General features: G+C 62.9%; 55 protein-coding genes and 1 pseudogene (1 of these 56 cut by a window edge). 37 read left to right on the plus strand and 19 right to left on the minus strand.

Annotated features, from left to right (window positions below):
- Nucleotides 1-184: 184 nt before the first annotated feature.
- From LMJ30_RS07360 to LMJ30_RS07370, 3 genes are all read right to left on the minus strand, one after another.
- Nucleotides 185-460, minus strand: a complete 276-nt coding sequence (locus LMJ30_RS07360; RefSeq protein ID WP_229431693.1) for an MBL fold metallo-hydrolase — start codon at nt 458-460, stop codon at nt 185-187.
- 61 nt (nt 461-521) lie between these two features.
- Nucleotides 522-2,627 (minus strand): TonB-dependent receptor, encoded by a 2,106-nt coding sequence (locus LMJ30_RS07365; protein ID WP_229431694.1) that lies wholly within the window; start codon nt 2,625-2,627, stop codon nt 522-524.
- A 393-nt stretch (nt 2,628-3,020) separates the two neighbouring features.
- Nucleotides 3,021-4,724, minus strand: a complete 1,704-nt coding sequence (locus tag LMJ30_RS07370) for an MFS transporter (RefSeq protein WP_229431695.1) — start codon at nt 4,722-4,724, stop codon at nt 3,021-3,023.
- 236 nt (nt 4,725-4,960) lie between these two features.
- On the opposite strand from LMJ30_RS07370, the gene LMJ30_RS07375 reads away from it, so the two are divergent.
- The 5 genes from LMJ30_RS07375 to LMJ30_RS07395 are packed head-to-tail and all read left to right on the plus strand — an operon-like array spanning nt 4,961 to nt 9,134.
- On the plus strand, nt 4,961-6,139 hold the full coding sequence (locus LMJ30_RS07375; protein ID WP_229431696.1) for an acetyl-CoA C-acyltransferase: 1,179 nt from the start codon (nt 4,961-4,963) through the stop codon (nt 6,137-6,139).
- A gap of 12 nt (nt 6,140-6,151) precedes the next feature.
- On the plus strand, nt 6,152-6,454 hold the full coding sequence (locus LMJ30_RS07380) for a Dabb family protein (protein ID WP_229431697.1): 303 nt from the start codon (nt 6,152-6,154) through the stop codon (nt 6,452-6,454).
- Nucleotides 6,454-7,236 (plus strand): SDR family oxidoreductase, encoded by a 783-nt coding sequence (locus tag LMJ30_RS07385; RefSeq protein ID WP_229431990.1) that lies wholly within the window; start codon nt 6,454-6,456, stop codon nt 7,234-7,236. Before LMJ30_RS07380 ends, LMJ30_RS07385 begins: the two co-directional genes overlap by 1 nt.
- A gap of 3 nt (nt 7,237-7,239) precedes the next feature.
- Nucleotides 7,240-8,238, plus strand: a complete 999-nt coding sequence (locus LMJ30_RS07390) for an NADP-dependent oxidoreductase (protein ID WP_229431698.1) — start codon at nt 7,240-7,242, stop codon at nt 8,236-8,238.
- Entirely contained in the window at nt 8,238-9,134 is an 897-nt protein-coding gene (locus LMJ30_RS07395; RefSeq protein ID WP_229431699.1) for an SDR family oxidoreductase, read from the plus strand. The genes LMJ30_RS07390 and LMJ30_RS07395 overlap by 1 nt, the downstream gene beginning before the upstream one ends.
- A gap of 46 nt (nt 9,135-9,180) precedes the next feature.
- Here the strand turns inward: LMJ30_RS07395 and LMJ30_RS07400 are convergent, their stop codons facing one another.
- From LMJ30_RS07400 to ygfZ, 3 genes are read right to left on the minus strand one after another with little or no spacing between them, the layout of a single operon-like run.
- Nucleotides 9,181-9,918 carry an NRDE family protein gene (locus LMJ30_RS07400; RefSeq protein ID WP_229431700.1) on the minus strand — a complete coding sequence of 246 codons (738 nt, stop codon included), beginning with the start codon at nt 9,916-9,918 and terminating at the stop codon, nt 9,181-9,183.
- Complete coding sequence (locus LMJ30_RS07405) at nt 9,909-10,199, minus strand: DUF4936 family protein (RefSeq protein ID WP_229431701.1); 291 nt, start codon at nt 10,197-10,199, stop codon at nt 9,909-9,911. Before LMJ30_RS07405 ends, LMJ30_RS07400 begins: the two co-directional genes overlap by 10 nt.
- A 5-nt stretch (nt 10,200-10,204) precedes the next feature.
- Entirely contained in the window at nt 10,205-11,233 is a 1,029-nt protein-coding gene (gene ygfZ, locus LMJ30_RS07410) for a CAF17-like 4Fe-4S cluster assembly/insertion protein YgfZ (protein ID WP_229431702.1), read from the minus strand.
- A gap of 92 nt (nt 11,234-11,325) precedes the next feature.
- On the opposite strand from ygfZ, the gene mltG reads away from it, so the two are divergent.
- From mltG to LMJ30_RS07500, 18 genes are all read left to right on the plus strand, one after another.
- Nucleotides 11,326-12,312: an endolytic transglycosylase MltG gene (gene mltG, locus LMJ30_RS07415; RefSeq protein ID WP_229431703.1), complete on the plus strand. Its 987-nt coding sequence runs from the start codon at nt 11,326-11,328 to the stop codon at nt 12,310-12,312.
- A gap of 12 nt (nt 12,313-12,324) precedes the next feature.
- Nucleotides 12,325-12,954, plus strand: coding sequence for a dTMP kinase (gene tmk / locus LMJ30_RS07420; protein WP_229431704.1), 630 nt, complete (start codon nt 12,325-12,327; stop codon nt 12,952-12,954).
- Nucleotides 12,954-13,991: a DNA polymerase III subunit delta' gene (locus tag LMJ30_RS07425; RefSeq protein WP_229431705.1), complete on the plus strand. Its 1,038-nt coding sequence runs from the start codon at nt 12,954-12,956 to the stop codon at nt 13,989-13,991. Before tmk ends, LMJ30_RS07425 begins: the two co-directional genes overlap by 1 nt.
- 10 nt (nt 13,992-14,001) lie before the next feature.
- Entirely contained in the window at nt 14,002-14,379 is a 378-nt protein-coding gene (locus LMJ30_RS07430) for a PilZ domain-containing protein (RefSeq protein WP_229431706.1), read from the plus strand.
- 18 nt (nt 14,380-14,397) lie between these two features.
- Nucleotides 14,398-14,907, plus strand: a complete 510-nt coding sequence (locus LMJ30_RS07435) for a GNAT family N-acetyltransferase (RefSeq protein ID WP_229431707.1) — start codon at nt 14,398-14,400, stop codon at nt 14,905-14,907.
- Between the two features lie 199 nt (nt 14,908-15,106).
- Nucleotides 15,107-15,886, plus strand: a complete 780-nt coding sequence (locus tag LMJ30_RS07440; protein WP_229431708.1) for a TatD family hydrolase — start codon at nt 15,107-15,109, stop codon at nt 15,884-15,886.
- A 37-nt stretch (nt 15,887-15,923) separates the two neighbouring features.
- Nucleotides 15,924-16,562 (plus strand): ankyrin repeat domain-containing protein, encoded by a 639-nt coding sequence (locus LMJ30_RS07445; RefSeq protein WP_229431709.1) that lies wholly within the window; start codon nt 15,924-15,926, stop codon nt 16,560-16,562.
- Nucleotides 16,563-16,678: 116 nt separating this feature from the next.
- Complete coding sequence (locus LMJ30_RS07450) at nt 16,679-17,602, plus strand: class I SAM-dependent methyltransferase (RefSeq protein ID WP_229431710.1); 924 nt, start codon at nt 16,679-16,681, stop codon at nt 17,600-17,602.
- A gap of 110 nt (nt 17,603-17,712) precedes the next feature.
- The gene (locus tag LMJ30_RS07455) at nt 17,713-17,961 is read left to right on the plus strand and encodes a hypothetical protein (RefSeq protein WP_307729271.1); all 249 of its coding nucleotides are present in this window, start codon (nt 17,713-17,715) and stop codon (nt 17,959-17,961) included.
- 131 nt (nt 17,962-18,092) lie between these two features.
- Complete coding sequence (locus LMJ30_RS07460; protein WP_229431712.1) at nt 18,093-18,293, plus strand: hypothetical protein; 201 nt, start codon at nt 18,093-18,095, stop codon at nt 18,291-18,293.
- Nucleotides 18,294-18,404: 111 nt separating this feature from the next.
- Complete coding sequence (locus LMJ30_RS07465) at nt 18,405-18,632, plus strand: DUF6139 family protein (RefSeq protein ID WP_229431713.1); 228 nt, start codon at nt 18,405-18,407, stop codon at nt 18,630-18,632.
- Nucleotides 18,633-18,644: 12 nt separating this feature from the next.
- Nucleotides 18,645-19,460, plus strand: coding sequence for a M48 family metallopeptidase (locus tag LMJ30_RS07470; protein WP_229431714.1), 816 nt, complete (start codon nt 18,645-18,647; stop codon nt 19,458-19,460).
- 104 nt (nt 19,461-19,564) lie between these two features.
- Entirely contained in the window at nt 19,565-20,770 is a 1,206-nt protein-coding gene (locus LMJ30_RS07475) for a family 1 glycosylhydrolase (protein ID WP_229431715.1), read from the plus strand.
- Nucleotides 20,771-20,779: 9 nt separating this feature from the next.
- Nucleotides 20,780-21,547 (plus strand): SDR family NAD(P)-dependent oxidoreductase, encoded by a 768-nt coding sequence (locus tag LMJ30_RS07480; protein ID WP_229431716.1) that lies wholly within the window; start codon nt 20,780-20,782, stop codon nt 21,545-21,547.
- A gap of 150 nt (nt 21,548-21,697) precedes the next feature.
- Entirely contained in the window at nt 21,698-22,264 is a 567-nt protein-coding gene (locus tag LMJ30_RS07485; RefSeq protein WP_229431717.1) for a beta/gamma crystallin domain-containing protein, read from the plus strand.
- 154 nt (nt 22,265-22,418) lie between these two features.
- Nucleotides 22,419-22,742: an ArsR/SmtB family transcription factor gene (locus tag LMJ30_RS07490; RefSeq protein WP_229431718.1), complete on the plus strand. Its 324-nt coding sequence runs from the start codon at nt 22,419-22,421 to the stop codon at nt 22,740-22,742.
- Nucleotides 22,739-23,152, plus strand: coding sequence for an SRPBCC family protein (locus tag LMJ30_RS07495; RefSeq protein WP_229431719.1), 414 nt, complete (start codon nt 22,739-22,741; stop codon nt 23,150-23,152). The genes LMJ30_RS07490 and LMJ30_RS07495 overlap by 4 nt, the downstream gene beginning before the upstream one ends.
- Nucleotides 23,149-23,574 carry a DUF1801 domain-containing protein gene (locus LMJ30_RS07500; RefSeq protein ID WP_229431720.1) on the plus strand — a complete coding sequence of 142 codons (426 nt, stop codon included), beginning with the start codon at nt 23,149-23,151 and terminating at the stop codon, nt 23,572-23,574. The genes LMJ30_RS07495 and LMJ30_RS07500 overlap by 4 nt, the downstream gene beginning before the upstream one ends.
- Before the next feature lie 100 nt (nt 23,575-23,674).
- Here the strand turns inward: LMJ30_RS07500 and LMJ30_RS07505 are convergent, their stop codons facing one another.
- A complete protein-coding gene (locus tag LMJ30_RS07505; protein ID WP_229431721.1) occupies nt 23,675-24,592 on the minus strand; it encodes a carbohydrate kinase family protein in 918 nt (305 codons plus the stop codon).
- On the minus strand, nt 24,586-26,427 hold the full coding sequence (locus LMJ30_RS07510) for a glycoside hydrolase family 13 protein (protein WP_371872984.1): 1,842 nt from the start codon (nt 26,425-26,427) through the stop codon (nt 24,586-24,588). Before LMJ30_RS07510 ends, LMJ30_RS07505 begins: the two co-directional genes overlap by 7 nt.
- A gap of 339 nt (nt 26,428-26,766) precedes the next feature.
- On the opposite strand from LMJ30_RS07510, the gene LMJ30_RS07515 reads away from it, so the two are divergent.
- Nucleotides 26,767-28,101, plus strand: a complete 1,335-nt coding sequence (locus tag LMJ30_RS07515; protein ID WP_229431723.1) for an MFS transporter — start codon at nt 26,767-26,769, stop codon at nt 28,099-28,101.
- 151 nt (nt 28,102-28,252) lie between these two features.
- On the plus strand, nt 28,253-29,746 hold the full coding sequence (locus tag LMJ30_RS07520; protein WP_229431724.1) for a PKD domain-containing protein: 1,494 nt from the start codon (nt 28,253-28,255) through the stop codon (nt 29,744-29,746).
- Here the strand turns inward: LMJ30_RS07520 and LMJ30_RS07525 are convergent.
- Together LMJ30_RS07525 and LMJ30_RS07530 are read right to left on the minus strand one after the other, a co-directional pair.
- The gene (locus tag LMJ30_RS07525) at nt 29,718-30,782 is read right to left on the minus strand and encodes a hypothetical protein (protein WP_229431725.1); all 1,065 of its coding nucleotides are present in this window, start codon (nt 30,780-30,782) and stop codon (nt 29,718-29,720) included. The two genes, LMJ30_RS07520 and LMJ30_RS07525, sit on opposite strands and share 29 nt — an antisense overlap.
- A gap of 158 nt (nt 30,783-30,940) precedes the next feature.
- Nucleotides 30,941-32,287: a hypothetical protein gene (locus LMJ30_RS07530; protein WP_229431726.1), complete on the minus strand. Its 1,347-nt coding sequence runs from the start codon at nt 32,285-32,287 to the stop codon at nt 30,941-30,943.
- Nucleotides 32,288-32,805: 518 nt separating this feature from the next.
- Between LMJ30_RS07530 and LMJ30_RS07540 the strand changes: the two are divergent.
- The 4 genes and pseudogenes from LMJ30_RS07540 to LMJ30_RS07550 all read left to right on the plus strand — a co-directional run.
- A pseudogene (locus tag LMJ30_RS07540) lies at nt 32,806-34,002 on the plus strand (sigma-54 interaction domain-containing protein); the annotation flags it as partial.
- Nucleotides 34,003-34,016: 14 nt separating this feature from the next.
- Nucleotides 34,017-34,118, plus strand: a complete 102-nt coding sequence (locus LMJ30_RS21855) for a helix-turn-helix domain-containing protein (RefSeq protein WP_371872985.1) — start codon at nt 34,017-34,019, stop codon at nt 34,116-34,118.
- Between the two features lie 229 nt (nt 34,119-34,347).
- Nucleotides 34,348-34,539 (plus strand): YgaP family membrane protein, encoded by a 192-nt coding sequence (locus LMJ30_RS07545; RefSeq protein WP_229431727.1) that lies wholly within the window; start codon nt 34,348-34,350, stop codon nt 34,537-34,539.
- Nucleotides 34,540-34,561: 22 nt separating this feature from the next.
- Entirely contained in the window at nt 34,562-34,918 is a 357-nt protein-coding gene (locus LMJ30_RS07550; protein WP_229431728.1) for a carboxymuconolactone decarboxylase family protein, read from the plus strand.
- A gap of 34 nt (nt 34,919-34,952) precedes the next feature.
- Here LMJ30_RS07550 and LMJ30_RS07555 read toward each other — a convergent pair whose 3' ends face one another.
- The 7 genes from LMJ30_RS07555 to LMJ30_RS07585 all read right to left on the minus strand — a co-directional run bounded on the left by LMJ30_RS07555 (nt 34,953) and on the right by LMJ30_RS07585 (nt 44,831).
- Complete coding sequence (locus LMJ30_RS07555) at nt 34,953-36,311, minus strand: MBL fold metallo-hydrolase RNA specificity domain-containing protein (RefSeq protein WP_229431729.1); 1,359 nt, start codon at nt 36,309-36,311, stop codon at nt 34,953-34,955.
- 130 nt (nt 36,312-36,441) lie between these two features.
- Complete coding sequence (locus LMJ30_RS07560) at nt 36,442-37,143, minus strand: potassium channel family protein (RefSeq protein WP_307729234.1); 702 nt, start codon at nt 37,141-37,143, stop codon at nt 36,442-36,444.
- Nucleotides 37,133-38,467 carry a TrkH family potassium uptake protein gene (locus LMJ30_RS07565; protein ID WP_229431731.1) on the minus strand — a complete coding sequence of 445 codons (1,335 nt, stop codon included), beginning with the start codon at nt 38,465-38,467 and terminating at the stop codon, nt 37,133-37,135. The genes LMJ30_RS07560 and LMJ30_RS07565 overlap by 11 nt, the downstream gene beginning before the upstream one ends.
- A 44-nt stretch (nt 38,468-38,511) precedes the next feature.
- Nucleotides 38,512-41,658 carry an efflux RND transporter permease subunit gene (locus LMJ30_RS07570; RefSeq protein ID WP_229431732.1) on the minus strand — a complete coding sequence of 1,049 codons (3,147 nt, stop codon included), beginning with the start codon at nt 41,656-41,658 and terminating at the stop codon, nt 38,512-38,514.
- On the minus strand, nt 41,655-43,139 hold the full coding sequence (locus LMJ30_RS07575) for an efflux RND transporter periplasmic adaptor subunit (protein ID WP_229431733.1): 1,485 nt from the start codon (nt 43,137-43,139) through the stop codon (nt 41,655-41,657). Before LMJ30_RS07575 ends, LMJ30_RS07570 begins: the two co-directional genes overlap by 4 nt.
- Entirely contained in the window at nt 43,136-44,419 is a 1,284-nt protein-coding gene (locus LMJ30_RS07580) for a TolC family protein (protein ID WP_229431734.1), read from the minus strand. The genes LMJ30_RS07575 and LMJ30_RS07580 overlap by 4 nt, the downstream gene beginning before the upstream one ends.
- A 73-nt stretch (nt 44,420-44,492) precedes the next feature.
- Complete coding sequence (locus LMJ30_RS07585) at nt 44,493-44,831, minus strand: hypothetical protein (RefSeq protein WP_229431735.1); 339 nt, start codon at nt 44,829-44,831, stop codon at nt 44,493-44,495.
- Here LMJ30_RS07585 and LMJ30_RS07590 point away from each other — a divergent pair.
- The 6 genes from LMJ30_RS07590 (at nt 44,830) to LMJ30_RS07615 (ending at nt 51,878) form a co-directional block, all read left to right on the plus strand.
- Nucleotides 44,830-45,357: a hypothetical protein gene (locus LMJ30_RS07590; protein WP_229431736.1), complete on the plus strand. Its 528-nt coding sequence runs from the start codon at nt 44,830-44,832 to the stop codon at nt 45,355-45,357. The genes LMJ30_RS07585 and LMJ30_RS07590 overlap by 2 nt on opposite strands.
- A 110-nt stretch (nt 45,358-45,467) precedes the next feature.
- A complete protein-coding gene (locus tag LMJ30_RS07595; RefSeq protein WP_229431737.1) occupies nt 45,468-46,676 on the plus strand; it encodes a TolC family protein in 1,209 nt (402 codons plus the stop codon).
- Complete coding sequence (locus LMJ30_RS07600) at nt 46,673-47,221, plus strand: hypothetical protein (RefSeq protein WP_371872986.1); 549 nt, start codon at nt 46,673-46,675, stop codon at nt 47,219-47,221. Before LMJ30_RS07595 ends, LMJ30_RS07600 begins: the two co-directional genes overlap by 4 nt.
- Nucleotides 47,222-47,223: 2 nt before the next feature.
- Nucleotides 47,224-48,342, plus strand: coding sequence for an efflux RND transporter periplasmic adaptor subunit (locus LMJ30_RS07605; RefSeq protein ID WP_229431738.1), 1,119 nt, complete (start codon nt 47,224-47,226; stop codon nt 48,340-48,342).
- 6 nt (nt 48,343-48,348) lie between these two features.
- Nucleotides 48,349-51,447 (plus strand): efflux RND transporter permease subunit, encoded by a 3,099-nt coding sequence (locus LMJ30_RS07610; RefSeq protein WP_229431739.1) that lies wholly within the window; start codon nt 48,349-48,351, stop codon nt 51,445-51,447.
- A gap of 56 nt (nt 51,448-51,503) precedes the next feature.
- On the plus strand, nt 51,504-51,878 hold the full coding sequence (locus LMJ30_RS07615; RefSeq protein ID WP_229431740.1) for a hypothetical protein: 375 nt from the start codon (nt 51,504-51,506) through the stop codon (nt 51,876-51,878).
- A gap of 8 nt (nt 51,879-51,886) precedes the next feature.
- On the opposite strand, the gene LMJ30_RS07620 is transcribed toward LMJ30_RS07615, so the two are convergent.
- Nucleotides 51,887-52,573 carry a haloacid dehalogenase type II gene (locus LMJ30_RS07620; RefSeq protein WP_229431741.1) on the minus strand — a complete coding sequence of 229 codons (687 nt, stop codon included), beginning with the start codon at nt 52,571-52,573 and terminating at the stop codon, nt 51,887-51,889.
- Nucleotides 52,574-52,857: 284 nt separating this feature from the next.
- Nucleotides 52,858-53,814, minus strand: a complete 957-nt coding sequence (locus tag LMJ30_RS07625) for a LysR family transcriptional regulator (RefSeq protein WP_229431742.1) — start codon at nt 53,812-53,814, stop codon at nt 52,858-52,860.
- Between the two features lie 142 nt (nt 53,815-53,956).
- Between LMJ30_RS07625 and LMJ30_RS07630 the strand changes: the two genes are divergently transcribed.
- Both LMJ30_RS07630 and LMJ30_RS07635 read left to right on the plus strand, forming a co-directional pair.
- The gene (locus LMJ30_RS07630; protein ID WP_229431743.1) at nt 53,957-55,042 is read left to right on the plus strand and encodes a tartrate dehydrogenase; all 1,086 of its coding nucleotides are present in this window, start codon (nt 53,957-53,959) and stop codon (nt 55,040-55,042) included.
- Between the two features lie 76 nt (nt 55,043-55,118).
- Nucleotides 55,119-55,528, plus strand: the 5' portion of a protein-coding gene (locus LMJ30_RS07635) for a hypothetical protein (protein WP_229431744.1). Its footprint extends 133 nt past the window's final position; only the first 410 of its 543 coding nucleotides appear in the window; the start codon lies at nt 55,119-55,121; the stop codon falls past the right edge of the window.

The raw sequence follows: 55,528 nt of genomic DNA on the forward strand, positions 1-55,528 counted from the left end.
TTTGTGAACTCTCCTTCCAAGGCATCGTCTGCTCCCCAAGGTGGCAAAACGATGATCATAAAAGGTGTTCACCATGTCTCCCGACATGTGTTCACTATGTGTCCCGGCTATACACGCTTATCCACCCTACGGTTCCGGGATGGGATCGTGTCGGGGCCGGTAGGGCGGAAGAGGGCGTAGCCCGTCATCCGCCATTGCTTGCGCCGCCTGCGGCTTTCCAGGCATATCCACCCGCAACACGCCGCACGCGGCCCATGCCCGGATATGTCGCGTGCGGGCATATCACCAGCGCAGCCTTTTGAACCGCCATTTCAAATAGCCGCGCGCGGGATTCCAGCGTCACCTGCGGATCGGTCTCAAAGCTGCTGATCCAATCAAGATGTTCAAAGTGAGGCGGGTGATGGCACAGGTCGCCCAGGTAAATCGCACTTTCCCCAAGCGACTCCATCAACACACTCATGTGGCCCGGCGTATGCCCGGGCGTCTGGATGGGATGCAGGCGGATTGGTTCGGCGACCCGATCAGAAGCGCAGGGAGGCGCCAATGTCGAATGAGCGGCCAGGAGCTGTCAGGCTGGTCAGCGCCCCTTTGTCAGCCGCGAGGCCAGTCAGGTACACCCCGCCCAGCGGATCGCTGTAGGTTTTATCGAGCAAGTTGCTGATGCCAAGCGTCAGCAGCAAGCCGTTTTTCCACTGATAGGCGGTGCGTGCGTTGAGCAGGGCGTAGCCAGCGGTGCGAGGCTCCAGCCGGCGCTGGTCGACGCGGTCTTTCGCTGCGACCGCCTTGACTTCGAGCTGGCTGTTCCACGGGCCGTCGCGCTGCTCAAGTGCGAGCAGCATGTTTGGCGGCATCATCCGATAGAGCACGCCTTCATCGTTTCGCTTCCCGCGCGTGAGCGATGCGTTGCCAGTGAGGTTTAACTCGCCCAGCAGCGCGGTGCGCGCGATCGGGGCTTTCCATGACAGGTTGGCGCCGTATAAGGTGGCGTCGTGGTTGGCGAAGCGCAGCAGCGCGCCCTTCGCCTGCGCCGACTTGTAGGGGTTGAAGCTGCCTACCGTATCGACATCGATGTAGTCGCTGACCCGGTTGTAGTAGGGCGCCAGCTTGACGAACCAGCTGTCGCGCTCGGTCCCGTGCCAGTGCACGGTGGCGCTCAGCGTATTCGCCGATTCGGGCTTCAGGTCGATATTGCCGACATAGCCGTTGCCATCGCCGAACCAGTTCGTCATCGTCATGGCCATCACGCCGCGGCCCCATGCATAGCGCTCATACAGGTTGGGCGAGCGGGTCTTGCGGCCGAAGCCGAAGTCCAGGTCGAAACCGGGGCCCGGCTGGTAGCGCGCCGTGGCGGTCAGGTCAAGGTTGGCGTCGCTTTGCCGGCGCGACCGCGCGTTGAAGGCAGTGGCCGCCGCTGCATCAGCCGCGTTCATCATGTTGTTGGCATAGGCCTGGACGTCGCCCGCATCGGTATGGACGCGCTCAGTGCGCGCGCCCAGCTGGGTGATCCACTCCTGGCCGAAATGGTTGACGACTTCGGCATACAGCGCCAGGCGGGTGCGCTCGCCATCATTGATGTTGACATAGGTTTGCGGCCCCATCATCGCTGATCCGGCCACCGCGGGCCAATAGTCCTGCAGCGCGAAGCGATGGTATTCGTGGCCAAAGCGCATGAGCTGCTCGCCGCCCAGGGGGAGGGTGGCGCGGATCGTGTAGCCGCGGTCGCGGCCTTCGGTCACCATCGGCATCTTGCCTGTGCGTTCGGGCGTGAAGAACCCCATTTTGTGGTCGGTCTGCTGCCAGTAGGTGGTGGCATCGAGCTGGCCCCAGTCATACTGGCCTTCGTAGGCCAGGCTGGCGTGGTTGGCGGTGTTGTCCGTCATGTCCATGTACTGGTTCGGAAAGCCCTGGTACGGAATCTCCTGGGTACCGGCGCGCAGCGTCAGTCGGTGGCCGTCCTGCCGGTAGCCGAGCGTGACGCCAAGGTTGGTGCTCTTGTACATGCTTGCGAGAATGGTGCGGCCGCTGCCATCCTTGTAGCTGTCGGCCTTTGCCCGCGCGCCGTCGAACGAGAAGCTGAACTGCTCGCTCGCAACGGCGCCGCTGGCGCCCACGGAGATGGTGTTGTTAACGCTGCGGGTGGTCAGCGAAACGCTGCCTTCGGTACGCAGGCCGGCGCCCGGTTTGGCGAATACCGGCGTCGCGGTGCTGATGTTGATGGTGCCGCCGATATTGTCGCCGCCGTTGCTCACCGGCGTGACGCCAGCGGTCAGTTCGATCGCCTGCACCTGTTTCGGATCGATGTAGGACATCGGCGGGTTCATGTGATTGGCGCAGGCGGCGGTGACTTCCATCGCCCCGATGCGAATCTTGAGGCGGTCGTCACCCAGCCCGTTTACCACCGGGAAGCCAGAGACACCGCCGCTCGCCGCGGTGGCAAAGCCAGGCGTACTGGCTAGCAAGCCAGCGCTGTCGCTGCTTGCCTCCATACGGTAAGGGTAGCTTTCCAGCAGCTTGGCCGAGATCACTACAGTGGGAATCCCGGCAGCTGCCGTTTCGGCCGCGTGGCTGGCCGTGCTTGCGCCCCCAAATGCCAGCAGGATGGACAGGGACAGGCAGGTACGTTTCATTTTTTGCTTTCTTTGTCGGTGATGTTGTCGCGTGGTGCGTTGCATCAATAGTCATGCATTTAACAAAGATGGCTCAATGAACTAGATCAAATTATGGACAATTGGCGCGGCGTGGGCGCATGTACCGGGTGCTCAGGCAAAAAAAGGCTATGTCACCGTTAGTTATGGAATTCAACACGTCGTGCCCGCCACTGGCGGACCCGACTTCCCGCAAAAGCGGGAACCCCTACTATGTATGCGCTGGAGGTCGAATCGCTTTATTACTGATCGTCTTCCGTATGGGTTCCCGCGTGCGCGGGAACGACGAGGGTGTAGCGCCTCCACACTTAACGGTGGCATAGCCAAAAAAAATGCCGCTATCGCTAGCGGCATTGATGTCCAACGGTGAAACGCTTAGTCAGCAGCGTAAATGTCGTTGTCTTTGGTTTCCTTCACGAAGAGCATACCGATCACCACGGTGATCAGCGCCACGATGATCGGGTACCACAGGCCGTAGTAGATGTCGCCTTTAAATGCCACCAGCGCGAAGGCCGTGGTCGGCAGCAGGCCCCCGAACCAGCCGTTACCGATGTGGTACGGCAGGGACATCGAGGTGTAGCGGATGCGGGTCGGGAACATCTCTACCAGCATCGCTGCAATCGGGCCGTACACCATCGTCACGTAGATCACCAGGATGAACAGCAGCAGCACCACCATCGGCTTGTTGATCTGCTCGGGATCAGCCTTCGCCGGATAGCCTGCGGCCTTGATCGCGGCGCCCACTTCGGTCTTCAGCGCCGTTTCGCGCGCCTTGCTGGCGTCGTCGAAGTTCAGGCCGTCAGGCGTCATGCTGGCGTTGAACGAGCTGTATTCCTTGTCGCCGATCTTGATGCGGGCTACCGAACCGGCTGGTGCGTCGACCTTGGTATAGCTGACCGATGCGGCTGTCAGCATACGCGTGGCGATGTCGCACGATGCCGGGAATTTCTTGGTGCCGGTCATGTCGAACTGGAATTTGCAGGCTGCGGGATCAGCGATCACAACCACTGGCGAATTCTTCAGTGCGGATTCCAAGGCAGGGTTGGCGTAGTGGGTCAGCGCGCTGAAGATCGGGAAATAGGTGAGTGCAGCGATCAGGCAACCGCCCAGGATGATCATCTTGCGGCCGATCTTATCGGACAGCATGCCGAACACGATGAAGAACGGGGTAGCCAGCGCCAGCGACACCGCAACCATGATGTTGGCGGTGGCCAGGTCCACTTTCAGGGTCTGGGTCAGGAAGAACAGGGCGTAGAACTGGCCGGTGTACCAGACTACCGCCTGGCCCATGGTCAGGCCAACCAGTGCCAGGAAGACGATCTTGGCGTTTTTCGGCTTCAGGAAAGCTTCGCTCAGCGGGGCTTTCGAGGTTTTGCCTTCGGCCTTCATCTTGGCGAATGCCGGCGATTCATTCATCGACAGGCGGATCCACACGGAGATGCCCAGCAGCAGGACCGATACCAGGAACGGAATGCGCCAGCCCCAGGCGGTGAATTCTTCTTCGCCCATCGCGGTACGTACGCCCAGGATGACCAGCAGCGACAGGAACAGGCCCAGGGTCGCGGTGGTCTGGATGAACGAGGTGAAGAAGCCGCGCTTGCCTTCCGGAGCGTGTTCGGCCACGTAGGTTGCAGCACCGCCGTATTCGCCGCCCAGCGCCAGGCCCTGCAGGATGCGCAGCGAGACCAGGATGATAGGCGCCGCGATGCCGATCTGCGCGTAGCTAGGCAGCAGGCCGACCAGGAAGGTCGATGCGCCCATGATCAGGATGGTGACGAGGAAGGTGTACTTGCGGCCGATCATGTCGCCGAGGCGGCCGAACACCAGTGCGCCGAACGGACGCACGATGAAGCCTGCGGCAAATGCCAGCAGGGCGAAGATGAAGGTGGTGGTCGGGTCGCCAACGAAGAACTGCTTGGCGATAATGCTCGCGAGCGCCCCGTACAGGTAGAAGTCGTACCATTCGAAAACGGTACCGAGGGAAGATGCAAAGATGACCTTGCGTTCTTCCTTGGTCATCGCCGTCGACGTAGGGGTTACCTTGCGTCCGTCGGCGGTCATGCCGGGTGTGATTGCCATGTTTGTCTCCGTGTATATATTTAGTGTCATCGGATTAGCCGATACTTCTTCGACTGACACGGAGTGTGGGCCGTTAAACTTACGTCATTCTTGCTTCAAACTTACGCAAAGCTTACAAGTATCCCGGGAGGATATTGTCGCCCTCAACAATTTGCGAACGACCGTACTAAATTGTGCTATTCTCGTATCGATCATTGCGCCGCAACGGCGTTCCCACACCCAATCAGGAGACATCAATGTTAGACGCCGTCATCGTATCGACCGCCCGCACCGGCCTGGCCAAATCGTGGAAAGGCGCATTCAACATGACGCACGGCGCCACCCTGGGCGGCCATGTGCTGCAGGCTGCCATTGCGCGCGCGGGCATCGAGCCGGGCGAGGTCGAAGACGTGCTGATCGGTTGCGCCAATCCGGAAGGCGCAACCGGCGCTAACATTGCGCGCCAGATCGCCATTCGCGGCGGCTGCCCGGTGTCCACGGCGGGCATGACGGTCAACCGTTTCTGCTCGTCCGGCCTGCAGACCATCGCCCTGGCCGCACAGCGGGTCATTGCCGGCGAGGGCGAGATTTACGCAGCCGGCGGCGTCGAATCGATTTCCTGCGTACAGCAAGAGATGAACACCCACATGCTGGCCGAAACCTGGCTCAAGCAGAACAAGCCCGAGCTGTACTGGCCAATGCTGCAAACCGCCGAGACGGTCGCCAGGCGCTACAACATCGGCCGCGACCGCCAGGATGAATACGGCGTGCAAAGCCAGCAGCGCGCCGCCAACGCCCAGGCAGCCGGCAAGTTTGACGCCGAGATCGTGCCGATGACTACCGTCATGGGCGTGGCCGACAAGGCATCGGGCATGTTGCTGAGCCGCGAAGTGACTATTTCGGCCGACGAGGGCATTCGCGCGGACACGACGCTGGAAGCGGTCTCCAAGATTCGTACGGCAGTGCCTGGAGGCGTCATCAGCGCCGGCAATGCCAGCCAGTTTTCCGACGGCGCATCGGTTGCCGTCGTCATGAGCGGCCGCGCCGCCGAAGCGAAGGGCTTGCAGCCGCTGGGCATCTTCCGCGGTTTCGCCGTGGCCGGTTGCGAGCCGGATGAAATGGGCATCGGCCCGGTCTTCGCTGTGCCCAAGCTGCTGCAGAAGGCCGGCCTGTCGGTCGCCGACATCGGCCTGTGGGAGTTGAATGAGGCCTTCGCGGTGCAGGTGCTTTACTGCGCCGACCGGCTGGGCATTCCGATGGACCGCCTCAACGTCAATGGTGGCGCGATCGCCGTTGGACATCCTTACGGCGTGTCGGGCGCCCGCCTGGTCGGCCACGCGCTGATCGAAGGCAAGCGCCGCGGCGTCAAGTATGTGGTGGTGACGATGTGCATCGGCGGCGGCCAAGGTGCGGCTGGCCTGTTCGAAGTGGTCTGAGAGGAGAACAAGATGATCAAGCACATCGTAATGTGGAAACTGAAGGACTTTGCCGAAGGCGCCGATAAGGCCGCCAACGCAGTGAAAATGAAGCAGAAACTGGATAGCTGCGCGAACCTGGTTCCGGGCACGCTGAAGTTTGAAGTCAAGCTGCCCGAGCCCGGGCTCGAAGCGACCTACGACATCGTGCTGTATTCCGAATTCGACAGCAAGGAGTCGCTCGACGCCTACGCCGACCACCCGGTCCACGTTGCGGTCAAGCCGTTCATCGGCGCGGTCCGCGCCGAGCGCCAGTGCATGGATTACCACGCATGATGCGCACCGTCCAGGAACTGTTCTCGCTGGCCGGCAAGACCGCGCTGGTTACCGGCGGCTCGCGCGGGCTGGGCCTGCAGATGGCCGAAGCGCTGGGCGAAATGGGGGCGAAGGTCGTCATCTCGTCGCGCAAGCAGTCCGAGCTGGATGAGGCCTGCGCCCACCTGAAGTCGCGCGGCATCGACGCCTCCGCAATCGCCGCCGACCTGTCGCAGGACGAGCAGGTGCAGGCGCTGGTCGGCCAGGCCATCGAGCGCCTGGGCCACATCGACATCCTCGTCAACAACGCGGGCGCCAGCTGGGGTTCGCCCGCCGAAGACCATCCGGTCGAAGCGTGGGACAAGGTCATGAACCTGAACATCCGCGGCATTTTCCTGGTGAGCCAGGCGGTCGGCAAGCTGTCGATGATCCCGCGGAAGTACGGCCGCATCATCAACATCTCCTCGATCGCCGGCCTGGCCGGCAACCCGGCCGGCACGATGCAGACGCTGGCCTACAATACCTCCAAGGCCGCCGTCATCAACTTCACGCGCACGCTGGCCGGTGAATGGGGACGCTACAACATCACAGTCAACTCGATCGCGCCTGGATTCTTCCCCTCGAAGATGACCAAGGGCCTGCTCGATGCAATCGGCGTCAACAAGCTGGCGCGCGGCGCGCCGCTGGGGCGGATTGGCGACGACGAAGATCTCAAAGGCGCAACGGTGCTGTTCGCATCCGATGCTGGCAAACACATCACTGGCCAGACCCTCGCGGTCGATGGCGGTGTCTCAGCGGTATAAATCATGACTACGACTTATCAACGCATCGTCCTGGCTTCGCGTCCCAAAGGCACGGTCCTGCCGGAAAACTTCCGCATCGAAACTGCTTCGCTCCCTGAACTGAAGGCGGGCGAAGTCCTGGTGCGCAACCACTACCTGTCGCTCGACCCTTACATGCGCGGGCGCATGAGCGAAGCGAAAAGCTATGCCGCATCGCAGCCGCTCGACGAGACCATGATCGGCGGTACCGCCGGCGAAGTGGTGGCGTCGAACAATCCCAAATTAGCCGTCGGCGACAAGGTCGTGGGCATGATGGGTTGGGCGGAGATGGGCATCGATGACGGCCGTAACCTGCGCAAAGTCGACACCACGCACGTGCCGCTGTCGGCTTACCTGGGCGCCGTCGGCATGCCCGGCATGACTGCCTGGTACGGCCTGAACCAGATCATCGCGCCTAAAGCGGGCGAAACCGTGGTGGTCACGGCGGCCAGCGGCGCGGTCGGCAGCGCGGTCGGCCAGCTGGCCAAGCTGCGCGGCTGCCGCGCGGTCGGCATTGCCGGCGGACCGGAAAAGTGCGCCTATGTGGTGGACGAACTGGGCTTTGACGCCTGCGTCGACTACAAGGCAGGCAACCTGAAGGCCGACCTGCTGGCCGCCGCGCCAAACGGTATCGACGGCATCTTTGAAAACGTCGGCGGCGAAGTGTTCGACCGCGCGCTGTCGCAAACCAATGCCTTTGCACGGGTTGCGCTGTGCGGCCTGATCGCCGGCTACAACGGCGAAGAAACCCCGCTGCGCAATACGCGATTCTTGCTGACCAATCGCATGACGTTGCGCGGTTTCATCGTGACCGAGCACATGGAGTTCTGGCCGCAGGGGCTCGCCGAGCTGGGCATGCTGGTTGGAACCGGCAAGCTCAAATACCGCGAAACGGTTGCGCCCAACCTGGCGGCGGCGCCTGAAGCATTCATTGGCTTGCTGCAGGGACGCAATTTCGGTAAACAGCTCGTCAAGTTGACCTGATGAAGAACTTCGCCGGCAAGGTCGCCGTCATCACCGGCGGAGCGGGCGGCCTGGGCCGCGAGTTCGCACATGTTGCGGCCGGGCTCGGCATGAAGATTGTGCTGGCGGACGTGCAGCAGGACGCGCTCGACCGTGCGCGCAGCGAGCTGGAAGGGCAGGGCGCGCAAGTGCTGGCCATGCGCTGCGACGTGCGCAAGGGCGAACAGGTGCAGGCGCTGGCCGACGCGGCAATGGAGCGCTTCGGCGCGGTGCACCTGGTGTTTAACAACGCTGGCGTGGGTGCAGGCGGGCTGGTCTGGGAGAACAGCGAGGCCGACTGGGAATGGGTGCTGGGCGTTAACCTGTGGGGCGTGATCCACGGTGTGCGCATCTTTACCCGCCTGATGCTTGAGTGTGCGAAACGCGATGCGCAGTTCGAAGGACATATCGTGAATACCGCGTCAATGGCGGGACTGCTGAACGCGCCTGCGATGGGTGTATATAACGTCTCGAAACATGCGGTGGTGTCGTTGTCGGAGTCGCTGTACCACGACTTGCAGCTGGTTGATGCGCCGATTGGCGCGTCGGTGCTGTGTCCGTACTTTGTGCCGACCGGCATCAGCCAGTCGCACCGGAACCGGCCTGATGACGTCAGGATGGAAGCGGCGCCGACGGCGAGCCAGCTGGCTGCGCAGGCGCTGACCGTGAAGGCGGTTGAGTCGGGCAAGGTGACGGCGGCGCAGGTGGCGCAGATGACCTTCGACGCGGTGCGCGACGGACAGTTTTATATCTATTCGCACCCTGGAGCGCTGGGCAATGTCGCGGAACGGATGGATGCGATTGTGCATCAGAGGAATCCGGGCGACCCGTACGCGGCAACGCCGCATGTGCGAGAGATGCTGAGGTCGAAACTGTAGAGGCCAACCCGGCGGATGCGGCGTTCGCCTTATCCGCCCTACGGGTTTATTGGATTACGCGCTCGTGCAGCTCTGCCGGTGCATTGGAGTACAACTTCACCACCGTCGACGTCCGGGTACCGTAGCCCGGGGTTTCGATGCATACCGCAGACAATTGGCGCTCCAGGTCGAGCGCAATTCCGGTATCGGGCAGGCGCGCATCTGGCGCGCGGGTCGTGTCGGCCAGCATTTCAAAGTAGGCGTCTTCCGGTGCACCCTGGCACAGCAGGCTCGCAAACTGCGCCTTGGTCCTGACGACCTTCGGCCACGGTGCATCGAGCAAGCCATTCGACACGCCATAAATGCCCGGCTCCAGCTGCTTTCCATTGCGCACGTCTTCGGCGCCGCGGTTGGAGTACCAGAACAGGCTCTCGCTGTCGCCCAGCACCAGGTTGAAGCCGTTGTAGGCGTCGCTGCCGTTGGCGATATGCGCGATATATTCCGCTGCCGTCATTTCCCCAGCGAGGTAATCGGCCACCAACGCACCGCGCGACGGCGCATCGGTGCGCCGTTCCTGCGGACCCCGGATATTGGTAATGGCGGCAAACCGCGCGCCATTCGGGCCTTCTTGCGCAACGCCCATCCAGGTGCCGCCGGCCTTCAGGTCGCGCCCGGCGATCACGTGCGGGGCTTCTGGCCAGTTGTCGGCGGCCGTGGCCGGGCGGTCATAGAACTCGTCGCGGTTGGCGGCGGCAATCAGCGGCACGCCGGGGATAACCTGCCAGGCGAAAACAATCAGGCACATGGGCTTAGATCCATAAAGACTTCGGTGCGGCGTTCGCCTTCGATCAGTTCCGATAGTGAGGCATCGCGCTCGGCAGCGGCCAGGGCTGCATCAAAGCCGTCGCCGGTTCCCGCGTAGATTTCCATCCACGTCTGCAGTCCGTCGCGGCTGCCGGGGCGGCGCTTGATCTCGCCGTACACGCCGGTCAGCGCGCCCAGCTCGGCCTGCATGATGCGCAGGCGCAGTTCGAGGGCGTCGGCGTGCTGTTCGCCCACCTTGTAATAGATATAGAGGTCGCGCATCGCGGCTACAGGTCGAGCGCGTCCAGCGCGTAGGGCATCGGCTTGAAGCGCAGCGGGGCGCCGGCGGCGGAGCCGAGGCGGATGTCGCCTTGCTCCAGCGCAGCGAGCTTCAGTTCGACCAGGGCGTCAACCCCGCCTGCGCCATTGGCCGCCGCGTTGACGATCATGCCGCAGGGCTGGTCGGGATCGGCGACGTCAAACACTTCGTCGCCCGCGGCAGCGTCAGGGCTGTCGATGGTGGCGAGCGCGGTGCGGCGCTTGAGCTTGCCCAGGTATTGGCTGCGCGCGACGATTTCCTGTCCCGGGTAGCAGCCTTTCTTGAAATTGACGCCGCCGATCAGTTCGTAGTTCACCATCTGGGGTACGAACTGTTCCTGGGTCTTGAGCGTAATCTGCGGAATACCCGCGTGGATGTCCGACAGGCGCCAGGCGTCACTTCCGCCGAAAGCCAGTGTTGCCCCCAGTGCGGGCAGGAGTTCGCGCGCGGTGTCCGGCGAGGTCAGCCATTGATAGCGGGGTGCGCCAAAGGCGTCGGCGACGCGGATGACGGTGCCAAGCGCGTGGTCGATGCGGGTGTAGGGCGCGGCAGGCAAGTCGCCAAGCACTTGCTGGAGCGCGGCGCGGCCGTTGGCGCCGCCGATTCCCAGCGTTACGGAGTTTGCAGTATCGGCGGACACATCGGATAATCTGGCCTTTGCACGAAGAACAAACATCGACAGGCGTTTTTGCAGTGCAGCACGCAGTTCCGACGGCACTTGCAGAAAAATGGAGTCGGCGTTGCGCCACATGAGGAAGCTTGCAAGCAAGCGGCCCTTTGGCGAGCAGTAGCCGGCAAGGCGCGCTTCGGCCTTGCCGAGGTGCTCGACGTCGTTAGTAAGTTGTCCGTGCAGGAAGCTGGCGGCGTCCTCGCCGGTGACGGCGATGATGTCCTGGCCGGTGACCACGGCAACGAAGCCATTGGCGAGCTGGTCAGGCGTAAGTACAGGGGCGCCGTTTGCAGCGAGATAGTCGTTCCAACTGTTTATATTATTCATTTGTTTGCCGATTAAAGCTTTATCATTACGGGCTCATTATAAAGATGTCGAGAAAATCGCGCCGGAAGCCGCGCAAAACCAAGGGATCGGGTATGTCGTTCATAAAAAAAGTAGTAATCGCAGCGATCCTTATCGTGGCTGCCGCGCTCGGCGGTTTCAGCTATTGGGCCAAGCAGCCCATCACCACCCAGGCGGAGTCGATTCCCTTTACTGTGCTGCCGGGTAGCGGGGTGGGCGCGGCGGCGAAAGAAATCTCGGCCGCCGGGGTGCCGGTCAATCCGTTCATGCTGTCGATGCTGGCGCGCGTGACGCAGAAAAGCGGCAAGATCAAAGCCGGCTCGTACGAGCTGAAACCGAACACCACGCCGCGCGGCCTGATCGACCAGATGGTGCGCGGCGAATTTGCGCAAGAGTCGCTGACCATCATTGAGGGGTGGACGTTCCGCCAGATGCGCGAAGCCGTCGCCAGCAACAAGGGCTTGCGCCACGACACGGCAAAGCTGTCGGACGCTGAGCTGATGGCAAAGATTTCGTCTGAGTACAAGGCGCCAGAAGGCCTGTTCTTCCCGGATACCTACCTGTTCGCCAAAGGCGCGAGCGACCTGACGATCTACAAGCAGGCGCACTCCACCTTGCTGGCCAAGCTGAACGCCGCGTGGGAAAAGCGCGCGGAAGGGCTGCCCTACACGACGCCGTACCAGGCGCTGGTGATGGCGTCGATCGTCGAAAAAGAAACCGGCAAGGAGTCGGAGCGCCCGATGATCGCCGCGGTGTTCGTCAACCGCCTCAAGCGCGGCATGATGCTGCAGACCGATCCGACCGTCATCTATGGCATCGGCCAGAAGTTTGACGGCAACATCCGCAAGAAGGATCTCGAAACGGATACCCCTTACAATACCTATACGCGCGCAGGTTTGCCGCCGACCCCGATCGCACTGCCGGGCGAGAAATCGCTTGCCGCTGCGCTTGGGCCGGCCACGACCGAAGCGCTGTATTTCGTATCGCGCGGAGATGGCAGCAGCCAGTTCTCCGACAACCTGCCCGACCATAATCGCGCAGTGAACAAATTCCAACGATAGGCGTCGCGTTTCATGACCCACAGTAAAGCAGTTCCGGGCAAGTTCATCAGCTTTGAAGGCATCGACGGCGCCGGCAAGTCCACCCACATCGGTTTTGTTGCCGATTACCTCGCGTCGCGCGGCAAGACGGTGGTGTCGTCGCGCGAACCGGGTGGCACCGCCGTCGGCGAAAAGCTGCGCGACCTGCTGCTGCATGAAAAGATGGATCTGGAAACGGAAGCGCTGCTGATGTTCGCCAGCCGGCGCGAGCATATCGCGCAGGTAATTGCTCCTGGCCTCGCGCGCGGCGACTGGGTGCTGTCGGACCGCTTTACCGACGCCAGCTTCGCCTACCAGGGCGGCGGCCGCGGCCTGGACCGCGCCAAGCTTGAGGCGCTGGAAAACTGGGTGCACCCGCACCTTCAGCCGGACCTGACCTTGCTGTTCGACGTGCCGCTCGACGTTGCCCGCGCGCGCCTGGACGCAACACGCACCCTCGACAAGTTCGAACAGGAGCAGGCCGACTTCTTTTCGGCATGCCGCAAGGAATACCTGCGCCGCGCCGCGCAGTTCCCCGACCGTATCGTTGTCGTCGATTCGACCCGCAGTATTGAAGAAACCCGCGCCTTCCTTGCCCAGGTGCTTGGAAAGCTGGTCGCGTAATGGCGAAGCCACTTTATCCATGGCATGCACAGGCGTGGGAGCAGCTGCAACTGTTGCGCGAGCGCATGCCGCACGCCATCTTGTTCTACGGCGCTGAAGGCACGGGCAAATCGGACTTCATCGAAACCTTCGCCCAGTCGCTGCTGTGCGAAAACGTGCGGGCCGATGGCCACGCCTGCGGCGCCTGCGCCTCATGCGGATGGTTTGAGCAGCAGAACCACCCCGACTACCGCCGCGTGCGGCCGGAAGCGCTGGAAGACGAGCCTGGCGCGGAGGGCGAAGAGGGTGCGGAAGCCGACAGCGGCAAGAAATCCAAGTCGACCAAGGCGCCGTCCAAGGAAATCAAGATCGAACAGATCCGGAACCTGGCCGACTTCATGAATATCTCGACCCACCGGCAAGGTTTGCGCGTGGTCGTGGTCTACCCGGCCGAGGCGCTCAACACGCCGGCGTCGAACGCGCTGCTCAAGACGCTGGAAGAACCGCCTCCGGGCACGGTGTTCCTGCTTGCGTCAAACAGCCTCGATCGCCTGCTGCCGACCATCCTGTCGCGCTGCCGCAAGTTTGCGCTGCCGATGCCGGACCAGGCGGCCGCACTGACATGGCTGAAGGAGCAGGGCCTGGCCGACGCCGACAGCTGGCTGCGCGAGCAGGGCGGGGCGCCGCTGGCGGCGCTTGCCCAATCGGAGTCGGGCAGCCGCGAAGACATGGAGGCGCTGCTGCAGGTGCTTGCCCGTCCCGGCGTGGAAGGCGCACTCAAGGCTGCGGACAAGCTGAGCAAGGCGCCCCTGTCCGCATTGGTATCGTGGCAACAACGCTGGCTCTACGATCTGTTGTCATATAAGTTATCCGGCAAGATCCGCTACTACCCTCGTTACCAGAAGGAACTTGCAGTACTGGCGGGCAAGGTGCACACTGCGAACCTGATGCGCGCGATCAAGGGTGCGAACGAACGGCGCGCGGTCGCCGATCACCCCCTGTCGGCGAAATTGTTTGTCGAGGACATGCTGCTTGATTACACTGCATGTTGTGCTTGAAAGGACTTGAATGACTGGCAATCCAACTGACCCGAACGCTCCGCTGATCCCGCGGCCATCGGTGCTGTCGCTTGCCATCAAGGAAAAGGCGGCACTGTACGCCGCTTACATGCCGTTTTTGAAGAACGGCGGCATGTTCGTCCCAACCGCCAAGCCCTACAAGCTCGGCGACGAGATCTACCTGATCCTGGCGCTGATGGAAGACCCTAACAAGTACCCGATCGCGGGCAAGGTTGCCTGGATCACGCCTGCTGGCGCCAACAACAACAAGGCCCAGGGCATCGGCGTGCATTTCCCCGACGACGAAGCGGGCCAGCGCGCGAAGCTGCGCATTGAAGAAATCCTTGGCGCCGCGCTGCGTTCGTCGCGCGCCACCCACACCCTTTAATTCCCCTTAGCTTCTTTTATGCCGTCTTTCGTCCACCGCGTTGCACGCCCTGAAGACCTGCCTGTCATTGTCGAGATTTACAACTCCACGATTGCTTCCCGCGAAGTGACCGCGGATACGGAGCCCGTGACGGTTGCGTCGCGCCAGCAATGGTTCGATGATCACGACCCGGCGCGGCGCCCGTTGTGGGTGATTCATGAGGCGAATCACAGCGGCCCGGTGATAGGCTGGATGTCTTACTCGAACTTTTATGGCCGTCCGGCGTATGCCGGTACGGCTGAGGTGTCGATATATATTGCCGAGGACTGGCGCGGCAAGGGTCTGGGGCGGTACTGCCTGGAGCAGGCGATCTCGCACGCGCCGAAGATTGCCGTTCACACCCTGCTGGGATTCATTTTTGGGCATAACGCGCCGAGTTTGGGGCTGTTCAAGAAGTACGGTTTTGAAACCTGGGCGCATTTGCCAAAAGTGGCGAACCTGGACGGTGTCGAGCGCGATTTGATCATCCTGGGCAAGCGCGTCGCTTAAAGGCACCTAGGGCGGACAAGCCCCAACGGGGCGCCTCCGCCGAGTTGGCCAGAATCGCGTCGGCGGTGTTCCGGCCAGTTCGGCGGAGGCGCACTTCGTGCTTGTCCGCCCTACGGCCCCCGCAACTCCCCGGCGGAGGTCGCCATTTCGCCGCGGGTCACGCGCCATTCGCTCACGGGTGATCGCGTACAATACCGCCATGTACATCGATTCCCACTGCCACATTAATTTCCCGGAACTGGCGGCCCGGATGCCCGAGATTCTTGCCAAAATGGCCGAAAACCGGGTGACCCACGCACTCTGTGTTTCCGTCGACCTGCCCGATTTCCCCCAAGTGCTCGCGCTGGCCGAGCAGTATCCCCACATTTACGCTTCCGTCGGCGTCCACCCCGACTACGAGGATACGCCCGAGCCTACCGTCGACCAGCTGGTCGAGCTGGCCAATCACCCGAAAATCATCGCGATCGGCGAGACCGGCCTCGATTATTACCGCCTGGAAGGCGACCTGGAGTGGCAGCGCGAGCGCTTCCGTACCCACATAAGAGCTTCAAGAATCACGCGTAAGCCTTTGATTATCCACACAAGGGCGGCCAGCGAAGACACCATCCGGATCATGCGCGAGGAGGGCGCAGGCACCGACAAGGGTGGCGTCGCCGGCGTCATGCATTGCTTCACCGAATCGCTAGAAGTGGCCGAGGCCGCGCTGGAGATGGGCTTCTATATTTCGTTCTCCGGTATCGTGACCTTCAAGAGCGCCAAGGATCTGCAGGCAGTCGCCCGCGCCGTGCCGATGGAACGTATCCTGATCGAAACAGACTCGCCTTACCTTGCCCCAGTTCCACACCGCGGCCGGATGAACGAGCCCGGTTTCGTTTGCCACGTTGCCGAGTACCTGGCGACACTGAAAGATGTTCCGCTCAGCCAGGTCGCCGAGCAGACGACGAACAATTTCTTCAATCTATTCAAAGCCGTACGCTGAGGACTTCATGTTAAAAATGCGCCGCCTGACACACTTCATGTTCTTTCTCACTTTGTGTCTGGGCATGGCGCGCGGGGCCAGCGCAGACGACCTGACCGACTTCTTCCGGGTCGTCCAGGTCGATAACGCTAACGCCGTCAAGTCGCTGATCGACAAGGGGGTGGATGTCAATGCGCGCGACCCGCGCAGTGGCGAGACCGCCCTGATCATCGCGCTGCGCGAAGATTCGATGAATGTTTTCAAGGTGTTGGTGGCCGATCCTCGCGTAGAAACTGAACTTGCCGCGCCTAATGGCAACACGGCGCTGATGATGGCCGCGTTCAAGCGCAACAAGCCGGCCGCGCTGGCTTTGCTCGAGCGCGGTGCAGCAGTCAACCGCAAAGGCTGGAGCCCCCTTCATTACGCAGCGGCAGGCGGCGCGGACGATATCGCCCGCATCCTCATCGACCGCGGCGCTGCTATCAATGCACGCGCGCCCGGCGGCCTGACGCCGTTGATGATGGCAGCGCGGGAAGGGCAGGATTCCGCCGTGGCCGTCCTGCTGGAGGCTGGCGCGGATACCTCGCTAAAAGGGGACGATGGCTTAAGCGCCGCCCAGCTGGCCGAGCGCATGGACAAGCCGCGCATCGCCAAGGCCATCAACACGCGCCGCAAGCAGGGCCGCCGCGCCCCGTAGTTTCGTTCGGGCAATTCCCGAACTGGCATGGAAACACTGCCCACCTCGCCGCATGGGGCGGGGTGGATGTTGTCGATAATGGCATCGTCACATCGTCAGGAACGAAAAGGAAAACCATGCGGAACGAAAGCGAAATCGAGAGCTGTTACCTGGGACAGTTTATTCCCGTCCATTACCACCACAATATGCTGATGGACCAGAACCGCATGCACGGGTTTAAGTCGGCTATTCACTACGCCGTCCGTCCCGGACACAAAGTGCTCGAACTCGGCGGCGGTACCGGCGTGCTGTCGTGGTTTGCGGCCACCAAGGCCGACAAGGTCTATTGCGTTGAGTTTAATACGGACATGGTCAAGGAAGCGCGCAAGAACATGGCGCGCAATCCGAACGGGCATAAGGTCGAAGTCGTCCACGCCGATGCCTTCGAGTATTTGCCGCCTGAGCCGGTCGACGTCGTCATCTGCGAAATGATCCACGTGGGCATGCTGCGCGAAAAGCAGGTCCAGGTGATCGAAGCGTTCAAGATCCGTTACCTCGAGCGTTTCGGCGGCCCGCTGCCGGTGTTTCTTCCGGAAGCGGCCATCATGGCGGTCCAGCCGATGCAGGTGGAGTACGATTTCGAGGGCTTCTTCGCCCCTATCGTCCAGTTCCACGAAACCAATGTGATTCACCCTGGCACCGTCGCGCTTGCGCCGCCAACGGTCTACAGCATCATGGATTTCAGCCAGCCAACCGACCCGCAGATCGCATGGGAAGGCGAATTCGTCGCGGAAAAGAGCGGCACGGTCAATTCGCTGCGCTTCATCACCAAGAACATTCTTGCCGTCGTCCAGGAAGAGGGCAGCACGATTGACTGGCTCAACCACTACATGAGCTTGCCTGTAGCGACGCCGGTTGCCGTCAAGGCCGGTGATGTGGTGCAAGTCAGCTTCTCTTACCGCGCCGGCGGCTCGCTGCCTTCGCTTGAGGCAACGATGCGGGTATCGGTCGCGCAAGACATGGTGGCCGCCCCGGCTCACCTCACTGTAGCCCGCGCTTAAGCAACTGCAAAAATAACGGCCGGCGGGCTGCCGGCCGTCATCGTTTTCCTGTCGCTTGGCGCCGCCAGCCCGTAAAATGCGGGTTTGACAGCTACCAAGCCATGACCGTTATGGAAAACAACGACCAGCGTTACCTCGTCCAGCAGAACAAGATCAGCGACGGCGACACCAAGCCACCCGTGTTTGCGAAAGTAATGCGCGGCAAAGACGGCAAATTCGAGGGCGTTTCCTTTATCAAGAACAAGGAAAAGGCGACCGTCATGACCGTTGCCCAAGCGCAGGAAGCCATCGACTGGGCGACCAAGAAAAAGCCAAACGCCCACGAATACGCCACCAAGATCATCTGCCTGGGCCAGTAAGCGGCTTTGCCGTCTATCCCTGTTTTTTGCATGCTTGTCGCTCTCACATGCAGCCGGTCGCAAGCCGGTTGCCCGCGGGCGGCGGCTCCCGTACTGTATGCACATTGATTCCCTGTCCTGCGGAGTGTGCAATGCTTAGTTTCCTGGTGTGGTTGCTTGTACTGTTCCTGTGCTGGCCGCTCGCGCTGCTGGCACTGGTGCTGTGGCCGGTCGCTTGGCTGCTGACCCTGCCATTCCGCCTGATCGGCATCGGGGTCGAAGCGGTGTTCGAACTGCTGCGCGCCATCGTGCTGCTGCCGGCCCGCATCCTCGGGTCCGGTCCGGGCCGATAACCCGTCAATGTGGGTGACTTAACAGACAGAACGGGCTGCCTTCTCCAAAGTAAGGAAACGGATCCGCACATCGGATGGCGAGGTCTGCCTTTCTTTTCATAGGAGTTCAGCATGCGCTTGGATATCTACCGCAGGGCCGAGACGGACGGCAAATTCCAGTATCTCGCAGTTCCGGAGACCCGCAACATCCCCGAGGAAGCAACCAATACCGACTGGCAGGTGGAGGCCAGGGCGGTCGAGGTGGAAGACGACGCCACCCAGATCCCGGATTACGACATCGAGCGCCTCACGGAGCAGCTCTCCGAAAAAGGCTACGCTGTAACTTCCTCCGTCCACTAATCATCCGCCACCATGAAACTTACCTTGATTAAACACGCCCTCATCGTTTCCGCCATCGCCACGCTGGCTGGCTGCGCCTCGACCACAAGCCCGGGCGCCGTCGATGTCGACCGCAGGCAATTGCTGATTGTTCCAGCCGCCCAACTCGAACAAATGGCGCAGGTAAGTTTCAACGAGCAGAATGAGAAAGCACGAGCGGCAGGCAAGCTCATCACCCAGGGCGCCGAGTACGAACGCGTCCGGCGCATTGCCGCGCGCCTGCAACAGCAGGCGCCGGTCTTCCGGCCAGATGCGGCAAACTGGAATTGGGAAGTAGCGCTGATCAATTCGCCTGAACTGAACGCTTCCTGCGCTCCGGGCGGCAAGATTACCGTCTACACCGGCATTATCCAGTCGCTGAACCTGACTGACGACGAAATCGCCATGGTGGTCGGCCACGAGATCGCCCACGCACTGCGCGAACATGGCCGCGAAAAAGTATCGCAGGCAATGGCGCAGAACCTGATTGGTTCGGTCGTGCTCGGCGCCCTGCAAAGCACCGAGTCGCAGGCCAAGATGGCCGGCCAGGTTGCCGATGTAATGCTCACATTACCGAATTCTCGCAAGAACGAAGTTGAAGCCGACAAGATCGGCCTGGAACTTGCCGCGCGCGCCGGCTTCAACCCGGCCGCAGCGGTCAGCGTCTGGCAGAAGATGGGCGCCGCGAGCAGCGGCGCGCGTCCGCCGGAGTTCTTGTCGACCCATCCAGCCAACGATTCCCGCATCGCGGAACTGACCCGGATGCAGGCGGCTGTTGCGCCGCTGTACCAGGCGGCCCGCAAGCAATAGGAAGAGGGGAGCGCCAGCAGCGCCGCGGCGATTGTGAAGTAAGATATCCTCGCGCGCGGCTGCCTCCCCACGCGCGATGCTCATGGCGAGGCGAAGGAACGCGCATGCAACCGTTTCTTTTTGCAACCGGCATCGAGAACAGCTATCCCGTCATTGCCTTGCCCGACGGCACGCGCCACCGTGTCGATGAAATGGAGAAGACCGGCCATTACGGCCGCTGGCGCGAAGACCTGGCGCTGGTCAAGGAACTTGGCATCGGCGTGCTGCGGTACGGCCCGCCTTATTACCGCACGCATCTCGGACCGGGGCGGTTTGACTGGGATTTTTCCGATCAGGTTTTCGGGGAAATGCGGCGCCTCGGCATCAAACCGATCGTCGACCTGTGCCATTTCGGCGTGCCCGACTGGATTGGCGACTTCCAAAACCCGGACTTCCCCACGCTGTTTGCCGACTACGCGCAGGCGTTTGCGCAACGTTTCCCTTGGGTGACGCTGTATACGCCAGTCAATGAGATCTTCGTCGCCGCCAACTTCTCGGCGCGGCGCGGGATGTGGAACGAGTGCCTGTCTTCGGACGCGGCCTTCGTCAATGCCACCAAGCACCTGGTCAAGGCGAACATCCTGGCGACCGAAGCCATCGCCAAAGTCCAGCCCGACAGCAGGTTCATCCAGAGCGAATCGTCCGAATACTTCCATGCGGCCGAGCCAGCGGCGATGAAAGTTGCCGATCACCTCAACGAGCTGCGGTTTCTGGCGCTGGACCTGAACTACGGCTACGACGTCTGCGGCACGATGTACGAATACCTGATGGACAACGGCATGACGCGCGAGGAATACCATTTTTTCCTCGACCGCAACGTCAAGGCAGTCTGCATCATGGGAAACGATTACTACGCGACCAACGAACATATTGTGTACCCGGACGGCAGCATGTTCGTCTGCGAGATGTTCGGCTACTACGTCATCACCAAGCAATACTACGACCGCTACCGCCTGCCGGTCATGCACACCGAGACCAACAACCGCGACGACGGCCGCACCGAGAAAGATGCGCGGGTCTGGCTGGAGCAGCAGTGGTCGAACGTGTTGCGCCTTAAAAATGACGGCGTGCCGATCGTGGGATTCACCTGGTACAGCCTGATCGACCAGGTCGACTGGGACAGCCTGCTGACCTCCAACAGCGGGCAGGTGAACCATTACGGCCTGTGCGATCTTGAGCGCCAGATCAAGCCCGTCGGCGAGGCCTACCGCGAGCTGATCAAGACATGGTCCGGCGAGGTCAACAGCGGTCTGATGTGCCTGCGCAAATAAAGAGCTGACATGGAATTCCGGGACCGGGTAGTGGTGGTGACAGGCGGTACGACCGGCATCGGCGAGGCCATAGCGCGCAGGTTCGTGGAGGAGGGCGCGCGTACGGCGATCCTTGGGCGCAGCGATGAGGCCGGGCGCAAGGTCGAAGCTGGCCTGAAGGCGCTGGCACGGCGCCTCGGCGCGGGCGACTGCAGGTATCTGCACGTGGACGTCGGTCACCGCGACGAGGTCAAGGCCGCCATTTCCCGCATCATCAAGGAGTGGAAATCGATCGACGTGTTGGTCAACAATGCCGCCGTCATGGCGACCGGATCGCTGATCGACATGGACGAGGCGGAATGGGACCAGACCATGGCGGTGAACATGCGCGGGCCATTCTTGATGAGCAAATATGGCATCCCGCACATGCCCGAACAAAGCGCCATCATCAATATTTCGTCGGTACATGCGGTTGCCACCGACACCCACAGCACTGCCTATTCCGCGAGCAAAGGCTGGCTGGAAGCGTTCACCCGCGGGCTTGCGCTCGAATGCTACGCGCGGCGCATCCGGGTCAATGCATTACGGCTCGGCGCGGTCGACACCGACATGCTGTGGAATAACCCGCAAGTGAAGTCGGGCGCCGAAGCCATCGACAAGCGCGAGGTGGGAAAAACAGCGGAGGTCGCGGAGGTTGTGCTGTTTCTTGCGTCGCGCCGGTCGAGCTTCATTTCGGGAACGGTACTAACGGCAGACGGTGGCCGCTTGCCTATCCTCGGCAGTCACTCGCAGGGGTAGCGTCATTCCAGCATCCAGCCCATGCGTCCAGTTGCCGAAAAAGATGAAACGAACTGATTGACTCCCTTGGTTGTCCATACAGGAGTGTCGAGCGACAGCGCGCGAAGGTGCGGCTCGGCCGTGAATGGCAACCAACCTAAGGAGATCATCATGAGCGTCACAAGAACCCGCAGCAAGCGGCTTGCCCTGAGTCTGACCATGGTGCTTGCCGCCGCGACGGCCGCGACTTCATCAGCGCAGTCGGGCCAAACCACGACCACGACTTCACCAACCACAACACCCGGCGCGACCACCCAGGGCGGCACGGGAACTGCCGGGACAACAGGGATGGCGCCTGGCGCAACCCAGCGTACGGAACGGGCCGGCACCAGGCCCTACGTGTTCATGCTGGTTCCGGTCGATGTCGCTGCCAAACAAAGCGCCACCAAGGGCGGTTGCTGGGCCAAGATTTATGACGGCGAAAATTACATGGGCGATACCCTGACGCTCACCGGGCCAATATCGCTGGCCGACATGACCGGGCCATTCGGCCTGAACTGGGACGACAAGGTCAACAGTGTTGAAGTCGGCTCGAAGGCAACGCTGACCGTCTTCGACAACGAAGCCTTCCGCGACCAGGTCGCCCAGTTCAAGAGCGGCCAGAAGGTGCCTGACATCAGCAAAAAGCTAGGATTCTTTGACGAGTTCGCGTCTGTCAGGCTGACCTGCAGTAAGTGAGCTGGTCCGTCGGCGCAGCGCCGCAGAAACGCTGCGCCGTTTCAGCGGCCATGTGGCGCATTCGCACTTCTGCCAGGAGTGCGTGTTTTTCGCTTGACTGACCCATAACTGTTTGGTTATAGTTTAATCCATAACCTGTTAGCTATGTATTAAGATGACCCAATCCCATGACACGCTTTTTCGGGCGCTTGCCGACCCTACGCGGCGGGCGATCTTCGAAAGCCTGTGTGCTGGCGGCGAACAAACCGTCGGCGCCCTGACTGCACAGGCCCAGGTTTCGCAGCCGGCGGTATCGAAGCACCTTGCCGTGTTGAAGGAAGCCGGACTCGTGCTGGACAGGCACGAAGGACGCCAGACGCATTACAGCGCCCAGCTCAAAGCACTGGCGCCGCTGGAACACTGGACCCGCCAGATGAGCCGGTTCTGGGAAAGCCGGTTCGACGACCTCGATGACCTACTGAAAAGGATGGACCAATGAACCAAACTGCACAGCAATTGCGCACCGTCGTTGTTGAACGCGATTTTCCGTATCCGGCCGAGAAGCTATGGCGCGCGCTGACCCAGCCGCACCTGATCGAAGCCTGGCTGATGAAAAGCGATTTCCTTCCCGTCGAAGGCCATCGCTTCCATTTTCGTGCGGACTGGGGTGCGGTCGATTGCAGGGTGACGGAAGTCGAGCCGAACAAAACGCTTTCTTATACCTGGGCTGCCCACGGCCTCGACAGCGTGGTCACGTGGACGCTGGAGCCATCCGATCAAGGAACGAACCTGCGGATGGAACAGTCAGGATTCCGCCCAGACCAGGAACAGGCCTACCAGGGCGCCAAGTTTGGCTGGAAGCGCTTCTTCGACACGCTTGAACAGCTGATGGCCAGGGAGCCGGCATGACTAACAAAGCCGAGGCACAGGACGATCAGGCAGCGTCGGCCCTGATCGACGAGAAGATTGCAAAGCTGGGCGATTGGCGCGGCGCAACGCTGGGCAGGATACGAGCGCTGATCCACGAAGCGCTGCCCGACGTGGTCGAGGAAGTGAAGTGGATGGGAACGCCGGTATTTTCGCGCAATGGAATCATCTGCACCGGTGAAACCTATAAGTCGGTGGTGAAGCTAACGTTCCTCAAAGGCGCGTCGGTGAGCGACCCGGCGGGCCTGTTCAATGCGAGCCTGGACGGAAATGCGCGGCGGGCGATCGACATTCGCGAGGGCGAAGCCCTGGACGCTGCGGCTTTCATGGAACTGATCCAGGCGGCGGCAGCGTTGAACGCTGGGCGCGGGGCAACCGGGCGCCAGACCAAAACGGCGGCATAGCAAAGGACTTGGCTTTGCCACGTCGATGTGCAGGCGCCATGGCGAGGCGGCGGATGGAAGCGCGCAGGAATGGCAGCTCTCGCCAAACAAGGGCAGGGCGCTAGGCGCGGTAACGGGCGAGGTCCTCCAGGTCCAGGCATCGTTCGGCCGTCCCGTGGCTCTGGCAGGCAAAGGCGCCGCTGATCGCGCCGGTGCGCATGCATGCCTCGACCTGGCTTCCCGTGAACCAGGCGTGCAGGAACCCCGACGCGAACGCGTCTCCGGCGCCATTGCTATCAAGCGGAGGCGCATCGAGCGGGGCGCAGGCGGTATGCCGGATCGTATCGTGGCCGCGCTCCAGCGAATGGCTGCCGCCGGCTCCGGCCGTCGCCACCACCACCTGCGCACGTCCTTCGCGCATGATCGCGCGCATCGTCTCGAACACGCCATCGCCCAGCACGGCGGCACTCAAAAAGACCAGGTCTGAGCGGTAAGCAAATGGATGGTAATAAGGATTGCTGCCGTCCCAGTCATGCAGGTCGGTCGAGATGGGCACGCCGAGCGCATGGGCATCGTCGTACAGCTCACTCGCCCACGGCATGATGGTGATATGAACATGCTCTGCCTGCCGCATGCGCGGCAGGTAGAAATCGCGCGGCATGCGCAGCGTGTCGGGGTGGCGCCCATCATAGAGAGAGAGCCGGCGCCCGCCGGGTTCGACCAGGTTGACGCTGCGCCGGGTGCCGCTTTCGTGGACCAGGTAATCGAATTCCAGGCCGCGCTCGCGGTAGCGGGCATGAACCAGCGCCGCTTGCGGGTCATTCCCGATAAAGTCCACCAGCACCGGGCGGTGACCGAGGGCAAGCAGCCCGAGCGCGACGCCGTTGCCGGTGTGCGCGACGTAGTCGACAACGGGCTCCACGTGGATCGAATCGGCCAGGGCCAGCGGCAGTGATGGCACGCGCACGATGGTGTCGATGCCAACGCCGCCAGCGACCAGCACACGCTTTCCGCTTGCACCTACTGCAGTGCTCACCATGCCAGCACGACTGAAGTCATGGCCGGCAGCGTCAACGGCGCACCAAGGTCTACCGTCGCTCCCGTCAACACGTTTTTGGCTGTGCGTGCACCTTTGATCATGCCGGCAAAGCGCCCGAGGTCCAGCCGCGTCTCTCCCGCGTTCTTGTTCAGCACCACCATGACGGTCTGCTTGCCGTCATGGCGGAAGTAGACGTAGCTGCCGTCGCTCGGCAGGTAATGGGTAAGCTTGCCGTGCGTGACGGCGGAGCTGGTCTTGCGCCAGTTGAAGAGCGTACGCACGAAGTGCTGCATATCGCGCTGGGGTTGCGACAGGCCTGTGCCGGTGAAGGCGCTCGCCTTGTCGCCCGGCCAGCCGCCCGGCATGTCCGCGCGCAGGACACCGTCGTCGCGCTGTTTCGGGCTGCCGATCAGCACTTCCGTGCCGTAGAACATCTGCGGAATACCGCGCGTGGTCGCCATCAGGATCACGTTGGTTTTCATCAGGTCGATGTTGTTGTCAACTTGCGCCAGGATCCGTGGGCGGTCATGGTTATCCGGAAACACCATCAGTTTCATCGGGTCGGCGTACAGGTAATCTGCCGCCAGGACCTCGTAGATCTTGATCAGGCCCTGGCCGCTGGACTCGGGCGCGGTGAGGGCGCCTGGCGCGGTATCCGTCAGCGGGAAGTCCATCACCGTCGGCAATTCGGATCGGAAGCCGTCGCGGTTAATCACGCCTTTTTGCCAGTACGCGACCATGTACGGGCGGGAATCCATCTCTTCGCCGACAATATTCATGTTCGGGTACTCCGCCACGACAGCGCGGTTCCACTCGTTGAGGAAAGCGGGGTCGGAATAGGAATAAGTGTCTTCGCGGATGCCAGACAGGTTTGCATACTCGATCCACCACAGCGTATTCTGGATCAGGTAGCGCGCCACGAGCCGGTTGCGCTGGTTCAGGTCCGGCATGGTGTCGACGAACCAGCCATCGAAGAAGCGCGCTTTTTCTTCCGGCGCGACGTGGATGTCCTGCGCCACCGTGTGCTGATTATTCGTCGGCAGGAAAGTCTTGCCATGGTTGACCCAGTCGCGTGCGGGCAGGTCCTGCATCCACCAGTGGCCGGTACCGATGTGGTTCAGCACGATGTCATGGATCACGCCGATGCCTCGCGCATTGGCGGCGGCCACGTAGTTGCGAAAATCTTTGTTGCTGCCGAAGCGCGGATCGATCTTGTAGTAGTCGGTCAGCGAATAGCCGTGGTAGGAGTAGCTTGGCTGGTTGTTTTCGAGCAGTGGCGTCGGCCAGATCATCGTGAAACCAAGGCCGCGGATATAGTCGAGCTGCGACTGCATCCCTGCAAGGTCGCCGCCATGCCGTTTCGTCGGCGCGGCGCGCTCAGCGCCTTCCAGCATCCCGGCCGCATCATTCGCCGTGCTGCCGTTGGCAAAACGGTCTGGCATGATCAGGTAGATTGCGTCGCTGGCATCGAAGCTGCGGCGCTGCGCCGACTGGGGCCGGCGGGCTTCCAGCCGGTAAGGATGGCTCGCGACGACGTCCTTGCCGCGCCTGAATTGCAGCTTGAGTTCGCCTGGTCGTGCATCCTTGCCGATGTCCAGGTTAACGAAAAGGTAATTGGGGTTATCGGTGCGTTCGACACCGGTGATGCGGACGCCAGGATAGGCAACGGCTGGCGCCAGCTCAGCGATCTTTTCGCCGTGCACCATGATTTGGAGGCTTGGGCGCTTCATGCCGACCCACCAGTTTAGCGGCTCCACATGCTGGATCTTGTAAGACGATGCACTTGCGTAGGCAGCGAGCAGACAAGCGGGGATTGCGAGGATGAACTTGTACACGTTGTCTCCAAAGGTAATGGTGTGTAGTAAAGTAACAGAAGAATATTGGCCGATCAATCACTTATGACTGGCATATTGTAGTTTTGTTTCTTGCCGCAAGAGCAAACCAATATCAAAACGTCGCATAATTTATATTATGTAAAATCAGGTTCTGGCGAGGATCCCGGCTTTCTTTTTCCCTTCCTCACGCGCTAGCTTATGACAATCGCGCTGTCTTATCCGAATCGCCTCTGCTGGATCCATAGTGCCCCGGCGCCAACGCACTACAGTTGAATTCACCGGAATCCGCACGCATGTTGTCAATCCGCCAGCCCTGGTGCTTCTCCCGGCATCGTGAACATGATGGAAAGCTCTAGCCAACTTCAGCACGGCATTCGGCCCAACCTGACGCAATTCCTGCACCAGTTACTGCAGGTGCTCCTGGTCGGGCTGACGCTCGGCATGATGCGCACCGTCGTGCCGGCCCTCGCGGAATCCGAATTCGGCGTGCCGAAGACGTCCTTCGTGCTGCTGACCGCTTTCGTTGTCGCATTCGGCGTCGTTAAGGCCGGGATGAATTTCCTGGCGGGGGAAATGTCCGAGCGCATCGGACGCAAGAATGTCCTGTTGCTGGGCTGGGCGGTGGCGCTGCCCATCCCGGTGATGGTGTGGCACGCTCCGAACTGGGGCTGGGTGGTTGCCGCGACTGTGCTGCTTGGCGTGAACCAGGGGATGGCCTGGTCGATGACCCAGGCGGCCAAGCTTGACATGACACTCCCGGCGGAACGCGGCCTGACCATGGGCCTGAACGAGTTTGCCGGTTATGCCGGCGTGGCGCTGGGTGGAATTGTCACTGCCCTGCTGGCGACCTTGCTGGGCGCGCGCGAGGGCTTGCTGGTGTTTGGCCTGCTCGTGATTGTCGGCGCGCTGGCGGTGTCAACCGTATGGGTGCGCGACACGCTGCCCTGGGCCAGGGCGGAGGTCTCGCGCGACACCGGGGCGCCTGCGGTAGCAGCGACGCCGCGTTACCCGCGCAATGTGTCGGACGCGCCGGGCGCCTGGGAGGTGTTTGCCGTGATGAGTTGGCGCGACCGGCGCATGTTCGCACTCAGCCAGGCTGGACTTGTCGAAAAATTCGTCGATGCCCTGGTGTGGGTGTTTTATCCGGTCTATCTCTACCAGCGTGGCCTGAGCCTGGCGCAGGTTGCCTGGGTCACCGGCGTCTACGGCCTGGTATGGGGCGCTTGCCAGCTGTTCACCGGCCACCTGTCGGATCATATTGGGCGCCGTTGGCCCAATCTTGCCGGCATGTTCTTGTGCGCAATTGGGGTTGGCATGATGGTCGTTTGGGAAGGCGTGAACTGGTGGGCGGCCTCTGCCGCATTGACCGGTTTCGGCATGGCGCTGCTCTACCCGAATCTGTCGGCCGCCGTTGCCGACATCTCCCCTCCCCGCTGGCGCGGCACAGCCATCGGCATCTACCGGTTTTGGCGTGATCTCGGCTACGGCATCGGCGCCCTTGGCCTTGGGCTCACTGCGCACTTCACAGGGCAGGTCGAGGAGGCGTTCATCTTTGTCGCACTTGCCATGTTCGCGTCAGGCGCGCTGCTGTGGTGGCTTGGGGAGGAAACGCACCCCCACCTGAACCCGGCGATTTCAACCTCTCCGCCAACGCCGCACTCACAGGAAACGTAAGGATTGTACGTTCTCGGCCATCGTCTTCCTGCTTGACCTTCGACAGAAGCCGTCTCAACTTTCGGCCTAATCTCAGACGAAAGCGTCGTGTCTACCATCACACCCGGATGGCCCGTTGACACGCCGCAACACTCTGAACCAGGGGGGCCAAATGCAACGCAGAATTCAAACAAGCACGCCGCTCGGCGTGCGTTGGAAATACATGTTGCCCGTTGCGCTGGTCGTCGTGGCCGCGCTCGGTAACGCCTGGCCCGGCCTCGCGGCTGCGGGCCCACCCGACACGGCAGCAAAGTTTTACGCCGTTCCGCTGTCCGACGATCCCGCCGCTTTTGGGATCGACATTAACAACAAGGGCCAGGTCGCCTTTACCGAGTTCGTCGAGGAGCCGCGACCAGTCGGCACGACCCGCGCGCGATTCTTCGATGGCGCCACTTTACACAGCATCGGCTTCGTTGGCGGCGGCCAGGCACAGACACGCGCGGTGAATCGACACGGGCAAGTCACTGGCTTTGCGACGACGCCGATGGGCCATGGTCACGCGTTTCGATGGAGTAAGGAAACGGGACTGATCGCCCTCAGCCCAAACATCACCAGTTCCTTCGGCGAGGACATCAATAACGGGGGCGAAGTAGCCGGTGCGATCATCGTCAACGTCGACCAGCTACACGCGGCATTCTGGAACTCGCGCAACGTCTTGCAAGACCTGGGGACGCTGGCGGGAACCGCGGCGATGGCCCTGGCGCTCAATGATGCGGGAACCGTGGTGGGCTGGTCGAGCGCCCCGCGCGGGCCCGATTTCAGGCTGCCGTTCCGCTGGACCCTGGCGAGCGGCATGCAGTCGCTCGCCACCTACCCCAGCGAGAACGCGCAGGCGTCCGACATCAATGCTGACGGCTACATTGTCGGGAGTGCCGCTTTCCGGGAGGACGGTCCGGACCGTGCGTTCCTGTGGACGCCACGGGCAGGATTAATGGATATTGGCGGCAGCGGGCCGCTCTCGCGCGCTACCCGCATCAATGACAAGGGCATGGTGATCGGGTTCCTGGGAAATGGATTTGGTTTTGCCTGGACGCGGGAGCACGGCCTGACCGAGATCGGCAGCCCAGATTTCAGCAGTTCGCTCGCCGACGATCTCAACAAACGGGGACAGGTTGTCGGAAGTGTGGGCAACCGCGCCTACGTGTGGACCCGCGCCCGTGGCATCGTCGACCTGAACACCCGCGTCCGTAACGCACCGCAGGGCCTGGTCCTGGTACGCGCGCTGGCCATCTCCGACAAAGGTTCGATCGTCGCGACCACCAATACGGGACTGGTCCTGCTCACCGAGCGAGCCATCTCCGACGTGCGTCCTCTGGCCGGGCCGCTCAGCATTACCGGCAAGCCGCGTGCCGGCAACCTTCTCTCCTTCTCGGCCAGCTTCACCGATGCCGACCAGCACGACACCCATAAGGCTACCTGGGACTGGGGCGATGGCAGCAGTGAGGCGGGCACGGTCAACGAGAGGAACGGCAGCGGCAACGTGAGCGGGCAACATGCCTACCGCGCCGCTGGCGAATACACCGTCCGGCTCACGCTGACCGACTCTGGTGGCAAGAGTAGTACAGTGCAGCAGGTGCTCATTGTGCAGTGCGGGTGCGGCCGGTAATCCGGTACAGCACCAGAGGAAGGGTTAGCCCCAGCAGCAACATCGCGACCGCCGGCGGCTCCGGGACGGCCGGTATCGGGTCGAGCAGCACCGTGCCGTAGCAGAACACGCCGGCACGGTCGCAGGACCGGGCCAGGATCTGCGTTCGGTTGTTGATCTCGATTGCCGATGTCAGCAGCAGGTCGGCAGTGGGATCGATGAGCGTGTTCAGGTCGCACAAATGGCCATCCGAGTACAGGAAAGCGCGGTTGTCGGCGGTACCGACCACCTGCCCCAGGTTGTTGATGTCGTAGCCGAAACTTCTGCTGGCCGATGGCGTCAGGTTGGTGATGGTTTCACCATCGTAGAGATAGGCGTGATTCCGCTCGCCCGGGTTGGTGCCGTAGCCGGTCACCCAGCCGGCGTCGTTGATCGCGCTGCCAAAGACGGGCGCGCCGGCGAACAGCGGCAGGTCGGTCAGCGTACCGCTGCTGTAAATAGCGGTGCGCAGGCCTGTCCCTTGTGGAAAGTACTCGACCAGTACGTCCGCTCGTCCGTTGAGGGCCACTGCCGTGCTGTTCCCGGGGCCGAAATCGTCGACCATCCCGTCGCGGATGACGGCCGCACGGTAGTCGCTGGTCCGTCCGGCAATCTCGCCCCGGTCGTTGATCGCGGTGAGGTTGGCAACGTCGTAGCGTGCAGTCAGGTCATGCATGCGGCCCGACGAATACAGGAAGGCATGGGAAACGCCTGACGCCGTGGTCGAGTCGCCGACCGCATCGCCCAGGTTGTTCAGCGCGCGAATCCGGGTGATAGCGCCGCCCAGGCTGCCGACATTCTCGTTCACCGGCCACCCGGAAATAGCTGCCACCTGATACGGGATATCGGAGGGGAAGTTATTGACGGCATAGCGCCCTGCATCGTTCAGCCCGATCGCAGCCTGGTACTTCCCACTGGCCGGCGACACCGAAAAGGACGGCAGCGCCGCGTTGGCAAGTACGTAGAACCCGGCCAGCGCTGCAGCCACGCCGGCGCATTTCAGTCGCTTGATGATCACGCCGGCCTCCCTTGCGGCCGCTTGGCAAAGCCGCACACACAGTCAGATTCTGGCATGGCGCGCTGCCGGATCGGCTAGGCATCGGATGATTCGGCGTTAGGATTCCGGGAAGGCGCATTTGCCGCAGCGCTTAGGAACGCGCGCGGCATCAATGCCTGCTAGCGCGCATGCGGCCGGAACCGGACTTGCCTTGGCACCAGCAAGTACAAGCCGGTATTCGCCCTGGCTAGGATCGCGCCGTTTTCCGAGATCGCAAACGCCGAGTCCAGCACCAGGTCGGGGGGCGCATTGTAGGTAACGGTATTGAGGTCGATGAAGCCCTGGTTGCGCGTCCAGATAAAAGGACGATCCCCGATCTCGCCAACTACCTGTCCGCTGTTGTTCACATCGTAGGCGGACGTCCGCAACATTGTGTCGCCGGCGCCGATTTCGATCAGTCCGGTTTCCCGCGTCCAGATAAAGCCGTGCAAAAGAATGAAACTGCGGAAAAGGTAGCCTATCACCACGCCATGTTCATTGATTTCCGTGCCCGCTCCGCGTTCGGCCAGACCGACACCCAGGTCGAGCAGTCCCTGCCCCGGCGTCCAGAGGAAGGGGTGTGGTCGCGCCCCTGCAACAAACGGGGTGGCGCCCACAACCTGACCGGCCTGGTTGATGTGGGTCGCCCAGGTGAATTCGTCGGGCAATGTCTGCATGTCGCCGATGCCCGTCGCGCTTGTCCACCGGAACGCAAGAAGGTTGCCTGGCCCCCTTCCCCCATAGCCGACGATCACGCCGTCATCGTTCATCGCGGTGGGGACGGAAAAGTCACCGAGCGCACCGATATCGCGCAGGCCAGTGCGCGGGCTCCAGAAGAAGCCATGCAGGTCGGGCCATTCGCCGCCCGGGAACGTGGCGCGGCCGTAGACGTGGCCGCGGTCGTTGATGCCGTGCACCACGGGATCGCCCAGCCCGGCAGCCCCGAGATCGATCATGCCTGTTGCGCGGCTCCAGCGGTAGGGGTGAAGGATGGCGCCGTCCGCCGAGATGCTGGATGTGCCGGCAACCTGGCCATGTTCGTTCAGGTCGGATACGGTTGCGCCCGGTCCGCCGAGTGTGCCGAGCTCATGCAATCGGTGGCCATCATGGAACATCGCCCGGGGCGTACCGTTGCGAATTACGTTGAAGGCGATTTGCCCGCGGTCGTTAAGGCCGGCAATGGTCGCGCTCGACCCGCCCAGCGTCCCGAAGTCGCGGAAACGCCGCCCGTCGTAGAACATCGCGCGCGAGCTACCTTCGCGGGTCACGTTGAAAGCGACCTGCCCGCGGGCATTGATGGCGGCGCTCGCGTTGCGGTCGGTATCGAGTTGGATAAGCCGATAGCTGCTTGCCGCCGGCTCGCTCGGGGGCGCCGCGCCAAGTGCGGCATGTTGCGCCGTTGCGAACGCGATCAGGAGGCAACACAGGCATCGGCGCCAGTACCGCCCAGGTTCGGCCACCTCGGGAAAGAAAGTGAAGGCATTCATGATTCTTCCTATGCACACAATTGCGCTTTATCACGATGAACGCGCCGCCGCAATGGCAGGCGGCGCACATGAAGCTAAGCGTAGGGAGTAGGCAGGCGCTGGTGCTGCGACCGATCAAGCGACTCGCTGATTCCCACAAAGCGGGCCAGCTGGATTTGCTCAGATTGCGGTAACTGGGATCTTGAGGTAACACACCCCATTTGATTCTGGGCCAGGAACATGCCCGCGCACATGTTGACCTGGACCGCTGGCAATAACAGCGTGGGCATCTCCAGCATTGTGTCGCGCCTGGTGCGCATGGCGACAAATTCTTGTCCACCGAAACCATTGCGGACGTGGATATTACCGCCGCGCTGAGGCATCGACAGCAACCATCGTGCCATGCCGGCGCGCGCCCGTCCATGACAGGCCGCCGCACGCGGGCAGCCTCGCACCGGCGCGCTGCACTGCCATCTGGCAGTATTCTTGACAGTGGCGGCAGTGCTGGGCGAAGATGCGCCCACCATCCGGAGCCACACATGAGCAGCCAGCCCCCCTTCCCCGCCGAGCCGAGTTTCCCTGAGGCGCAGTTGCAGTCACTGGTGTCGTTCCTCGAATATGAAACGCATCCGATGATCGTGCTCGACACGGACCACAACATCCTGGCGGCCAATACCTCGTATTTGCGCCAGTTCGGCAGTGTCGACCGGCCAGTCATCGGCCACAAGTGCTATCGCATCTCGCATCATTACGATGTTCCCTGCGACCAGGCCGGCGAGCATTGCCCACTGAAGAAGGCGCAGGAACTGCGCGGCGCCGACCGCGTGCTGCATATCCATCATACGCCGCGCGGCCCGGAGCACGTGGAGGTCGAACTGCGCCCGATTTTCGACGAGCATGGGACGATTACCGCGTATGTGGAGCGGCTGGCGACGGTGCGCAGCGCGTCGGCGCGTCCCAGCGAGGCGGGCCTGGTGGGGCGCGCTCCCGCCTTCAACCTGGCGCTGGCGGCGCTGCAGCGGGTAGCGCCGTCCTCTCTGCCGGTGCTGCTGCTGGGCGAGTCGGGCACTGGCAAGGAGCTGTTCGCCCGCGCCGTGCATGAAACCAGCGAGCGCGCCGACGGCCCGTTTGTCGTCGTCGATTGCTCCGGCCTGACCGAAACCCTGTTCGAAAGTGAATTGTTCGGTCATGAAAAAGGGGCGTTTACCGGCGCCGCGACGCGCAAGCCCGGACTGGTAGAGACGGCTCAGCGCGGCACCCTGTTTCTTGATGAAATTGGCGACATACCTCTTTCGATGCAGGTGAAACTGCTGCGCCTGATCGAGTCGGGCACCTACCGGCGCGTCGGCGGCGTCGAGACCTTGCACGCCAATTTTCGCCTGATCGCCGCGACCCACAAGCCGCTGGAAAAGATGATGGCGTCGGGCGAGTTCCGGCAAGACCTGTACTACCGCATCAGCGCCTTCCCGATTCGCCTCCCGCCCCTGCGCGAACGCGTCGACGATATCGCTTTGCTGGTTAATTCCTTCCTGCAGCGTGCCGGCGCGGGCCGGGGCAAGTTGACGATCGATCCCGCTGCGCTGGCGAGCCTGCAGCGGGGTGCCTGGCCAGGCAATGTGCGCGAGCTGCGCAACGTTCTTGAGCGTGCCAGCTTGTTCGCCGACGACGGCGTGATCCGGACGGACCACCTCACTCCAGCGCCCGCTGAAGCACTTGGCACGCCCACACTTCCCCCGCCTCGTTTCCAGAGGTGCTTGCGAGCTTCGATGGAACGCGCAGCGAATTGGCCGCCCGCCTCGGCATCAGCGAACGCACACTATACCGGCGCCTGAAGGCCGCAGGCCTGGCCTGAGCGTCATTGGCAGGCGCGCACTGCCAATGACTGCCACATGGCAGCAGTGGCAGTGTCCGCGCCTGCGTCAACTGCGCTATTTTTTGCGCAGTCCCCGCGCTAAGTGCTTGTAAATCATCCACAAACAGTTTTCCAGGGGGCTGGCACAGAACCTGCTCTTATTACTTTGCATGCCTGGGAATGCTCTTCCAGAATTCACAGGCAGGCTTAGCACATTCGAGAGGAAAACATGAAAGCAAACGTAGGAAGCATTGATCGCGCGCTGCGCATTGCCGTAGGACTTGGCTTGATCACGGCGGCATTGACGGGCGTCATCGGCGCATGGGGCTGGCTTGGGCTGATCCCACTGGCGACTGGCCTCTTTCGCGTATGTCCGGCCTACCTGCCGTTCGGCTTGAGTACCTGCCCAATGAAGAAATGACCACAGCGATGAAAGAGATTCAATGACAAACGCAAACAATAACTACAGCGAAATTACGGCATCGGTGTCGAAACAGCTGGTCACCCTGCGCAACGACATCCCCGACGTGATGAAGGGATTCGGCGACCTGGCGCGGGCGGCGACGCGGGATGGCGCCCTCAGCAAAAAAACCAAGGAACTGATCGCGCTGACCCTTGGCGTGGCCGCCCATTGCGATGCCTGCATCGGTTTCCACGTGCAGGCGCTGGTGAAGCTTGGTACCACTAAAGCCGAGCTCGAGGAAGCCCTGGGCATGGCGATCTACATGGGCGGCGGGCCGTCGGCCATGTACGCGGCCAACGCGCTGGCCGCGTACAACGAGTTCACCGCAGTGCAGTGAACATTGCCGGTTCCGGGAATCAGCGGCACGGATGTCAGAGCTGCACCTCTTGCAGATGTTCCGGAACCAGGCAATCCCATTTTAATTCATGCTTGATCCTCGACCGCAGCGCATCGGCCGCGGCCGGTTCTCCGTGAGTGATGAAGGTACGCCGCGGCGGCGTGCCAAGCGCCCCCAGCCAGGCCATGATCTCGTTGCTGTCGGCATGGGCGGACATGCTGTCGACATTGGCCACGCGCGCCCGTACCCTGATGTCCTGCCCGTGGATGCGGATGACCCTGGCGCCATCGACCAAGGCCGCCCCGCGAGTGCCGCCGGCCTGGTGGCCGGTAAACAGGATGGTGTTGCGGGGATCGTCGGCAAAGGCCTTCAGGTGATGCAATACCCGTCCGCCAGTCGCCATGCCGCTGGCCGAAATGATCACCCCAGGTCCTCCGCGGCGGTCGAGCTCCTTCGATTCCTCCACCGTGTTGATGATGGCCGCGGCGTGGCACATGGCCTGGCATTGCGCGGCGCTCAGCCGGTGGTCCATCCGGTGCCTGGCGTAGATCGCGGTGGCGTCCTTCGCCATCGGGCTGTCGAGGAAGATCGGCAGGACCTTGGGGATCGCGCCCGATTCCTTCATCAAATGCATGTAGTACATCAGGTTCTGCGCCCTGCCGACCGCAAACGCCGGGATGACCACCACGCCGCCGCGTGCGGCAGTGGCCCGAATGGCCTCGCCAAGTTCGAGCATCGGGTCGGTATGGTCGTGCAGGCGGTCGCCATAGGTCGACTCCACCACCAGGTAGTCGGTCGGCTGCAGCGGGGACGGGGCTACCATGATCAGGTCGTCCGGCCTTCCCAGGTCGCCCGAGAAGGTGATGCGGCGGCTGCCGTCGTCGATGGCGACGACGGCAGCGCCAAGGATATGGCCGGCGTGGCTAAAGTGGGCGGTCAGGCCGGCGGCCACGCTCACGTCGGCGCCGAATGGCACCGGTGCGAATTGCTTCAGCGACACGCGCGCATCTTCTTCGGTGTACAGCGGCGCCGCCGGGCTGTGCTGGCTGTAGCCATGACGATTGGCAAATGCGGCGTCTTCTTCCTGCAAGTGGCCGCTGTCGGGCAGCAGGATCTTGCACAGGTCGAAGGTCGCTTCGCTGCAGAAAATTTTTCCCCTGAACCCTGCTTTGACGAGCAAGGGAAGATAGCCGCTGTGGTCGAGGTGGGCATGGGTCAGGACCACCGCATCGATGTCCGCGGGCTTGAACGGCTGTGCCGCCCAGTTGCGCAGGCGCAGTTGCTTGTAACCCTGGAACAGGCCACAGTCGACCAGGATCTTCGAGCCGCCCGATGACAGCATGTACTTTGAACCGGTCACTGTGCCGGCGGCGCCAAGAAACTGAATACGCATCGGTGAACCTTGTATAGGGTTGCGCGAACGGAAACGATGAGCTCGCGTGACTTATAGTAGGTTCGAAATATCCTCAATTACTATGATGCAGATCAATTTCGACTGGGTTGCCGGAGCATGCCGGGGACTTCTATTTTTTTCGAGCAGCCCCGCTGGCGAATGACTCGATTTTGCGCGTCGGGCCGGAGACAATCAGCAGGTCGGCAGATTGGATGGAAGTTTCTGGCGTGGCGTGTTGAAAATCAGTGTTCGCCCGCTTGACGCCGACCACGGTCACGCCGAACTGCTCGCGCACGCGCGATTCGGTCAGCGTCTTGTTGTGCGTCAGCTGGGGCGCATGGATCTTGGCAATGGCAAAGCCATCGTCGAACTCGATGAAGTCGATCAATCGCCCGGTGATCAGGTGCGCCACCCGTTCGCCCATGTCGGCCTCAGGCATGACAACGTGGTTGGCCCCCATCTTCTTCGCCAACTGTCCATGGTCGTGGTCCATTGCCTTGACCCAGATGTCCTTGATGCCCAACTCGGTCAGCACCATCAGCGTCAACAGGCTGGCGGCGATGTCGCCGCCGATCGCCACGATGGCGTGCGAAAAGTCGGCGGCGCCCAATTGCAGCATCACACTTTCTTTGGTGGAGTCCGCCTGGACCGTATGAGTCAGCTTGTCGGCCCAGAGCTGCACGCGCTCAAGGTCATTATCGATGCCCATCACGTCATGGCCGAGCCGAACCAGCGACTGGGCGACAGTACTGCCGAAACGGCCTAAGCCGATGACCAGGACACTGTCACCCGCTGAAAACGCAAACTGTTCTGTGAAAATTCTACCCAACAATTGGATGCTCCTCGGGATAACGGTACGGCATGCGCCGTTCGACCAGTATAAGGGACGTCGCCAGGGTTATTGTTCCTATCCGTCCCAAATACATGAGTACGATCAGCACGACCTGTGCTGTCGCGGGTAAATCGGCTGTGATGCCGGTGGACAGCCCGACGGTGCCAAAAGCGGAAATGACCTCGAAGATAATGCGATCTGTCGAAAAGTCGCTGACCATGAGAATAATCATCGTGCCCGACACCACCATGGCACTACCGAGGACCAACACCGTAATGGCCTGCCGCTGCGCACTGGATCCGACACGGCGGCCGAACGCTTCGCTGTCCGGCTGGCCGCGTATCTCCGCGACGACAAGCAGGAACAAGATCGCTACCGTCCCGACTTTCACACCGCCTGCGGTGCCGGCGCTGCCCGCCCCGACGAACATCAGCAGGTAATGCAAAGCCCAGGTTTCGCGGCTGGCAACGGCAAGGTCGATCGAATTGAATCCCGCTGTCCGTGCCGATACCGACGCGAACGCCGCGGATAGCATTTTATCGGGCAGCGCCATCGCGCCGAGGGTCTTCGCATTGCTCCACTCGAAAATCAGGACGCCGATAAACCCCAGTACCAGGAGCGCGGCAGTCACCGCCAGGGTCAACTTGGTATGCAAGGACCAGCTGCGTGGCGACTTTAGCTTGGTGCGCAGGTCGAGCAGTACCGGAAAGCCGATCCCTCCCACAAAGATGGCGATCATCAATGGCAGCAGCACCAGGGCGTCCGGGGCGTAGCGCATCACGCTGTCGGCGTGAATCGAAAAGCCCGCATTATTGAAGGCGGAGACGGCATGGAACAGGCCACTCCAGGCAGCTTCGCGCCACGGGAGCGCGTATTCGAAGTGAAAGCGAAGCGCAAGGACAAGGGCGACGAGCAGCTCAGCGATGATCGCGACTTTCAGCACGAGCTTCGCGACGTTAGCGACGTCTCCCAGGCCCAATGAATGGGTTTCGGTTTGGGTAATGAGTTTCAGGCGTAACCGGGGCGACCGATTGACCATCAGCCCCAACAGCGTTGCCGCCGTCATCATGCCGAAGCCTCCGAGTTGGAACAGCGCCATGATAATTGCCTGCCCGGCCGGGGCCCAGTAGGTGCCGGTGTCGACTACCACCAGGCCGGTGACGCAGACTGCCGAGACTGACGTGAACAGGGCCACCAGGAATGGCGCCGCCCCCGATTCCGCCCGCGCGAACGGCATCATCAACAAGACAGTGCCAATGACGATAGCGCCCAGAAAGGCGAGCGCAACTACGCGTGCAGGGTGCGATAGTCGTTGTTTTATCATTCGTTGTTTTATTTGTTTGCCACCGGCATCATGAGGCCGCCATCTTACCCTACTCTGGTATGCAAAACACGCAGTTCGCGCCGGCGCATCAGCAGGTACACTGCCGGCACCACAAACATCGATAACAGCGGAGCGGTGATCATCCCGCCGACCATCGGTGCGGCGATGCGCTGCATGATTTCCGAGCCCGGACCCGTAGCGATGACAATCGGTACCAGCCCCGCGACGATGACCGCAACCGTCATCGCCTTGGGCCGCACGCGCAGCACTGCACCGTCGCGGATCGCATCAAGCAGGTCCGCCTCGCTGTGCTTGCCCTCCCCCACCCGGCCTTCCCACGTATGTTTCAGGTAGATCAGCATGATCACGCCGAACTCGGCGGCCACCCCCGCCAGCGCAATGAAGCCGACCGCACTGGCGACGGACACGTGGTGCCCCAGTGCCCACAGCAGCCAGACGCCGCCGGCCAGCGCGAACGGCAAGGTCGCCATGATCAGCAAGGCTTCGTCCACGCGCTTGAAGGTCAGGTACAGCAGCACAAAAATGATCAGCAGCGTGGCGGGCACCACCACCTTGAGCCGGGCGGCGGCCCGCTCCAGGTATTCGAACTGCCCCGACCACGACACCGAATAACCGGGCGGCAGCTTCACCTCGCTGGCGACCGCCTGCTGCATCTCGCGCACCGCCGAGCCCATGTCGCGACCCCGGAGGTCGACGTACACCCAGCCCGACAAGCGGGCGTTCTCGCTCCTGAGCATCGGCGGGCCGTCGCTGATGCGGATCGCCGCGACATCGCCCAGCACGATGCTGGCGCCGCGCGGCGTGAGCACGGGCAGCTGGCGCAGCTTCTCGATTGAATCGCGGTACTCGCGCGGATAGCGTACATTGATCGGGAAGCGCTGCAGGCCTTCGACCGTCTCGCCAATGTTGTCGCCGCCGATCGCCGACGCGACCACGCCCTGCACGTCCGCAATGTTGAGGCCATGGCGCGCCGCCGCGCCGCGATGGATGTCGACGTCGATGTAGCGCCCGCCCGCAAGGCGTTCGGCCAGCGCCGACGACACACCTGGCACCCGCTTGACGGCCTTCTCGATTTCAGCGGCGATGCGGTTGATCTGCTGGAGGTCGGTGCCGGCGACCTTGACGCCGACCGGACTCTTGATTCCAGTGGCAAGCATGTCGATCCGGTTGCGGATCGGCGGCACCCAGATGTTGGACAGGCCGGGCACCCTGACCACGCGGTCCAGTTCGGCGACCAGCTTGTCGGTTGTCATGCCGGCCCGCCACTGGTCGCGCGGCTTGAACTGGATGGTGGTCTCGAACATCTCCAGCGGCGCCGGGTCGGTCGCCGTCTCGGCGCGCCCGGCCTTGCCAAACACGCGCTGCACTTCGGGCACCGTCTTGATCAGTCGGTCGGTTTGCTGCAGCAGTTGCGCCACCTTGCCTGCCGACAGCCCGGGCAAGGCCGACGGCATGTACAGCAGGTCGCCCTCGTCCAGCGGCGGCATGAATTCGCCGCCCAGCCTGGTCATCGGCCACACCGTGACGATGGCGACCAGGCCGGCCGCCACCAGGGTCAGCTTGGGAAAGCGCAATACCTGTTCGAGCAGCGGACGATACGCGGCCGTAAGGACCCGGTTGAGCGGATTTTTCTGCTCTGCGGGAATGCGTCCGCGGATCAGGTAGCCCATCAGGACCGGAATCAGGGTCACCGCCAGGCCTGCCGCGGCAGCCATCGCGTAGGTCTTGGTGAAGGCCAGCGGCGCGAACAGCCGGCCTTCCTGCGCTTCCAGCGTGAACACCGGGATGAAGGACAGCACGATGATCAGCAGCGAGAAGAACAGCGCCGGGCCCACTTCCGCGGCGGCGTCGCCGATCACGCCCCAGTGCTCCTTTCCTTTCAGTTCGCTGCCGGGATGCGCGTGGTTCCACGCTTCGATGTGCTTGTGCGCGTTCTCGATCATGACCACGGCGGCGTCCACCATCGCGCCCACCGCGATGGCGATCCCGCCCAGCGACATGATGTTGGCGTTAACGCCCTGGTAGTGCATGACGATGAAGGAAGCCAGGATGCCCACCGGCAGCGTGACGATCGCCACCAGCGCCGAGCGCAGGTGAAACAGGAACATGGCGCAGACAAGCGCCACTACGATAAATTCCTCGACCAGCTTTTCCTTGAGGTTGCCGACCGCGCCCTCGATCAGCGTGGAGCGGTCGTAAGTGGGGATGATCTCGACGCCTTCTGGCAGGCTAGGCTTGAGCGCGGCCAGCCTGGCCTTGACCGCTTCGATTGTCTCCAGTGCGTTCTTCCCCGACCGCATGACGATCACGCCGCCGGCCACCTCGCCTTCGCCATCGAGCTCCGCGATACCGCGCCGCATTTCCGGTCCTAGCTGGATGCGCGCCACATCGCCCAGGCTGACGGCAACGCCTGCGTCGGTGGTGGCCAGGGGGATGGCAGCGAAGTCGCCCAGCGACTTCAGGTAGCCGCCGGCACGCACCATGTATTCGGCTTCACCCAGTTCCAGCACCGAGCCGCCGCTTTCCTGGTTGGCCTTCTGCACCGCGTCGATGATGGCGCCGTGGGCGATGCCATACGCGCGCATCTTTACGGGATCGAGCACGACCTGGTACTGGCGCACCATGCCGCCGATGCTGGCCACTTCTGCCACATTCGGCACCGTCTTCAGTTCGTACTTGAGGAACCAGTCCTGCAGCGCGCGCAACTGCGACAGGTCCATCCTGCCGCTGCGGTCCACCAGCGCATACTCGTAGACCCACCCTACCCCGCTCGCGTCCGGGCCGAGCGCGGCCACGGCCTGGCGCGGCAGCCGCGACTGCACCTGGCTCAGGTACTCCAGCACCCGCGAACGCGCCCAATACGGGTCGGTGCCATCTTCGAACAGCACATAGACGAAAGAATCGCCGAAAAACGAGTAGCCACGTACCGTCTTGGCGCCCGGCACCGACAGCATCGTGGTGGTCAGCGGGTAGGTCACCTGGTTCTCGACGATCTGTGGCGCCTGCCCGGGATAGCTGGTGCGGATGATCACCTGGACATCGGACAGGTCCGGGAGCGCGTCGAGCGGCGTGCGCTGCAGCGACCAGATTCCCCATGCGGTGAGCATGACGGTGGCCAGCAATACCAGGAAACGGTTGCCGATCGACCAGCGGATCAGGCCGGCGATCATGGCTGGCCACCCTGGCTTTTCTTGATGCCGGTGAGCTTGTATGCCCCGTCCTCTGTCTCGCGGAATTCAAACTGCACGGTATCGCCCACCTTCAGCGCCGCCGGCAGGCCGCCCTCGGGCGCCTGGAATCCCATCGTCATCGCCGGCCACTGGAGGGTCGCAACAGGGCCGTGCGACAGGGTGATTTCGTCTTTGGCGAGGGCTTCAATTTTTCCTTGCGCGCTGTGGACCGCGCCGGCCGCGGGCTTTGGCGTCGCCTCCATGCGCAGCGCCGTGCCGCGCAGGCTCGCCTCCGAATCGATCAGGAACTGCCCCGAGACGACGACCTTCTGCCCGGCTTCGAGACCTTTGCGAACCTCGGTCTGGCCGTCCGCCTCAGCGCCGGTCTCAACGTCGACCGGCTGGAACCTGCCTTCGCCCTGCGCCACCATGACGACGGTGCGCGTGCCGGTCCGGATCAGCGCTTCGGTCGGGACGGCCAACACCTGCGCAGGCGCGGATGGACTGAACTGCAGGGTCGCGAACATGCCCGGCACGAGCCGGTGGCCGGGGTTGGGCAGCTCCACCCGCGCGGTCAGGGTGCGCGTTGCCGTGGCCACCTGCGGCAGGACCGCGCTGACCTTGCCCTTCAAGACAGCGCCCGGCAACGCAGCCGCGCGCACGTCGACCGCGTAGCCCGGGCGCACCTGCGCGGCCAGCGATTCGGGCAGCTCCGCGTTGACCCAGACCGTGTCGAGACCGTTGATCCGGAACATGGGCGCGCCCGTCGAAACTGTCGTCCCCTCGCGCACGTTCAGCTCGGCGACGATCCCGCCAGCGGGCGCGCGCACGGTCAGGCGCGGGTGCACCTTGCCGCTCGCATCCACCTGCCGGACCTGGGACTCGCTCATGCCCGCCAGGCGCATCCGCTGGCGCGCGGCGTCGACCAACTGTGCCATGTCGCTACCCTGCATGCGTTTGACGGCGAGGAATTCCTCCTGCGCCGCCACCCATTCCGGGACGTACAGCTCGGCCAGCGGCTGGCCCTTGCTGACCGCATCGAGCGGCGCCCGCACCAACAGCTTTTCAACGTAGCCATCGCTGCGCGCCTGGACCAGCGCGACGTCGCGCTCGTTGTACGCGACGCTGCCGACCGCCTCGATGGCGCGCGCGAGGGTTCCCAGCCTGACTTCGGCGGTACGGACCCCGAGGTTCTGCTGGACCCGGGGATCGATCGACACGCCGCCCTCCGCGGCGCCCTGGCCGCCGGCATAGACGGGCACCAGCTCCATGTCCATGAATGGCGACTTGCCCGGCTTGTCGAAGCGCTGGCCGGGCACCATCGGGTCGTGCCAGTACAGCACTTTCTTGTCGGCGGCAGCGGGGGCCGCGGCGGGCGCGTGTGCCATGCCCTGCTGCATGCCGAGAATGTACAGCCCATAGCCGGCGCCGGCCAGGACAGCGGCGGCCAGCGGCAGGAGGATCTTCTTCTTGGTGTTCATTGTTCTGCCTTGCTGGCGGCGCTGTGCCGCGGGAAGATGAAATGAAGCTTGGCCCACAATTGGGCGGCGTCGGCCTCGGCCTGGAGTGCCTCGAGGCGTACCGACAACTCGGCGCTGCGGGCCGCCAGCACGTCGCCAAGCGAGGCTTTGCCACCCCGGTATGCCGCCGTCTGTGCCGCTGTCCGCGACAGCGCCAGCGGGATCAGTTCGCCCTCGTAGCGGGCCAGCCGTTCGCGGCTGGTGCGCCAGTCATTGAGCATTTCGCGCACCTCGGCAAGCTGGTCGAGCAAGGCGTCGTCGCGTTCGGCTTTTGCCTGCTCGACTTCGGCCAGCCGTGCCGACAACTCGCGGTCCTGGCGGTTTTTCTGGTCCCATTGCAGCGGGACCGATGCGCTGACCGACAGCATGTTGGAGTACGCCGCCCCGCGCTGCTGGAAGGCCACTTCGACGCTCCAGTCCGATTTCCTGTCGGCCTGGGCCAGTTTCGCCTCAGCCACGCCGATGGCTTCGCGGCTGGCCAGCACCGCAATGTGCGGGTGCTGCGCCAGCAGGGACTCGATTGCATGCGGGTCGGGTGCGGTGGCGCTGCTTGCGGGCGGTGCCGCGAGCGGGCGTTGCGCGCTATCGCCTAATCGGCGCGACAGCTTGAGCTTGGCGTTGTCGATGCGGCGGCCAAGTTCGCTCGCGCGGTCGGCCAACACCACCAGGGCGCTGCGGGCGCTCAGGATATCGGCCTGGGAGCCGCGCCCTGCCCGGTACGCGGCCTGCGCGGCCTCGACTTCGCGCTCCGCCTCCCTGGCCTGTTCCGCCACCACGCCGGCCATCGACTCCGCATAGGAACGGTCGAACCAGGCCAGCGCGGTCGCGCGCTCGATGTCCGCCATCGCCACGGCTTTTTCCGCCGACGCCTTGTCGGCTTCACGCTCGTAGCGCTCGGCGCGCAGGCGCCGCTTGGCGGGGGCGGTCAGCTCCTGCATCAGGCCGATACGGCGCTGGGTCATGAAATCGCGTGTCGTACTGAACTGGTCGGGGCCGTCAATGGGCAGGTTGTCGAGTCCGATCGTGAGCACCGGGTCAGGCAGGCGCCCGGCTGCGACCGCCCTGGACTGCGATGCCTGTGCGGCGAATTCCTTTGCCGCGACCAGCCGCGAACGCTCTACGGCAAGGCGGGTGGCTTCTTCCAGCGTGAGCGGGGCGTCGATGGCGAGCGCCCCGCCGCACAGCGTGCCAAGCAGGATGAAACCCAGGGCGCGCGCGGCCCGGGTGAAGTGGGATGACATGAAACCTCCGGATGCAATGGATACGTCGCCGGCGCAAGCGCGCGGCGTTCAGGAAACAAGGCAAGCGGGAGGATCAAATGCGGAAACAGCAGTGGCGAATCGCGAGCGGCGGCGCTGTCGCGTGGGTCAGGAAAGTAGCGTGCGTGCGGCCGACAGGTACCGCATGGCTGGTCGCCAGCGGACTGACCTGCAGGCCGAAACCGACGGCGAGGAAAGGCTGCAGCGGCGGGACCGCTGGCTTGTCGAGCGACTGGTCGCCCACCTGTCCATACGCATGGCACAGGCTCGGCTGCACCGGGTCCATGTCGGTGCAACCCGGCATGCTGTCATCGGCCATCGCGGCGGCCATCGTCTGGCCACCTGCCCCGGCACCCAGTGACGGGCAGGCGTACGAGGCCACAGCAAGCTGCATGAACAGGATGCTGAACAACGCAATGAACGTCGCAATCAGGCGGGATGGGCGGGAAATCTTCATGGTCGGGGGCGATGCTACAACGCTGCCATCATCGCGTCAACCCGCCGATGAGTTGGCCGCGGCTGGTTCAACTGATATAATCGGGACAGTGTTCCAAGGATTCATTGTGCGACGAATCATCTGTATCCTGCTATTGATGTGCCTGCCCCTGCAAAGCTTTGCTCTGCAAGGCGGCGCCGCCATGTTCGGGACGAATGTCAGCATGGAACACGAAATCGCCCACGATGGCCATGTTCCACACCATCACGATGGTGACGGTTCGCTGCACTACGACGATTCCGAAGAATCGTCCGAGCATGTGCAGGACCATTCCAGCTGCACCCAACCTGCCGATCTCTCGGTGCCGAAACAGCCAGTCGCACCTGAACAGCTCGTTTCATTGCTGAAGACCGAGTTTTCGCGCTTCATTCCCGATCCCTACCTGGACGGGCCGCTTCGCCCTCCTGCCCCAGCCCTCGGCTAAGCTGCCGAGGGACCGATTGCCCACGTAATCGACCCGCCCGGGCCGCAACTTCGCGTTGCGCCTGAGCGCTCGCCCTCGGTGATTGTTTTTGATCACCTGATGGAGAAAACATGCGCGCCCGTCGCCTGTCTTTATATATTGCGGGTGCTGCGATCGTCTTGCCGTGCCTGGCAAGCGCAGCACCGCCCGCGAACCTGAAAACCGTTGTAGAACATGCCTGGTCACGCTCAGCCGAGGTCAGGACGCTGGAAGCGCGCCAGGAGGAAGCTGCCGCCGCGCGCTCGACCGCCCAGTCCTGGATCGCTGGAAACCCCACCGTTGGCCTGGCCCAGCGTAACGACCGCTCGCCGAGCCTGCGCGACCAGCGCGAATCGGAACTGTCGGTGTCCGCGCCCTTCTGGCTGCCCGGGCAAAAGTCCGCGCGCCAGGCGTGGGCGGCGCGCAGCACCGACGAAGTCGCCGCGCAGTTGCTGCAAGCTCGCCTTGCCGTGGCCGGCGAAGTGCGCATCCGGTTCTGGGAAGCGGCCGCCGCCCGCGAGGTGCTGGCAGAGAAAGATGACCATCTCCACCACCTGGAGCAGTTTGCGGACGAGGTGCAGAGCCGGGTAAAAGCCGGCGACCTGGCCCGTAGCGACGGCCTGCTGGCGCAGCAGGAAGTGCATGCCGCCGTGGTGGCGTTGGCGATGGCGCGCTCCCAGGCGGCCCAGGCGCTGGCGCGTTATCAGGTGCTGACCGGAACTGCCGAGCTTCCTCCGCTCGAACCGGAACCGCTGCGTGAGCCGGCCGATGGCGTCAACGCACGGCTCGCCGCCGCGCGCGCCACCGAGTCGCGGGCGCTGGCAGGACTGCGGCTGGCGGAGGCGACGCGCAGCGAATCGCCCAGCCTTGCCGTGTCGCTGAGGCACGAGACTGAAAACAACCTGGCCGAACCGAACCGCAGCATTGGCATCGCACTGCAATTTCCAATCGGTAGCAAAGCGCGCAACCGCCCAGCAGAATCGCTGGCCCAGACCCAGCTGGCCACGGCTGCTGCCGAAGCGGCGCAGGCCGCAGCGACGGTCGCGTCCGACGCCGCGCTGGCGCGCGAGCAGGTAGCCCACGCCGAAGCGGCCCTGGCGGCGGCGACCAGCCGCGCGGCGGCCATGCACGAACACAAGGCACTGCTGGAAAAATCATTCCGCCTTGGCGAGAGCAGCCTAGCCGAGGTGCTCCGTTCAAATGCGCTTTCCCATGAGGCCGACGTGGCCGTTCGCCAGCAGCGCGTCGCGCTGGGCGCGGCACACGCGCAACTCAATCAAGCTCGAGGACTTCTTCCGTGAAATACCTACACATACTCCTGATTACATTGTGCGTCATGGCGCCAGCATTTGCCTCCCCCGGCGCACACGGCCCCAACGGCGAACACCTCGACGGTCCTGCCGCCACCGCCAGCGGCAGTGCAGCCCCGCGCGTGGAAACGTTCACCGAAGCGTTTGAACTGGTCGGGCAGTTGTCCGGCGGCGAGTTGTCGGTGCTGATCGACCGGTATGAAACCAACGAGCCCGTGCTGAACGCCATCCTTGAAGTCGAGCACAAAGGCTTGAAGGCCCAGGCCAAGTTCCACAAGGATATGGGCGACTACGCCATCGACGACCCGAAGCTGCTTGCGGCACTGTCGAAGCCCGGTTCGCACCCGCTGCTGTTCACCCTGGTCGCCGGCGACGAGAGCGACCTGCTGGAAGGCACCCTGGTCGTGAGCCCCGAACAAACACATGAACCTGAGCGTTCTGGCGCATGGCCATGGCTTATCGGGGCCGCCATCGCGGCTGCAATCGTTGCCGCCATCGCATTTGTACGCCGCCGCCAGAATCGGAAGGGAAATTGACCATGAATACCGTCCAACTCCGTTTCGCCGCCTGCGTGTTTGGCGCGATCCTGTCGCTTTCCGCCGCCGCTTCTCCAGGCGCGCATGGCCCGAATGGCGAACACCTCGACGACCAGGCCGTAGGCACGGCCGGTGGCCTGGCCCGCCTGCCCGACGGCAGCGTCAACGTGCCGAAGCTGGCGCAGCGGCGCATGGCCATCCGCACACTGATGGTCCAGGAAGGCGAGCATCCGCTGACCGTGCAGCTGAACGCGCGCGCCAGCATCGATCCGAATGCTGGCGGCCGGGTCCAGGCGCCCTTCTCCGGGCGCATCGAGCCCGGTCCCGACGGGCTGCCCGTGGCCGGACAGCAGGTGCGCAAGGGCCAGGTGCTTGCACGCATCAGCCCGGTAAGCGACGCCATCGAGCGCGGCAACCAGGCCGCCCAGCTGGCTGACCTGCGCGCCAACCGCGCCTTGCTGGCGCGCCGCGTGCAGCGCCTTGAGTCGCTGGAAGGCACGGTGCCCGCCAAGGAAATCGAGGCGGCAAAAGCTGAGCTGTCCAGCATTACGGGCCGCGAGCGCGCCGTCGCCGGGTCGATCAGCGGCGTGCAGGCCATCATCGCGCCGGCCAGCGGCGTGATTGCCAGCGCGTCGATCCTGAATGGCCAGATCGTCGAGTCGCGCGATGTCCTGTTTGACATTGTCGATCCGCAGCGCATGCTGGTGGAAGCCATGGCCACCGACGCCACCCTTGCCGGCCGGATCAGCGAAGCCACGCTGCTCCAGTCGCCCGAAGTCAAGCTGACCCTGCTTGGCGGCGCGCGTGCCCTGCGCGACGGCGCCCTGCCGCTCAATTTCCGCGCCGCCGGCAACGATGTCGGCCTCGCCGTGGGCCAGCCTGTCACGGTCCTGGCCAAGCTTAGCACCAAGGTAAAGGGCATCGCACTGCCTGCCGAAGCGCTGGCACGCAACCCTGCCAATGAGACGGTGGTGTGGATCAAGTCGGGCGCGCAGCGCTTCATCGCCTTGCCGGTGGAAGCCAGGGCGCTCGACGCACGCACCGTGGTGGTCACCAAGGGGCTGAGCGCAGACAACCGGGTGGTGGTGTCGGGCGCGGCGCTGATCAACCAGATCAGGTAGCCGCCCATGTTCAATTCCATTGTTAGTTTTAGCCTGAGAAACCGGCTGTTTGTACTGGCCGCCGCCCTGATGCTGATGATCTACGGCGGCTACACGGCCTGGCGCACACCGGTCGACGTGTTCCCCGACCTGAACAAGCCAGTCGTGACGGTGCTCACCGAGGCAGGTGGCATGGCGCCCGAGGAAGTCGAGCAGCTGGTGTCGTTCCCGATCGAGACGGCGCTCAACGGCATGCCGGGCGTGACCCGGGTGCGCTCGGTCTCCGGCGTCGGCCTGTCGATCGTCTACGCCGAGTTTGACTGGGGCACCGACGTCTATCGCAACCGCCAGCTGGTGTCCGAGCGCATCGCCCTCGTCAAGGAACAACTCCCCGGCGATATCGCGCCGATGATGGGGCCGGTTTCCTCGATCATGGGCGAAATCATGCTGATCGCCCTGCCGATCGACGTTGCCGTGACCGACCCGATGAAGGCGCGCGAGTACGCCGACTTCGTCCTGCGCCCACGCCTGCTGTCGATTCCCGGCGTGTCGCAGGTAATTCCGATTGGCGGCGAAGTGCGCCAGCTGCGGGTCGAGCCGGATACGGCGCGCATGGCCCAATTTGACGTTTCGCTCGACCAGGTCAGCAACGCGCTACGTGGGTTCGCCGCCAATACCAGTGGCGGCTTTATCGACCTCAATAGCCGGGAATACCTGATCAGGAACCTGGGACGCACCAACAAGCTCGAGGACGCCAAGGGCCTGGCGGTTGCTTACCGCAACGGCACGCCGGTGCTGCTGGAGCAGGTAGCCAGCGTGCGCTACGCGGCGGCGTTCAAACGCGGCGACGCCGGGCTGAACGGCAAACCCGCCGTCATCCTCAGTATCCAGAAGCAGCCTTCGGGCGACACCGTGCGCCTGACGCGCGACATCGAAACCGCGCTCGCCGAGCTGAAACAGGGGCTGCCCAAGGGAATGGCGCAGCCTGTCGTGCTGTTCCGGCAGGCCAACTTCATCGACTCGTCGATCGGCAACGTGGTCGAAGCCCTGCGCGACGGCGCCATTTTGGTGGCCATTGTGCTGTTCGCCTTCCTGCTCAGCGTGCGGACCACGCTGATCTCGCTGGTCGCCATCCCGCTGTCGCTCGGCGTGACGGCCCTGGCCTTCCACCTGCTTGGCCAGTCGATCAACGTGATGACGCTGGGCGGGCTGGCGATCGCCATCGGTGAGTTGGTGGACGATGCGGTGGTGGACGTGGAGAACATCATGCGGCGCCTGAAGCAGCGCGCCGAGAGCGGGCTGTCCGTGCTCGAAGTGATCTGGCGCGCATCGGTCGAAGTGCGCTCGGGCATTGTGTACGCAACCATCATCGTGGTGCTGGTGTTCGTGCCCCTGTTCGCGCTGCCGGGCATCGAGGGCCGCCTGTTCGCGCCGCTTGGCATTGCCTACATCGCGTCGATCCTCGCGTCGATGCTGGTGTCGATGACGGTGACGCCGGTGCTGGCGTATTACCTGCTGCCGCGCATGAAGCGCCTGCACAAGGGCGACAGTCCGGTCGTGCGCAAGCTCAAAGCGTGGGACAGCGCCGTCCTCAACTGGTCGTTCGGCCGCATCCGCGCCATCCTGGCGCTTGCCCTGATTGCCGTCGTGGCCGCGGCGGCGTCGGTGCCGTTCTTCCCGCGTGCATTCCTGCCGCCGTTTAACGAAGGTTCGCTGGTGATGGGGATGACCTTTACGCCGGGCACCTCGCTGGCCGAGGCGAACCGCATGGGCGCGCTCGCGGAAACCCTGATCGGCCAGGTGCCCGAGGTGACCAAGGTGGGTAGGCGCACCGGACGCGCCGAGCTCGACGAACATGCCGAAGGGGTGCATTCGTCCGAGCTCGACATCGACCTGGAGCCGTCGGAGCGCAGCCGCGAGGAAATCATGGCCAGCATCCGCGCGCAGCTGTCAGGCATTCCCGCTTCGGTGGCGATCGGCCAGCCGATTTCGCATCGCCTCGACCACCTGATGTCCGGTGTCCGCGCCCAGATTGCGCTGAAGATCTACGGCGATGACCTGGATACGCTGCGCGGACTGGCTGACGGCTTGCGTTCGGGCCTGTCGACGGTTCCGGGCCTGGTCGACCTGTCGGTTGAACGGCAGGTGCTGATTCCGCAGATTAAGGTGCACGTGGACTACCGCAAGGCGGCGCAGCACGGCCTGGCAACAGGACAGGTACTGGCCGCGCTGGAGTCGCTGGCGGAAGGTACGCGCGTGACCCAGATTATCGATGGCGCGCGCCGCTTCGACCTGGTCGTTCGCTTGTCTGATGCCAACCGCACGCCGCAGGATATGGAACGGGTCATGATCGACAGCCCGGCCGGGCGCATCCCGTTGTCGGCCATTGCCACCGTCGAGGAAGGCGATGGCCCCAACCAGATCGGGCGCGAAAACAGCCGCCGCCGCATCGTCGTGTATGCCAATACCGACGGCAGCAACATGTCCGACATCATTGCCGATGTGCGCAAGGCGGTGGCAAGCGCCAGGCTGCCAGATGGCTACTTCGTCAGTATCGAAGGCCAGTTCCAGGCGCAGGAGCAGGCCCAGCAGCTCATCGTCGGGCTGTCGCTGGCGTCCTTGCTGCTGATCTTCCTGGTGCTGTACACGCGCTACCGATCGTCGACGCTTGCACTCATCATCATGGGCAATATTCCGTTTGCGCTGGTCGGCAGCGTGATCGCGATGTGGATCGCCGGCGTGTCGCTGTCGGTGGCCTCGATGGTCGGCTTCATTACGCTGGCGGGTATCGCTACGCGCAATGGCATCCTGAAGGTCAGCCACTACGTCAACCTGTGTAAATTCGAGGGCGAGACGTTCGGCTGGCCAATGATCGTGCGCGGCTCGCTGGAGCGCCTGACCCCGGTACTGATGACAGCGCTGGTCGCGGCCTTCGCGCTGCTGCCCCTGCTGCTGGCGGCCGACGCGCCGGGCAAGGAAATCCTCCATCCGGTGGCGGTGGTCATCTTTGGCGGTCTGGTCAGTTCAACGGTGCTGGACTCGCTGCTGACGCCGCTGATCTTCTGGCTGGTGGGACGTAGACCGCTTGAGGTGCTGGTGGCGTCGAGCGAGCAGGAAGCTTTTTAACCATATGGGCCGGGTGGCGGCGCCCTATCCGAGCCGCCACATTCTGGAGAACTGAAATGAAGAAACTGATTGCACTCGCAGCTGTAGCAACCACCCTGGCCTTATCCGGCAACGTAATGGCGCATGGCAGCAAAGCCAAGCACGGCGGCATCGTGCAGACTGCCGGCGACATCTCGTTTGAACTGGTCAGCAAGGACGGGAAGGCGACGATTTACGTCGACGATCACGGGAAAGAGCTGCCAATGGCGGGCGCCAGCGGCACATTGACGGTCTTGAAGGGCACGCAGAAAACCGCAGTGCCGCTGGAAGCCGCCGGCGGCAACATGCTTGTAGCGAAAGGCGACACCGTCCTTGCGAAGGGCAGCAAAGCTGTCGCCGCCATTACGTTCGCCGACAAGAACGTCGTCAGCGTCCGCTTCTCGGTCAGGTAAGGAGGCGGCTATTTCCCAGCGAGTTGTTCGAACAAGCCGTCCAGGTCCGACGCGCTGAAGGTTGGCGCGTGCGCCAATGGAAACACCTGGTTGCCCGCGCGTTCGATAAAGGCGGTCTGCATGCCGGCCCAGGCGGCGCCGGCGACATCCCATGCGTGCGCCGCAACCAGCATGCAATCTCCCGCAGGCACGCCCATCTCGCTCGCCGCCCACTGGTACACATCGCGGTGAGGCTTGAATTTTGCCGGCGTTTCCACGCTCAGCTGGCGTTCGAACAGATCGGCAATGCCGGCATTGTCGAGCTGGGCCCGGCAGGCCGCGGTACTGGAATTGGTCAGCGTCGCCATGCGAAAACCCGCCGCCTTGAACCGTTCGAGCGCGCCGCGCACATCGGCATGTGCAGGCAGGCTGAGCATCGGCTTCAATGCTTCCTTCGCCTCAGCGGCGCCCAGCACAACCTCACGGTTTTTCGCCATCATCTGCAAGGTGGCCGCACCAATCTCCCCCAATGGCTGGTACTGGCCGCTGACAGTCATCACCAGCGAATACTGAAGCATTGTCGTGAACCACAGGCGGGACGCGCCATTCTCGAGCAAGACAGCGTCGACGCTCTCCTCCAGCGGCTGCAGGTTGAGCAAGGTTTCGTTGACGTCGAAAAGGAGGACGCTGGGACGGCTGGGCATTGGTTGGTTCAAGATCATTCTCCTGATGTCGTCAGTCAGTTAAGCGGGGAATTCTGTTGTAGCGCGGGCCTTGCCGTGCGGTCGGTTACCTCCCGCACGTTCGGGCTCAAGCACTTGCTGAAATCGTGTTTAGCCACGCGAACACCCGGGGCCAGATGTCACCACGGGCGCTTCGTCCAACCAGTGGACCGACGTGCTGAAGGGCAACGCCAATGTCGCCTCGAATATGATGGCAGCATTTGCTCACTCCTCGTCAATCTCAGCCAAAGGAATGACTGGACTGTCCGGCGACGTTTTTATCGTCTCAAATTCGCGTGCCGTGCTGGCAAATTACGGACGCGCGCCGGCGCTGCTAACCAGGCTTCGAGGAATTGCACGCACACCCTGACATTGGCAACGGTTTCCAGCCGCGCGGGGTAGATGGCCCACACATCCGCTTCCTGGCTGTACCCTGGAAGTATCCTCACCAAACTGCCGTCTGCAAGGCTTTGCCCCACATCCCAGATTGAACGCAAGATGATCCCGTGGCCATCGATTGCCCACTGATGGACCAGCTCGCCATTGTTTGTCGATAGCCTACCCTTGACGCGCACGGTTTCAAGGCCATGTGGCCCGGTCAGTTTCCAGCGCCCGAAATCCTGGTCGCGCTCGCGGGTCGCGATGCACTGGTGGCGCGCCAGGTCCTCCAGTTGTTGCGGCGTGCCGTGCTCGTCCAGGTACGCTGGCGATGCACACAGCACGCGCGCATTCCCGGCGATTCGCCGGGCGATGAGATGCGGTTCATGAACTTGTCCGACACGAATGTCGAGGTGGAATCCTTCCGCAATCAGGTCGACCGGGCGGTCCAGCAACTCCAGTTGCACTTCCAGTTCAGGGTAGTCGCGCGCCATTGCGGACATGGCTTGCGCGACACGATTGCGCCCAAATCCCGAACTGGTGCATATGCGCAGCAGGCCGCGGGGCGCGCTGCCTTTCTGCGAAATTGCTTCCGCAAGCTGGTCAACATCGGCCAGGATGCGCTGCGCCCACTGATGGACGACAGTCCCATGGTCGGTCAACCAGACCCTGCGTGTGGTCCTGTGCAGCAGCCGTACCTGCAAGGTCTTTTCCAGGATGGCGATGCGCTTGCTGACGAGCGCGTTCGACACGCCCAGCTCCAGTGCCGATGCGGCAAAACTCTGCTTGCGCACGACGACGCAGAACAGGTCGAGATCTTCCAGCAGCGGCTGGTTCAGTTTAAGGTTGGAGCGCATTGGCTGGGGATGGCTGGGGATGGCTGGGCCGGAGTATTCACGTTTCGTGTTCTATGGGGTCACATGTTGGGTAATTATATTTCAGGTCGTATGCAGTAAGATTGACTCGTTCTTAACTCTCCGACCAGCAAGAGGCGCCAGGATGAAAACCCATAAGATCGCAGTGATTGCCGGCGACGGCATCGGTAATGAGGTCATGCCGGAAGGTATGCGCGTGCTGGAAGCTGCCGCGCACAAGTTCGACCTCGTCCTCGAATTCACGACCATGGCATGGGCCAATTGCGACTATTACCTGAAGCATGGCCAGATGATGCCGGACGACTGGCGCCAGCAGCTCGACGGTTTCGATGCCATTTATTTCGGCGCCGCTGGCATGCCGGACAAGGTTCCCGACCACATCTCGCTGTGGGGCTCGTTGCTGAAGTTCCGCCGCGAGTTCGACCAGTACGTCAACCTGCGCCCGGTACGGCTGATGCCTGGCGTGCCCTGCCCGCTGGCCAACCGCCAGCCTGGCGACATCGATTTCTATGTGGTGCGCGAGAATACCGAAGGCGAATACTCTTCGGTTGGCGGCAAGATGTTCGAGAACACCGACCGCGAGTTTGTGGTGCAGGATGCGATTTTCACGCGCCAGGGCACCGACCGTATCCTGAAATACGCTTTCGACCTGGCCCAAAGCCGGCCAAAGAAGCACCTGACGTCGGCCACCAAGTCGAACGGCATTTCCATCAGCATGCCGTACTGGGACGAACGAGTCGAGGCAATGGCGCCAGCCTATCCGGATGTACGCTGGGACAAGTACCACATCGACATCCTGTGCGCGCGCTTCGTGCTGTCGCCGGAGCGCTTTGATGTGGTGGTGGCCTCCAACTTGTTTGGCGACATCCTGTCCGATCTTGGCCCCGCATGCACCGGCACGATCGGCATCGCGCCGTCAGCCAACCTGAACCCGGAACGCAGCTTCCCATCGCTGTTCGAGCCCGTGCATGGCTCAGCCCCTGACATCTTCGGCAAGAACATCGCCAATCCGATCGGCATGATCTGGTCGGGCGCCATGATGCTCGACTTCCTTGGGAATGGCGACGCGCGCTACACCGCGGCGCATGATGCGATCATACGGGCAATTGAAACGGTACTGGTGCGGGGCCCGACTACCCCTGACCTCAAAGGCAGCGCGAGCACCACTGACGTCGGCAAAGCGATCGCCGCCGCGCTGGGCGAACGCTAGCCAGCACGCAAGGGCATGGCGGGCGCGGGCTGCGCTGCGGTATGATCAGCTTACGCCCACGCAACTTATCGACGCCATGCACATCAGCCAGCATCCTACCCATACGCTTGAACTGCGCGTTCGCGAGCTGGTACAGCTGTTTAATTCGCTCGATCCGACTCCTTTCCTGAACAAAGACCTCGACCGCGCATGCGAGGCCTTCATCGAGAACTGGGCGCTGTCGCTGCCACATGACAGCCATCTGCACCTGACCATCCACGTCGAGCAAATTGACCAGCCGCAGGGCGCCAGCGAGCTGGTGGCGGACGCCATCCACAATTACTATGGCTACAAGATCGGCCTGGTGCGCGGGGAACTCAAGCAACTGCTGCGCCAGGGGCGGCTCAGCCTGGCGATCGGCCTTGTGTTCGTTACCACCTGCCTGCTGCTGGCTGAGGCAGTGACCACTTTCGTGCCGCAGCCGGCCGCGCGGATTGCCCACGAGAG

Source organism: Massilia agrisoli, assembly GCF_020831365.1.
Taxonomy (GTDB): domain Bacteria; phylum Pseudomonadota; class Gammaproteobacteria; order Burkholderiales; family Burkholderiaceae_D; genus Telluria_A; species Telluria_A agrisoli.

What these genes read in the sequence shown, in the direction of transcription:
- LMJ30_RS07360 (WP_229431693.1), bottom strand. Translation starts at nt 460, where the DNA reads ATGAGTGTGTTGATGGAGTCGCTTGGGGAAAGTGCGATTTACCTGGGC.
- LMJ30_RS07365 (WP_229431694.1), bottom strand. Translation starts at nt 2,627, where the DNA reads ATGAAACGTACCTGCCTGTCCCTGTCCATCCTGCTGGCATTTGGGGGC.
- LMJ30_RS07370 (WP_229431695.1), bottom strand. Translation starts at nt 4,724, where the DNA reads ATGGCAATCACACCCGGCATGACCGCCGACGGACGCAAGGTAACCCCT.
- LMJ30_RS07375 (WP_229431696.1), top strand. Translation starts at nt 4,961, where the DNA reads ATGTTAGACGCCGTCATCGTATCGACCGCCCGCACCGGCCTGGCCAAA.
- LMJ30_RS07380 (WP_229431697.1), top strand. Translation starts at nt 6,152, where the DNA reads ATGATCAAGCACATCGTAATGTGGAAACTGAAGGACTTTGCCGAAGGC.
- LMJ30_RS07385 (WP_229431990.1), top strand. Translation starts at nt 6,454, where the DNA reads ATGCGCACCGTCCAGGAACTGTTCTCGCTGGCCGGCAAGACCGCGCTG.
- LMJ30_RS07390 (WP_229431698.1), top strand. Translation starts at nt 7,240, where the DNA reads ATGACTACGACTTATCAACGCATCGTCCTGGCTTCGCGTCCCAAAGGC.
- LMJ30_RS07395 (WP_229431699.1), top strand. Translation starts at nt 8,238, where the DNA reads ATGAAGAACTTCGCCGGCAAGGTCGCCGTCATCACCGGCGGAGCGGGC.
- LMJ30_RS07400 (WP_229431700.1), bottom strand. Translation starts at nt 9,918, where the DNA reads ATGTGCCTGATTGTTTTCGCCTGGCAGGTTATCCCCGGCGTGCCGCTG.
- LMJ30_RS07405 (WP_229431701.1), bottom strand. Translation starts at nt 10,199, where the DNA reads ATGCGCGACCTCTATATCTATTACAAGGTGGGCGAACAGCACGCCGAC.
- ygfZ (WP_229431702.1), bottom strand. Translation starts at nt 11,233, where the DNA reads ATGAATAATATAAACAGTTGGAACGACTATCTCGCTGCAAACGGCGCC.
- mltG (WP_229431703.1), top strand. Translation starts at nt 11,326, where the DNA reads ATGTCGTTCATAAAAAAAGTAGTAATCGCAGCGATCCTTATCGTGGCT.
- tmk (WP_229431704.1), top strand. Translation starts at nt 12,325, where the DNA reads ATGACCCACAGTAAAGCAGTTCCGGGCAAGTTCATCAGCTTTGAAGGC.
- LMJ30_RS07425 (WP_229431705.1), top strand. Translation starts at nt 12,954, where the DNA reads ATGGCGAAGCCACTTTATCCATGGCATGCACAGGCGTGGGAGCAGCTG.
- LMJ30_RS07430 (WP_229431706.1), top strand. Translation starts at nt 14,002, where the DNA reads ATGACTGGCAATCCAACTGACCCGAACGCTCCGCTGATCCCGCGGCCA.
- LMJ30_RS07435 (WP_229431707.1), top strand. Translation starts at nt 14,398, where the DNA reads ATGCCGTCTTTCGTCCACCGCGTTGCACGCCCTGAAGACCTGCCTGTC.
- LMJ30_RS07440 (WP_229431708.1), top strand. Translation starts at nt 15,107, where the DNA reads ATGTACATCGATTCCCACTGCCACATTAATTTCCCGGAACTGGCGGCC.
- LMJ30_RS07445 (WP_229431709.1), top strand. Translation starts at nt 15,924, where the DNA reads ATGTTCTTTCTCACTTTGTGTCTGGGCATGGCGCGCGGGGCCAGCGCA.
- LMJ30_RS07450 (WP_229431710.1), top strand. Translation starts at nt 16,679, where the DNA reads ATGCGGAACGAAAGCGAAATCGAGAGCTGTTACCTGGGACAGTTTATT.
- LMJ30_RS07455 (WP_307729271.1), top strand. Translation starts at nt 17,713, where the DNA reads ATGGAAAACAACGACCAGCGTTACCTCGTCCAGCAGAACAAGATCAGC.
- LMJ30_RS07460 (WP_229431712.1), top strand. Translation starts at nt 18,093, where the DNA reads ATGCTTAGTTTCCTGGTGTGGTTGCTTGTACTGTTCCTGTGCTGGCCG.
- LMJ30_RS07465 (WP_229431713.1), top strand. Translation starts at nt 18,405, where the DNA reads ATGCGCTTGGATATCTACCGCAGGGCCGAGACGGACGGCAAATTCCAG.
- LMJ30_RS07470 (WP_229431714.1), top strand. Translation starts at nt 18,645, where the DNA reads ATGAAACTTACCTTGATTAAACACGCCCTCATCGTTTCCGCCATCGCC.
- LMJ30_RS07475 (WP_229431715.1), top strand. Translation starts at nt 19,565, where the DNA reads ATGCAACCGTTTCTTTTTGCAACCGGCATCGAGAACAGCTATCCCGTC.
- LMJ30_RS07480 (WP_229431716.1), top strand. Translation starts at nt 20,780, where the DNA reads ATGGAATTCCGGGACCGGGTAGTGGTGGTGACAGGCGGTACGACCGGC.
- LMJ30_RS07485 (WP_229431717.1), top strand. Translation starts at nt 21,698, where the DNA reads ATGAGCGTCACAAGAACCCGCAGCAAGCGGCTTGCCCTGAGTCTGACC.
- LMJ30_RS07490 (WP_229431718.1), top strand. Translation starts at nt 22,419, where the DNA reads ATGACCCAATCCCATGACACGCTTTTTCGGGCGCTTGCCGACCCTACG.
- LMJ30_RS07495 (WP_229431719.1), top strand. Translation starts at nt 22,739, where the DNA reads ATGAACCAAACTGCACAGCAATTGCGCACCGTCGTTGTTGAACGCGAT.
- LMJ30_RS07500 (WP_229431720.1), top strand. Translation starts at nt 23,149, where the DNA reads ATGACTAACAAAGCCGAGGCACAGGACGATCAGGCAGCGTCGGCCCTG.
- LMJ30_RS07505 (WP_229431721.1), bottom strand. Translation starts at nt 24,592, where the DNA reads ATGGTGAGCACTGCAGTAGGTGCAAGCGGAAAGCGTGTGCTGGTCGCT.
- LMJ30_RS07515 (WP_229431723.1), top strand. Translation starts at nt 26,767, where the DNA reads ATGATGGAAAGCTCTAGCCAACTTCAGCACGGCATTCGGCCCAACCTG.
- LMJ30_RS07520 (WP_229431724.1), top strand. Translation starts at nt 28,253, where the DNA reads ATGCAACGCAGAATTCAAACAAGCACGCCGCTCGGCGTGCGTTGGAAA.
- LMJ30_RS07530 (WP_229431726.1), bottom strand. Translation starts at nt 32,287, where the DNA reads ATGAATGCCTTCACTTTCTTTCCCGAGGTGGCCGAACCTGGGCGGTAC.
- LMJ30_RS07545 (WP_229431727.1), top strand. Translation starts at nt 34,348, where the DNA reads ATGAAAGCAAACGTAGGAAGCATTGATCGCGCGCTGCGCATTGCCGTA.
- LMJ30_RS07550 (WP_229431728.1), top strand. Translation starts at nt 34,562, where the DNA reads ATGACAAACGCAAACAATAACTACAGCGAAATTACGGCATCGGTGTCG.
- LMJ30_RS07555 (WP_229431729.1), bottom strand. Translation starts at nt 36,311, where the DNA reads ATGCGTATTCAGTTTCTTGGCGCCGCCGGCACAGTGACCGGTTCAAAG.
- LMJ30_RS07565 (WP_229431731.1), bottom strand. Translation starts at nt 38,467, where the DNA reads ATGATAAAACAACGACTATCGCACCCTGCACGCGTAGTTGCGCTCGCC.
- LMJ30_RS07570 (WP_229431732.1), bottom strand. Translation starts at nt 41,658, where the DNA reads ATGATCGCCGGCCTGATCCGCTGGTCGATCGGCAACCGTTTCCTGGTA.
- LMJ30_RS07575 (WP_229431733.1), bottom strand. Translation starts at nt 43,139, where the DNA reads ATGAACACCAAGAAGAAGATCCTCCTGCCGCTGGCCGCCGCTGTCCTG.
- LMJ30_RS07580 (WP_229431734.1), bottom strand. Translation starts at nt 44,419, where the DNA reads ATGTCATCCCACTTCACCCGGGCCGCGCGCGCCCTGGGTTTCATCCTG.
- LMJ30_RS07590 (WP_229431736.1), top strand. Translation starts at nt 44,830, where the DNA reads ATGAACAGGATGCTGAACAACGCAATGAACGTCGCAATCAGGCGGGAT.
- LMJ30_RS07585 (WP_229431735.1), bottom strand. Translation starts at nt 44,831, where the DNA reads ATGCAGCTTGCTGTGGCCTCGTACGCCTGCCCGTCACTGGGTGCCGGG.
- LMJ30_RS07595 (WP_229431737.1), top strand. Translation starts at nt 45,468, where the DNA reads ATGCGCGCCCGTCGCCTGTCTTTATATATTGCGGGTGCTGCGATCGTC.
- LMJ30_RS07605 (WP_229431738.1), top strand. Translation starts at nt 47,224, where the DNA reads ATGAATACCGTCCAACTCCGTTTCGCCGCCTGCGTGTTTGGCGCGATC.
- LMJ30_RS07610 (WP_229431739.1), top strand. Translation starts at nt 48,349, where the DNA reads ATGTTCAATTCCATTGTTAGTTTTAGCCTGAGAAACCGGCTGTTTGTA.
- LMJ30_RS07615 (WP_229431740.1), top strand. Translation starts at nt 51,504, where the DNA reads ATGAAGAAACTGATTGCACTCGCAGCTGTAGCAACCACCCTGGCCTTA.
- LMJ30_RS07625 (WP_229431742.1), bottom strand. Translation starts at nt 53,814, where the DNA reads ATGCGCTCCAACCTTAAACTGAACCAGCCGCTGCTGGAAGATCTCGAC.
- LMJ30_RS07630 (WP_229431743.1), top strand. Translation starts at nt 53,957, where the DNA reads ATGAAAACCCATAAGATCGCAGTGATTGCCGGCGACGGCATCGGTAAT.